Here is a 57,671-nt window from a genome sequence, read left to right as displayed (position 1 = left end):
TGACGCGGACGACTCCATCAGTCCAACCGAGAACGGTGAACTGGGCGACAACCCGATCACCTTCGTGAACCTGAACGCCGTCACCCTTGTTGAGCACCTGCGTCGTCACACCGCCAGGGAGCGTCGCAATGTGACTGATAAGCGGTCCCTCGGGACTCATCTCGACGCTCATCGGACCGACGGTGGCATCGACCGAGGTTCCTGTGGCGATGGACGGCAGGATGTCGACGACGTCAATTTCCCTGGTGTTGGGAGAGCCATCCCCCATGGCTACAGTACGAAACGCGAGGATACGGGACCCTTCATGCTTGCCGGTGACCAACATGGCGAGGTCCGAGCTGATCTGATCCGAGCCGACGATCCCGAGGCTCATCTGCGGGCGGCCAGACTCAGAGAGCATGCGCCCGCTCGTCCCATCAAAGGCAGTCACTGAGACGAGGACGGGAGAACCTTCCGTAATCTCACGACCGGTGCCTTCTTCGATGACGCGAGCCTTGAAGCCATCAACGTCGAGCGGCGCCTTGATATCAATCGTGGGTGTCGCGCCGACTCGTCCGGAGACCGTCACGCGGTCAAACAAGGGAAGCGTCGTTGACTGGGCAGTCGCGTCGGCGCCTGGCGTCGTCTGCGTGGTCGGAGCGGGGACGCAAGCCCACCACGTGAGGCCACCACCCGCGATGAGCAGGGTGAGAGTGAGGCCGATACGGAGGAACAACCCACCGCGCGAGGCACCTTGTGACCGAGAAGCACGCGCGGCGGCGCGCTGCGATGAGCCCTTCACACGGTGCGTGGAGGGTGAATCGGGCGATGACGGCTCGGTGCTCATGCGGGAATCGTAGGAGACGAGGCGTCAATCTGCGCGATGAGAGCATCCACGCGCGGATCGACCGTGGCGAGGGGGTCCTGCAGGGACAGCGGGATCGTCTGGGATTCGTCAAGGCGCACGTGCACCCAGTCGACGCTCAAATCGGCTCGCGCATCCTCGGCGGCGGCAATAATACGTCCACGCAGGCTCGCTCGCGTCGTCGCCGGCGCAATTGTTTGAGCACGACGCACGGCATCGGCGGTTGTCAGGCGTCGCATGAGACCTGCACTCTCCATCCGGTCGCGTAGGCCATCCGCCGTGATCTCGGAGTAGGACAGTTCGAGTCGCGCGACACGCGGATCTGCGAGCGTGGCACCGCTGCGTGCGCAGTAGGAGCTCAGCAGTTTGCGCTTAATTGCGATGTCGAGCTCTGTGTCGATACCACTCCAGTCTCCGCTGGCGATCGCATCGAGACCCCTGCCCCACAGATCGACAATGTAGGCGCGCATCGGGTCCAGCTCGGAGACCGGAATCCGGGACAGTACACGCTCACGGATGTCACGCTGCATAGCGACAGCGCTCGTCATCCTGCCGGTTACGAGCTCAATGGCTGCCGATCCGCTCAGGTCGGCATTCACCTCGCGAATAGCGCGCATCGGATCGGCGAGGGCCAGGTCTTCGATCTGGAGGCCGTCCTCGATGGCATGGATCAGGAGTTCGGTCATACCGACCTTGAGGGCGGTGGTGGGCTCTGCGACGTTCGTGTCGCCGACAATCACGTGCATACGGCGATAAGCACCGGAATCAGCCAACGCCTCGTCACGGGTGTTGATGATCGGGCGCGAACGGGTCGTGGCGGAGGAGACGGCATCCCACATCTGATCGGCACGCTGGGAGAACTGCAGTCGCGGGGTGGCCGCGCCCGTGTTGATCCACCCGTTTCCGACCAGGATCTGACGCGTCACGAAGAATGCGACCAGCGCATCGGCGACCTGGCGGAAGTCGCGTCGCCGGTGCAAGAGGTAGTTTTCGTGGCATCCGTAAGAGTTGCCCTGCGAGTCTAGGTTGTTGCGGAAGAGATGCAGACGCAGATCGGTGCCGAGCTCGGACAGAGCAGCGTCAGCCTGCGTTGCAAGGTCTGCGAGCATGGTAGAACCCGCGCGATCCTGCTCGAGCAGATCCTCAAGCCGATCACATTCGGCGGTCGCATACTCGGGGTGCGCGCCGACATCAAGGTACAGGCGGCCGCCATTGCGCAGGAAGAGATTCGAGGAACGGCCCTGGTGCAGGAGCGGCTCAAACAGCTGGCGTGCGGCGTGCTCGGCGTCCATCGGCTTGGCGCCGCTGGGCGATGCTGCGGTGAGCCCGTACTCGGTTTCGATGCCGAAAACTCGACGCCTCACCTCACTGGCCACCCTTCTGGACGAAGCCCTGAACGAATGCTTCCGCGTTTGTTTCCAGAACGGAGTCGATTTCGTCGAGGAGAGAGTCGATCGACGAAGTACGGGCCTGGATCTGGCCAGCGGCCTCGGTCACGTCATCCTCGGGGGTGGGACCGCCTGCGAAAATCTGATTCGACATAGTTCGTTCTTCTTTCTTTCGTCAATTATCGGGTGGACGTGTCGCGTGCATCTGCAATCGGGAAACGGACCAAGTCCCCTTCGCCGGGATCGAAGACAAGAGAAGTCCACGAGGCCTTCACAAGATCGCGGCGGTTGGCGACTGCCCATCCTCGCACGTGGGCACGCGTGTTGGTTGGCGCGACGTCGGCAGCGCGTTCGACCTCCTCATCTGTGACAAGGCGTGTCACCATGCCTGCCTTCGCCAGACGATAGACGAGGCCGTGGCTGGGACGCAGGTCTGACCACTGCAGGTCAATCGCAGCGAGACGAGGATCGCTCCAGTCGAGGTTCGCGCGTTCCTTCTGACGCTTGATGAGCTGGTATTTCCCCACCCACTCGACCTCGGTGGCCACGGAGAAAAGATCGGCGCGCATACGATCGAGGACTGACTGCCACAGGGTGAGAATCTCCTGGTCGGCGGCTGTGGGCGTTGTTCCCGTTTCCTCGAAGGTGTCCAGCACGAGGTCCAGGTATACCTGCTGAAGTTCGGCTGCCGTGTAGGCGCCGCCAGCCGTTCCAACCTTGTAGTCGAGATCGGGGTGGTGGGACACATTCCAGGTCTCTTGGACAGGATCGTCCATGACGAGCGAATCCCAGCGCAGATCAGTGCCCTGCTCGATCGCCCATAGGACGAGGGAGGTTGTGCCGAAACGGAGGAAGGCTGACACATCGAACATGTTGCCATCGCCGCCGATCACGTGGAGGCGGCGGAATTGCGCGGGGTTCGCGTGGGGCTCATCGCGCGTATTGACGATTGGACGGTTGAAGGTCGTCTCGAGGCCGACCTCGTTTTCGACGAAGTCTGCGCGCTGCGACATCTGAAAACCGGGTACTTCGCTCTTCTGTCCGCGTCCCACGCGTCCCGCACCGCAGATAACCGGACGAGTCACCATGAAGGGCGTGAGGCCACGAACGATCGAGTCGAGGTCGGTGATGCGAGGCATCTGGTAGTTCTCGTGGGTGCCGTAGGCGGCACCCTTACCGTCAGTGTTGTTCTTGACGAGGACGATCGGTTCCTCACCCTGTTGCTCCAGGCGTGCCATCACGCGCTGCGCGATCACTTCGCCCGCGCGATCCCACAGCAGTGCATCGCGTGCACCGATCGTCTCGGGGGCGGAGTACTCGGGGTGAGCATGGTCGACGTACAGGCGTGCACCGTTCGTCAAGACGGCGGTAGTGGCAGCCGGAAGCGCCAGCTCCTCAGCAGTGGGACGAGCAACGCGCTCAGAGCCTCCCGATGGTGCGAGGTGGTACGGATCGTCAGTGAGAAGCGAGGGATCAACGGCCGCACGCGACATACGCATGCCGCGCAGATCGTTGAGGGGATCCTCACCCGTATAGTCCCACCGCACAACACCTGCGCCCTGGGCGGGAGTGCCCGTGCGGCTGATCTCACCGTAGGTCGTCACAACCTTCGTCGACAGAGCAATCGGATTTGCCCACGCGTCGCCGGGACGGTAGACGCCATACTCGGTTTCGGTACCGATAATGCGTTCGCTGCTCATTTCACTGTTCCAATCGGCTTCACATTCACGATTTCGGGAGCGAGGCCACTCGTGCGGGCCCAATCTTCCGGAGATGATGTGGCGGCAAGCTCCAATGACTCGTTCATCTCTTCATGGACACCACGCAGCAGGTGCTCCATGCTCAGCCCGGAGGGCGCGCCCATCAATGCGTCCTTGATCGCATACTTCTTGGCACGCTCGACGATCCCTGCGATGAGAGCGCCGGAGACGAGGTCAGAGAGGTAGATGCGCTTGTGATCGCCATTGACAAGAGTCGCGAGGAAGAGCGCGGTTGTCTCGTTACGGGCGTAGAGGGCATCGACGGCACGTTCGCTCATCCCAGCCACGGCCTCGTCGATACCGCCGAAGCGTGCGATCTCGGAGGCATGGATGGGCACCTGCGGGGTCAGGTACTTCGAGAAGATATCGAGCGCTCCCGCGCGATCGGGACGATCGACGCGGATCCGCACGTCGAGTCTGCCGGGGCGCAAAACAGCGGGATCAATCATGTCCGCACGGTTGGAGGCTCCGATAATCACAACGTTATCAAGCGACTCAACGCCATCCATCTCCGCAAGAAGCTGCGGTACGATCATCGTTTCAACGTCCGAGGACACGCCCGTGCCACGCGTGCGGAACAGCGCCTCCATCTCATCGAAGAAGATGACGACGGGAGTATCACCGGCCGCGAGAGTGCGCGCTCGAGCGAAAATCGCACGAATCTGACGTTCGGTTTCGCCGACGAACTTGTTGAGAAGCTCGGGGCCCTTAATAGACAGGAAGAACGTCGAGGCGCCTCCGCGCTTGGATAGTGAGTTGGCCACTGCCTTCGCGATGAGGGTCTTGCCAGATCCCGGAGGACCGTACAGGAGAATGCCCTTGGGCGGACGAAGCCCAAACTGCCGATAGAGCTCGGGGTGATTGAAAGGCATTTCGATCGAGTCGCGCACCTGCGCGATCTGATCGTCGAGACCACCGATATCTTCGTACGTGACGTCGGGGACCTCGGGGGTGAGCAGCTGCTCGACATCCTCACGCACGATGCGTTCAAACGCGATCCCGGCACGTGCATCCACGACGAGGGAGTCTCCGGGGCGTAGGTTGCCGTGACGCAGCGGGCCGGCAAGCTCAAGAAGAGTTTCGGCGCCGCCCTCTGTGGCGACGAGAACACGATCCTGGCCGACCAATTCGAGGATGGAGACAACCTGTCCACTGCGGGGAAAGTCATCGGCAGCGACGGCGATCGACGTGTCGTCGAGACGCACCCACTGTCCGTAGGACAGATCCGTCACGTCGAGCTTCGGCGACACCGCCACACGCATACGCTTGCCACCGCTCACGACCTCGATCTGACGCGACGATGGGAAAGCACGCACAAAAGTCGCCAGCGTCTGCGGGGGACGCGATACGTCGGCCAGCTCCCCTTGCAGGCGGATTAGCTCGGTGCGCGCTGTTGTGAGCGCGCTCGTCAGGCGTCCGTTCTTCTCTTCCAGGGAGATCAGACGTCGCTGCAAAGACTCGCGATCAGTAGCCTCACTCATCGCTAGCCGCCTCGCGTCCTTCTGACGCCCACGTGTCCGCCTGTGCGACGACGTCGCGGCGGACCTTGCGCACCTTTTTCTCAGAGTTCACGCGCTGGCCGACTTTCTCGAGGCTCCAGTCCTCCTCGTCGTCCCACGCGCCGCCCTGGCCTTCAGCAGCCTTTGCGGGCCGCGTCGAACGTTCTTGCGGGGTGATGCCGGGGGCGAGAAGGCGGGCGATGACAAGGAACCCGGTGTGGGCGACCATGCGGTGTTCCGGGCGCACGGCAAGGCCATCAAGGTGCCACTCGCGGCGCATGTCCTCCCACGCGATCGGATCGGTGAAACGCTCGGATGCACGCAGATCCTCGACGAGACGGGACATCTGCGTCACGGTCGCAACGTAGCACACGAGGACGCCGCCCGGGATAAGGGCGTGCGTGATGGCCTCAATGTTCTCCCAGGGCGCCAACATATCGAGCACGATGCGGTCAACGCTGCCAGCTTCAGCCGACCAGAGGACCTCATCGACGTCTCCAACACGCAGATCCCATGCCGGGTGGCGTCGACCGAACCAGAGGTCGACGTTGGCGGCTGCAATGTCGGCGAAGTCCTGGCGACGCTCCACGGAGATGAGGCGTCCCTGCGGGCCGACTGCGTCAAGGAGAGCCATCGACAGGGCACCAGAACCCGCACCAGCCTCGATAACCGTCGCGCCCGGGAAAATGTCGCCCATGTGGGTGATCACGCCGGCATCCTTCGGATAGACGACGGCAGCACCACGGGGCATTGACATCACGTAGTCGACCTGGAGAGGGCGCAGAATCTGGAACTGGCGTCCTTCTTCCGTGACAATCACCTGGCCGTCGGGGCGGCCAATAACGTCGTTATGGTCAAAACCACCGCGGTTGGACTGGAAACGTCCACCGCTGACGAGGATTACCTGGTGGAAGCGTCCCTTGGGATCACGAACCTGAACGCGGTCGCCCTCGGCAAGCGGGCCTCGGCGGGTGGGCTGGCCAAAATCGGTGGCCGATATCGAAGTATTACGCTGAATAGACATTACGTAAAGGATACCGCTAACCACCACCTGCGCCCATGGCAGAACACAGATGAGGGTGGCAGGGGTTAGCGTGGTATTCATGACAGACCTGATTGCCCCCTCGCCCGAACCCCGCACGTGGGAACCCGCGCTTTCCGCATCGCGTGCGAAAGAGTACGAGCGTTGCCCGCTGCAGTACCGGCTCCATGTCCTTGATGGGTACCGGGAGCCGGAAACGCGCGCGAAAGCCTTGGGAACGGTCGTCCACGCGGTGCTTGAGGAGCTCTTCGCCCTCGATCCATCCGAGCGCACACCCGAGAACGCACGCGCGCAGGTCGTGCCCCAATACGAGGCATTCGCGGCGAAGAACCCCGAGGTTGCAGCCCTGTTCGCCAACGACGCTGACCGAGAGGCGTGGCTCGACGATGCCCGCTCGCTCATCGACGGCTATTTCGCGATCGAGGCTCCCCAGTGGATCGCTCCAGCGGCGCGTGAGCAGAGGGTGACCACGACGACCGAGCGTGGCGTGCGCCTGCTCGGCTTCATCGACCGGGTCGATCAAGCTCCGGACGGACGCCTGCGCGTCGTCGACTACAAGACCGGTAAGGCACCCGGACCGCGCTATGTGGGAGAGGCACTCTACCAGATGCGTTTCTACGCGCTCCTGCTTGCACGCACACAGGTTCTCCCCTCCCGCATGCAGCTCGTGTACCTGCGTGCCGGGCAGGTGATCACGCTGGATCCCACGGCAGAGGAAATCCGCGATTTTGAGCGCCACATCGATCAGCTCTGGGACCGCATCGAACACGATATTGAGCACGATTCCTTCACGCCCCGCAAGAATCCGCTGTGCAACTGGTGTGGCGTGCGCTCACTGTGTCCATTATTCGGCGGAACCACTCCCCCAACGCCGCGCCAACACGCGCAGTGGCTAGCGCGGACTCGGCTAGGCTAGAGGCATGGAACTGAAGCAATGCGGACGTAGCGGGCTCTATCTGTCCGCACTCGGTTTGGGCACCCTCACGTGGGGGCGCGACACCGATGGACCCGAGGCCCACGACATGCTGAAGGCTTTCGTCGATGCCGGCGGCAATCTCGTCGAGTGCTCCCCTGCACACGGCGATGGGATGGCCGTTGATGTCCTATCAGAGGGACTGTCGAGTATCGGCCGACACCGCGTCGCACTCGTCTGGCGGGGCGCGGTTCGACGTGCCGGAGAGGGCGCGTGGGTGAGCGCTGCGGGCCGCGGCGATCTGCTGCGCAGCCTCGATGATGCCCTGGCCAGGCTCGACACAGATTACGTCGACGTATGGCTCGTCGAGCCACGTCCGGAGGTTCCGCTTGAGGAGACTCTCGAGGCCGCGACGCTTGCGCAGCGCTCCGGCCGCGCCCACTATGTCGGATTATCGCGGGCATCCCACTGGGAACTTGCAGAGGCCGTGACACGCGGGATATTGGGCGCATGCGCGCCAATGACCGTTGTCGAAGCCCCCTTTTCGTTGGCGAATGCCTCAGCAGCCCAGACCATTGCCGAGCTGTCGGGCCGAGGTGTCGGTGTCATCGCGGCCTCTGCATTGGCCGGGGGTGCGCTGACGGGCAAGTATCGTCACACGACCCCCGCAGATTCGCGCGCCGCATCGCCCCATCTGCGACACATGGTCGAGCCCTACCTGGAGGGTCACCCAAGGACCGTCATTGAGGCCACCTCTCGTGCTGCGGCCGGTTTGGAACGGTCGACCGGTGACGTCGCGCTGGCATGGGTGCGTGACTTCCCCGGTGTGAGCGCCGCACTGATTGGGCCTCGCACCCGCCGTCAGCTCGATACTCTTCTCGGTTATTCGGAGCCGCTGCCGGCTCCGATCCGCCAGGTCCTCGCAGAGGTTGCTGGTCCGTCGTGCGTGGCGCGCTGAGCGTCAGCTGACCTGAACAGACGGGTGGGGCCCGAACCGCATGGTTCGGGCCCCACCCGTCTATCTGAGCATCCGGGACGACTCAGTCGTCAACTTCGATGAAATCGTCGTCATCCTCATCGGTTTCCTCGTCATCCTCGAAGTCGGAGTCCTCGTCCTCGTAATCTGAGTCATCGTCCTCATCATCTTCATCGGAGTCGTCGAGGATGTCGAACGGCAACTCGACCCCGAGCTGAGTGAACAGAATGTCGTCATAGGTGAAGAACGCGTCACGCAGCGCCAACTCGGCTGCTTCGAGCGCGGCATCATCGGCCTCGTCTCCATCGCGGGCGATGTCGAAGTGGTTCTCGAAGGCGTTCAGCAGGCGCGTCAGCGCGCGGCGAGGATCTCCAGTCATGGCATTCATTCTACCGTGAGACGGCGCACTTTATCAGGGAAGGTTGAGCTGCGAACGAATGACGGACACCATGAGATCGGTTCCCTTGATCTCGGCGGTCTGATCGGCGCCCAAGATGCGGGTCTGTCCGTCTGCGTCGAGCAGCTGGGAAGCACCCATGTTCGGTCCGAGAGGCAGGATGACCCATTCCTTGGTGGGCTCATACAGGGCGTCAGGTGTCTCGCCCTCGATCTGCGCCGTGATGTTGGCGATGACGACGCGTGCCTGCTGGCGTGCCGCATCAGCACGCTTGGATTCACGCACGTCGGTCAGGTCACCCACGGCGTAGACATTCGGGTGGTCAACGACCTGCATGGTGCCGTCGACGCGAATCGTGCCGTTCGGGTTCATGACGGACTCATACTCGGAGCCAATCAGGAAGCCGGTGTTAGCGCGTGCACCGTAGCACTGGAACCACAGGTCCGCTTCGACAACCTCGCCATTCTTAGTCTGCACCATGAAGTGTCCCAGGTCGCCGACGTTCTGCGGTGGCAGGTAAGCGAGCTCGGAACCGGTCACGACGCGTACGCCGAGCGTGGCCAGCTGCTCGCTGATCTCTTCGCGGAGCGCGTCTGTGTAGCCGGGGGTGCCCAGAATCTGGTCCGAGGACTCGACGATGGTGATGTCGAGGCCCGGGAAGGCGTTGGCAAGCTCGCCGGTCAGCTCGATACCGACGGTGCCGCCGCCAACGATCATGACGGAGCGGGCTCGGCTCAGGTTCTCGTGCAGCTGCTCGAGGCGCGCCTTGGCAACGGAGGAACGGTACGAGGAGTACTTCGCCGGGAAGGGGTAGGTGGATCCGGTGGCGAAGACAACGTAGTCGGCTTCGATCGGATCGTGCCCGAAGACGTGGACTGTCGTGCCGTCGACGCGCGAAACCGTGCCACGCACGACCTCGCCGCGGCTCAGGAGATTCGTGTAGGGCATGAAGATTGCATGCTCCCACACCGTATCGACAGCGGCGCGCAGGGCCGCTGCGTGGTGGACGAACTGGTCCTTCTGTTCGATGAGAACGACGTCCGCGAGGGGATCAAGTCCCTTAGCGACCGTGACGCCTCCGTATCCTCCGCCAATGACTGCGACGCGTGCCATGTCTTTCCTCCTTATGAGTGGACCGCGTCTATTGTGTCACCTGACGGGCACGAACGCGCGTGCTAGGGACTTTAGTCCGAGTCGGACGAGTTCTCCTATTCGTCGATCCCGAGGCCACGGGCAACATTCGGTGGGAAGAAGTTGGGGCCCTTGAGTACCTTCCCGTCCTCGCGGAGCTTGACAGAACCATCGGGCATCAGCTTCGACAGGTTCGAGGCCTGGACCTCAGCGAGCACCGAATCCAGATCCATTCCTGATTCGATCGCCATCCCGAAAATAACGTAGACGAGATCCGCAAGGGCATCCGCAGCCTCGATAACATCGCGCTCTCCGTCATCAGCAGCTGCGGCCTCAGCGGTGGCGGCCTCGATGATGGCGCGGGCGCGCTTGCCGTACACCGCTCCGACGAGCTCAGCGAACTCTTCGGCAATGAGGCTCATGCGCAGATCGAGGCGCTCGTAGGACAGCGTCGGATCGTCGAAAGGACGAATCGGGACCGAGTAGGTGCGGTGGAACTCCATCACGAGATCCATCGGGCTGGGCGCTCCCCCAGTCGTGTTCGAGGCGGTGGTGGTCTTCTCGCTCATGCGTGGTCCTTTCGAGACTGTTCCCAGGCGGTGGCCAGGATGTTCGTGAATGCGGTCGTGGTCTGATGCCCGTCGACGAGGAACTGGGCGTCGAAGACGTAGGTGGGGACGGCGGTGACGCCCATGTGTATCGCCATTTGGAAGTCCGAATAGACGCGGGAAGCCCATTCTTCGTCTTCGATGGCCAGTGCCGCTAGGTCTGCCGGCATGCCAACGTCCTGGGCACACCCGATCAGGACGTCCGGGTGGGAGATGTCGAGTCCCATTTCGAAGTGGGCACGCATAATTGCCTCGGCGACCTTGAGCTGGCACGAGGACGGGCCCGCCACCGTATCCTCGTCAATATCCGCGTCATGGGCTGCAGCTATCACGCGGTGCGCGCGTGACGTTGGGGCAATGATCAGATTGTCGAAGTCAAAACGAATGCCCTCGCGAGCGCCGAGTGCACGCATGCGTTCGTCCGATTCACGCACCTCTTCGAGGGTTGCGGTGCCGGATTCGACGAGGGCAACGACTCGTGGCTTATCAATGGGCGCGTCGAGATCGGGATCGAGAAGAAATGCGTGCAGGTAGACCTCAACCTCGTCACGGCGGCCGAATTGCTCGAGAGCTGCGCGAAGGTGTCGCAGCCCCAAGTAACTCCAGGGATCGCAGGTGTCGAGCCACATGTCAATACGCACGGCGCCTCCTCGTCGGTGATATGGAAAACCCCGGAGCCTTTCGGCCCCGGGGCATCTCGTGCGCGGAGGGGGACTTGAACCCCCACCCTCGTAAAATGAGGACTAGCACCTCAAGCTAGCGCGTCTGCCTATTCCGCCACCCGCGCAGGTGAGCGATGCGAACCGTTGCGATCCGCAAGCGAGTAGAAGCTTAACACGATGTGGTCGACATGCGCCAATCGAAACTAGGATTCTTTTTCGTCGCCCCGCAGACGCGAGTCGAGAGTCGCGAAAACCTTTGCAATCGCGTCGATATCTTCGTCCGTCATGCCATCGAGAAGATACTCGCTGACGGTCTGCTGATGCAGTTCTGTGGCAGCTAGCACAGTTTCAATGCCCTGTGTTGTCAGGCACGCGTCGTATCCCCGTCGGTCCGTCTGCGACGGAATGCGCTCCACCCAACCGTCACGCGACAGGTTCGACACGAGGTAGGTGACACGCGAGGGAGAATAGACGACCCGCTCAGCGAGCTCCCCCATGCGCAGGCGGTGGCCGGGGGCCTCCCATAGCGCCAGGAGAATGTTGTAGTCCGGCATAGAGACGCCGTAGGTACGCTTGAGACGCGTCTCGAGAATGCCCTGTAGGCGCCCGGACGCCTCGAAGAAGACTCGCCATGCGGCGGCGCGTGCACTATTGGCCTGAACGATCGGCGTGAGTCGTGCTCGTGACTCCATGTCTCCCTCCTCGTGGTCGTGTCGGATGCTTCTCTCGGGATAATAGGGCATAGTGACTAAGAAAGCACCAACAACGCGAGGGAATCACGTGTCTTTATCCATTTCTGTTGTCCTTTTTGACGTCGATGGAACGCTCGTTGATTCCGCTCCGGCCGTCATGAGCGCGTTCCGTGACGCACTGTCAGACTACGATTTGCCAATCCCCGACGATCAGCGCCTACGTACGTATGTTGGCCCGCCGCTGTGGTATTCGTTCGCAGACCTGGGGTACGAGGGAGAGCTTCTGGCTGGCCTCGTGACTCGCTACCGCACTCGATACCAAGCTCACTATCTCGATCCTGAGCCCTTCCCGGGAGTCATCGACCTGCTGCATGATCTCCACAACGCGGGTATCCCCTTGGCCACCGCGACGTCGAAGCAGACGCCGATGGCTGTGGCGCAGATGGAACAGCTGGGACTGACCAGCATCTTCGACGTGGTCGCGGGAGCTACACCCGATCCGTCTTCGAATAAGGCGAGGGTCATTCGTGAGGCCTTGACGCGCCTGGAGGCGGTGGGAGCTGATATCTCCCACCCCGTCATCGTGGGAGACTCCATCTGGGATGTCCGTGGCGCACAGGAGGCTGGCATCCCAGTGGTTGGAGTCGGCTGGGGATATGCGACAGAGGATGGCCTCGACGATGCGGACGCCGTGTGCGAGACGGTCGAAGACCTGCGTGCATTCATCCTCGATGGGGTAGCGAGGGCAGCGTCCCAGAGCGGACGCTAACGAAAGTCCCGGGACTTCACGTCGACGGGAAGCCCGACAGGCGTGATCCTAAATGCTTGCACGCTAATCGCGCCGTCTCCCCACTCGAGCGTCCCACGTACGAGCAGCGCACTCGACTCGAGGCACACGCGCCGGAACTTTTTCCACGCACCCACCGACACGGAGACGTTGACGAGGCCGGTCTCGTCTTCAAGGGAGAGGAACGTGACCCCTGCGCCCGTGTGAGGGCGTTGTCGGTGGGTGACTATTCCTGCGACGTCGACGATGCGTCCAGCCAAGTGATGTCCGAGATCACCCGTCCGCAGGACTCCTTCAGGCAAAGCGGAACGCACGTACGCGAAAGGATGCGTCCCTACAGTCAGCCCCGTCGAGGCGACATCCAAGCGCATGTGCCCCTCTTCTGAGAGTGGAGGGAGGTCGGGGACGACAGAGCCCACCTCCGTGCCGGGAAGAAACGGTTGCCACTGGCCGGCCCGTGCGGTGGGTTGGGCGAGTGCTCCGGCTGCCCACGTCCCCTCTCGTCTGCCCACTCCCAGGCACTCGAGTGCTCCCGCCATCGCAAGTTTTTCCATGTCGGAGGCACTCATATGGGCACGCCGGGCCAGGTCCGCCTGATTCGCGAAGGGGCCCTCGTGCCTCGCTTCGACGATGCGCGCAGCAGCCGCGCCCAGGCCTCGCACCTGAGAGAGCCCGATGCGTACCGCGAGGGAGCTATCGACATCGAGGGGAACGAGGCCTCGAGAGGGAAGGCACTCCGATCGTCCCGCATGGTAATCCTCCCCCGCTTGCTTCCCCACGCGCTGCACGCTGGCGTCAACGAGCGAATCATTCACCGATGGGCCAACGACGCGTACGCCGTGCCTGCGAGCGTCCTGCACAAGAGTCGCAGGGGAATAGAAACCCATCGGCTGCGATGCCAGAATCGCGGCGTAAAAGTGCTCCGGCGCGTGCACCTTCAGCCAGGATGAGGCGTACACAATGTGCGCGAACGAAAAGGAGTGAGACTCCGGGAACCCAAAGTCCGCGAAACCCTTGAGCTGTTCGAAGATGCGCTCGCGCGTGGGGGCGTCAATCCCCCGTTCCTCCATGCCGGCCATCAGGTCTCCTTTGAGGGCTTCCATGCGCTCGGGGCTGCGTTTGGCCCCCATCGCACGACGTAGCTGATCAGCTCGGGCACCCGAAAAACCTGCTGCATCCGTCGCGATGCGCATGAGCTGCTCCTGAAAGAGCGGCACGCCGAGCGTCTGACGCAGAGCCGGTTCGAGGAGTGGGTGCAGGTAGGTGACCTCCTCGCGTCCCGCTCGGCGCCGCAGGTAGGGGTTGACCGAGTTCCCCTGGATCGGGCCGGGGCGTATGAGGGCAACCTCCACGACGATGTCGTAGAAACACCGCGGTTTGAGACGGGGAAGCGTGTTCATCTGCGCGCGCGACTCCACCTGAAAGACGCCAACCGTGTCGGCTGCGCACAGCAAGTCGTAGACCCGTGGATCCTCCTCCGGAAGAGTGTGCAGTCCCAGGGGCTTATCGCCGCGCCCATGCACCACTCGCGGCGCCCAGCCGCGCAGGAGCTTATTCGCTGCCTCTCCAGTACGTGCGTTGCCAGCCTGGAGCTCATCGAAGGCGACGCGCAGCGCCGTCAGCATGCCGAGCGAGAGCAGGTCGAACTTGACGAGGCCCGCATCCGCACAATCCTCTTTGTCCCACTGGAGGACGGTGCGTCCCGGCATCGCTGCCCACCCCACCGGGCAGATGCGCGAGACCGGCTGATCGGTGAGCACCATGCCTCCCGAGTGGATCCCCATGTGTCGGGGCAGACGTGCAAGCGCAGCAGCAGCGTCACCAACAAGGGCTGGTGGTTCTCCCCTGCCCTGGGACCAGGCCGTAGCCGTGCCGGCGGGGTACCCGAGAGCGCGGGCGACGTCGCGGATCGCCGAGCGCGGGCGATACGTGATGACGTTGGCAACCTGTGCCGCGCGATCCCTCCCAAAGGTGTCGTAGACGTACTGAATGACCTCTTCGCGACGGCATGCCTCGATGTCGACGTCGATGTCGGGGGGACCTGAACGCGCATCGGACAAAAACCTCTCGAAGAGCAGGTTGTGGCGCACGGCGTCTACCGCCGTGATTCCGAGGCAGTAGCACACCGCTGAATTGGCGGCACTCCCTCGCCCCTGGCACAGGATGCCGCTGCGCTCACAAAAGTCAACGATCTCCTTGACGATCAGGAAGTAGCCCGCAAAGCCGAGCCGTTCGATAATCCCCAGTTCATGATCGATCGTTTCCCATGCCCGAGGGTGTTGTGCGCGCGTCCCATAGCGCTCGCGGGCCCCCTCGTAGGCACAGTGTGCGAGCCAGCTATCCGGTGTATGCCCGTCGGGAACCCGGGTACGGGGCAATCGCGGAGCGACGAGGCGCAGGTCGAAAGCACAGGAGGCTGCGACGTCGCAGGCGTTATCAAGAGCATGTGGGTGGGCGCCGTGCAGCCGAGCCATTTCGGCGGGTGAGCGCAAGAAGGAACGATGGGCACCCAGGTGCGCGTGCGCCTCGTCGAGGGAGGCGCCCAGTCGGGTAGCGGCAAGGATGTCGCCGAGTGCTTGCTTCGAGGGAGTCGACATGCGCGCGCCGGTCGTGGCAACGAGCCGTGTTCCACTGGCGCACGCAAGCTCCGCAAGCGTGTCTCCAACCTCACCCTCATCCCCGCGCGCGGCCTGCCATTCGACGAGAACCTGGTCGCGCCCAAACGTGTCCACGAGTCCATCGAGGACTCGGCGTGCTGACACCGTTCCTCCAGCTCGCAGAGCACGCATGAGCGGACCGCGTCTGCCTCCCGTGAGGACGATGAGATCCCCTCCGGCCACGCTCAGATCGACGAGGCTGTGGCAGGGGTTTCGCTCCCCCGGCGCAGATAGCGCCCGCTCACTCATGGCCCCCACCAGGTTGGCGTACCCGCCGGGGCTCTGTGCCAATACGGGCAGACGTATCCCCGGATCGTCAGCGCCGGGGGCAAGTCCCCATCCCGGCGCCTGCGTGCCCGGAATGATTCCTCTGAGCGCGTCTGTCGTGAGCGTCAGCTCGGCCCCATACACGATCGGCAGGCCGACGTCGCGAGCTGCCACGGTCGTCTGAACCGTCGAATACATGCCATCAACGTCGAGAATCGCCAGGGCGTCAAGGCCCAGACGCGCAGCTTCGGCCACCATCTGCGCGGGTTCGTCGGTCCCGTCCAGGAAGGTGAAAGCGCTGTGCGCGTGCAGTTCTGCGTAGCGTTGCTCCATGGTCACGCACCCATCATATCGAACAAATGTTCGATGAAGTGGGAGGCTGCCTACCCGCACACGTGCGCATGCGTATCGAAGAGAGGCCACGCTTGTGGTCACAAACCGTATGCTGGGACCATGGAATCCATGCTCGCAGCGTCGCTTCGCTCCCCTGGCGCACTCACTCTCGAGAAACGTCCTATCCCTGCGCTTGGTCCCCAAGACGCTCTTCTCGCCGTGGAAGCAACGACCCTGTGCGGCACCGATCTGCGCATCGCAACGGGACAAAAAACGAACGGCGTGACCCCGGGCGTCGTTCTCGGGCATGAAATCGCCGCGCGCGTATGGCGCATCGGAGACGAACTGACCGCAGGGGTTGACGTTCCCGCTCCGGGCACGCAGGTCGGCCTCGCACCCGAGATCGCGTGCGGACACTGCGACGCGTGTGTCAGTGGCCGGTCCAACGTGTGTGCGCGCATGCGCCTCTTCGGAACGGGCGTGGACGGAGGGCTCGCAGACTTCATCCTTGTTCCCCAGGAGGCCCTTGGGTGCATTACTCCCGTCGCTCGCAAGATTACCCCGCCCCTCCTGGCGCTGGCAGAGCCGCTCTCATGCTGCCTGCGCGCCACCAGGCGTCTGCCAATCGGCCCCGACTCCCGCGTTCTCGTGCTGGGAACCGGTCCGATCGGCCTCATCCACTGCGCGCTCGCGGCCTTCGCCGGAGCCCGCGTGATGGCGTGCGGCCGAGCGGCGCGCCTCGAACCGGCCCGTACGATGGGCGCCGAGACCACGACGACGTCTCAAGGCGACGACCTCGTGGCCAACGTCCAGGAATGGACGGGCGGCGTGGGAGCAGACGTCGTGATCATCGCCGTCGGCGACCCCGGCCTCGTCCCCGTTGCCATCCAGTGCGCGCGCATCGGCGGACATGTGTCATTCTTCGCTGGCTTCCCCGCCGGGGCCACGGCACAGGTCGATCCGAACCTCGTGCACTATCGCGAACTGACTCTCAGCGGCAGCGCCAACGCGACCCTTGACGACTACGCGAGTGCCGTCGACATGCTCTCCACCGGGAGCATCGACCTCTCACAGCTCCTCACGCACGAGTTTGCACTGTCCGACGTGAGTTCGGCCCTCGACGCAGTGCGTACACGCGCCGGACTGAAGATCGCCGTACGCCCGGACGGTATGGTCGGCCGTTAATCAAGAAGGCCGCGAAGGTCCGCCTCGCTCAGGCGAGCGCCCGTACCTGTCCCGTTCATCACCGAGGAAATCAACTGACGTTTGCGATCCTGAAGCTCCACGACCTTCGCCTCAATCGTGTCCGTCGCAACCATCCGATAGACATTCACTTTCTTCGTCTGGCCGATGCGGTGCGCACGATCAATCGCCTGCTCCTCTGCGGCTGGGTTCCACCACGGATCCATGACGTACACATAGTCGGCTTCGGTGAGGGTCAAGCCCGAGCCGCCAGCCTTGAGTGAAATCAGGAAGACCTGGGCGCGCCCCGAGCGGAACTGCTCGATGACCTCAGCGCGACCACGCGTCGATCCATCAAGCTGTACGACGGAGATTCCACGACGCTCCAGCACGTGGCGAATACGTTCCAGGAATGAGGTGAACTGGCTAAACACGAGCGCCTGATGGCCCAACGGCACGATCTCGTCCAGGCGATCAGCCAGGTATTCAATTTTCGCCGACCCAACGTGCGCGTACGAGGACTCAACGAGGGCCGGGTCGAGCGCAAGCTGACGCAGCCTCGTGATCGACGCCAACACGCTCATCCTGTTCGCATCCACATCGCGCAAGAGGTCAAGGATCCGCGCGCGCTCGCGGGCCAGGTATTGGTCGTAGATATGACGGTGCTCCTTACCCAGGTCAACGCGCACGATGTCGACGATCTTGTCGGGCAGATCGGGTGCAACTTCCTCCTTCGTACGACGTAGAACAAAGGGGGAAACATAGGCCGTCAAACGCGTGAGCAGTGCCGGATCCGCACCATTTTCAATGGGCTTACGCACCCGCTGCTGGAATGTCTCCCACGGAGGCAAGAGCCCTGGGCACGTCAAAGAGAGCAATGACCACAGGTCTGACAGCGAATTCTCAATCGGGGTGCCAGACACCGCCAGCTTCCAGGGTGCCTCGAGGTCGCGAAGGACGCGGTACGTCGCGGTGCGGGGGTTCTTCACTGCCTGCGCCTCATCGATGATGACACCACCGAGACGCACGTCCTTCCATTGTTCACCCTCCAAGCGCGCCAGCGTGTAGGAGGTGACAACGACGTCGGCGTTTTCGACCTCCTGCGCAATCGTCGTTCCTCGGCGCGCGGCCGTTTCATTCACGGCGCGCACACGCAGATGCGGCGTAAAAGTGCGGGCCTGATCGGTCCAGACGCCGACAACGGACGTCGGCGCGACGACAAGCACTGGGGCTCTTTCACCCGCAGGCTCCTGCACATGAAGGGCGGCCACGGCCGAGAGGATCTGAACGGTCTTGCCCAGGCCCATATCATCGGCCAGGATTCCACCGATTCCCCGCGCCAGCCGTGCCGTCAACCACGTGTGCCCACGCCGCTGGTACGGGCGCAGGATCTTGCTCAGGCTCGGCACCGGAGGCAACCCATCGTCCCCAGAGCCACCGCGCAGCGGAGCGATGCGTGTTCTCCAGGCGTCGCTCAACCTCACGTGGTCGGATGCGGCGGCGACCAGATCGACCATGCCGACTTGCATGGGAGTGAGCCTCATGTCCTCACCATCCCAGCCCGACAGCGTCCGTGCTTCCTCCAAGAGGGTGGCCAAAGAACGAATGCGTTCCCCGTCCAGGCGCACCCACACGGCACCCACCTCGACATAGTCCTGACCGCTGGCTAGCGCCTCAAGCGCCTCGCGCACGCTGATCGTGACGGTGCCCAGGCGCAGCCGCACATTCAGATCGAACCAGTCGCGCTGGGCAGGATCGACGCTCAGGTCAATGTCACAGCCGTCTTCGCGCACATCAATCGCGCGTACATCGTCCGCAACATCCCACACGAGACCGTCCGGCCCCTCGATGTCGACAACCTGTTCCAAGAACGTAGGAACACGCCATGGCGACAGGCGCCCAGTTCGCGGCGGCGGTGTCCACAGATCCGCGTCCAGCGCGTGCCCCCACGACTCCACGCGCCGCACAATCTGCGCCACAGCCTCGTCGCCCACGCAGTGCGCCACGGGGGTGCGCGAGCGCGACTCGCCCTGCTCATACTCCGCCCACCAACGCACGACGACCGACTCTCCATCGCGGCGCACCGTTCCCACGAGAGAAACGTCGGGCCGCGCCTGGGGATCGAAACTCCCATCGGAGGACGCCATCGAAAAACGCCGCAGAAGCGCCGGCAACCACGTTCCTCGAAACTCAGCGATGTCCGCCGAGGGAATATGCAGGGCACGGTCGAGAGGAAAACCGTCCAGTGTCGCCAGCCCCTCGATGCGCGCGATGGTACGCCCCCCATCCAGCAACAGAACACCCGCGTCGCGGTCGATACGAGGCCTTACCACCACGTCATCTCCGTTACGCGCAACAACTCTGACGTCAAGGCCATCATCACCGGCACGCACATCAATGTCCGCATCCCACGTCGTATGAGACAGCACCACCCGGTCGCGCGCCTCAGGCGAGGCATACAGCTCCACCCCGGCCCTCACAAGGCGCGCAAGCCACGCGTACGCATGCTCACCCAGCGAGCTAAGCGTCACTTCCGTACGCGAATGCCACGAACGCGACTCTCGAGACAAGCGATAACCCTCGCGCATCAGCGAGACATGCGTCGGATCAAGACCATCGGTCACCGACGCCCACTGGGTTGCCGTCAGATCAAGCCACGAGGCGCGCTTCGTCGTCCACGCCGACGAGGAGCCACGGCGAAGAGGAACGAGAGACGGCTCGACGCCGGGATCATGGGCATCAACAACGAGGGCCAAGGGATCACCTAGATGGTCGCGATCCCCACCCAGCATCTGCTCGAGAATCCGGCTCCATTCGGGCACGACGCGACGCTTCTCGCGAGCATCCTCGCGTCCGACGATAAGCATGGCAACCGCATGCGGACAGTCACCGCGCAGCGGGCACGCGCATGAAAGCGATGGGCGCAGCGCACCCTGCTCGACACGCACGCGATACGTGAGTCCTCCCTCTTTCACGCGCGCCTCAGCTCGTTCGCCGACCTCGTCCCAGGAGAATTCGCGCACCGCACCGCTGCGCGCCAAACGCAGACCGTTTGCCCACGTCGCCGGGCCGACGAGGGCCATCACATCGTCATCCGACAGCGAGGCCAGCGTTTCACTCAGCGACAGAGATACCATCCTTTCAGTCTACGGCACGCACCAGCGCCCGTCACCGGGTCACTGGGTCAGCCCCTCCATCGCCCACTCCCCTCCCTGCCAGACAAGGAACACATCCCGACCATCCTCAAGCAACACCCTCATGTAGGCGCGCGGGCGTTCCTTGGCCCACCAGCGTCCCCCCACCGGCCAGGGGCCCTCCACGCGTGTGATCGCGACGCGTCGCCCCCTCCCGGACGTGGATCGCGTTGTGTCATGGGGGTCTATGAAATAGGCGGGCACTGCACTCAAGGCTCCTCGATGGTCGACACGCACATCATCGAAGATGCCCGATTCGCCCACGATCCTCACCCGCACTGGCTCGTCAAAAAGCGTCGCTGGAGGCTGAGCAATACGCCCCTCCCACGCCCCCTCACACGAACGCAGGCGAGACTCGCTGCCCCATCTGGCCATCACCACGCGACTACGCGGATCATAACCACCCTGCACCCGCGGAACGAGGAGCGCATCCGGCCCCGCCATACCCTGGATACGCACGACACTTCGCGACACATCGCGCTCGCGGTCTCCTCGTCCCCACAGCGCAGTCGTCCCATGCCCCTCCCGGGGATCGCATGCGGTGACGCGGATGCTGGCTACGGCACCACTGGGACCATCGACGCCAGACGTCCATCCTGCCAGCGTCCAGCGAACGCGCAGCGCGACATCATCGGGAGCCCACAGATTGCATCCGCTCCACGTGCGAGTGCGTTGCCCGCCCCCTGCGTCTTCTACGTCAATGCGCAGCGTCTGCGAGACAAGCCCACCCTGCGCCAACTTCAGCGCCAGATCTCGAGCAAGGCGCACAATGGGAACCATCATTGTGTCGATGGATTCTCCACCGGCGTCGATACTGCACTCCACCGCAATGTCAGGTTGGATACGATCAGTCGGCGCAACGTTGCCATCTCCACCGGATGCGAGGATCCAGAGCGCGTCACCGACATCCCCGAAACGCTCGCACACGCGACCGCGACCAAGGCCAAGAAAATCCGCACAGGTGCGGATACCCAGGCCCCGCAAGAGTTCGACCGCCTCAGACGCTCTGTCAACCATTGCGGGAGGAACAGAACTCAGAACCTCGCACAATGAGATACGCCCCAGGAATGATTGGGTCTCTGCGGAGGGAACTATACGTCCCTCGCGCGCCGCTTTCACAGAGGCGACTGGACCGTCTGCAATTCCCACGAAACATTCGACTCCAACAGCCTCCTCGATCGCCGACACCAGAGCCGAGGCGGCGGCCTCCTCGCTCCCATGCCAACGAGCCGGGCCTCGTACCCGGCACCTGGCCAAGCCCGGGCGCATGCACTGAACCCCAGCCGCCACCGAGTCGAAGGCGTCGACGACCGAGCTAAAAGCTCTGGCCTCGCGATCGGGGTCGCGCGGCATACAGAGAAGATCGGGGCATAAAAACGTTGCCTCCCGCACGCTCATGCCGCTCCTGACGCCTGCGCGCCGAGCCGCCGCGCTAGCTACCTCGATGCGGTCAGCATGCACGACGGCCCCGACCCCACCCGGAGGCAGGTCAACCACGAGGCAGTGGACCGGCCAGTCGGGCACCCACACCACCATGTCACGCACCTATATCACCAGCCGCATTCGCGGACGTGGAGCGGGGACACGCGAAAGCCCCTGCCAGGAAGAAAGCGTCACGATGGTGCGTCCCATTGAGCGAGCTCGCGCCGCCAGGATCCGCTGGTGTGCACCGGACAGTTCAGGAATATCGAGGCAGATGACATCGCAAGCGTCCACGAGAAGGGCACACAGATCGACCAGCGGGGAATCTTTCTCAGCGTTTAAAACGAGAACACGGTCGAGGTCCATCCCCTGTTGAGCTGCCCACTCCCAGCCGATATCACCAACTCCACACACACCGATCCACCCACCGGTGGGGCACACATCAATGAGGAGACGGATGAGTTCGGACCTGCTCGTCGGTCCCAGGAGGATGAGAGAAGCACCAGTGGACCCGTGCTCAATGTCGTCGCGCGCGCGCAGTCCGACAGCCCGTTCGGCACGGTTCAGCACGTCACGCGCCGCGAGCAGACGCGCGTGCGCATCGGTCATGGCTCCCCTCCCACAAATAGAACATGTGTTCGACATGGGAAGTGTAGAACCACGCTCACACATCTGCGTCCCGAACGCCGATCGAGCGCGAATAGGTCACAATGGAGGCATCGCGAAAAGGAGAAGGCATGAATATCGACCAGCGCCCACTCGCCCCCAGCCCCTACGACGGCCTGAATGTCCCCACGTTCACACTGTCATCGACCGTTCTCACCGACGGCGCGCCGATGCCGAAGTCGGCGACAGCCGACGCAGGTTCCCTTTCTCCGGATCTCGCATGGCATGGCTTCCCGGAGGAAACAGCAAGCTTCATGCTGACCTGCTTCGACCCTGACGCACCGATCCCCTCGGGATGGTGGCACTGGGCAATCCTCGACATCCCCGCATCGATGACTCACCTAGAGGCGGGGGCCGGAGCGTCCGATCTCATGCTGGACGGCCCCGCTTTCCACCTGCGCGGCGACGCGGGCGAGGCCTCCTACTTCGGGGCCGCTCCCCCACCTGGCGACCGCCCGCACCGCTACGTGTTCGCTGTGCACGCCCTGAATACGGATACTCTCGGGCTCGATGACGATGCGACTCCAGCCATGGCCTCGTTCGTAGCGCTTGAGCACATCATCGCGCGCGCGACCCTGACCGTTACTCACCAGGCCTGAGGATTATGCTGCACATTATTTTTTGGGAGCCGGAAATCCCCGGGAATACGGGTGCTGCGATCCGTCTGTCGGCATGTACCGGGTCCATGCTGCACCTGGTCAAGCCGCTGGGCTTTGATATGGACGACGCGAAGCTTCGCCGTGCCGGCTTGGATTACCATGACCTCGCGCACGTCATGGTGCACGAGAGTCTGGATGACGCCCTCGCTCAGGTGCCGGGACGCATCTGGGCGCTCACAGGCCACGCCACCACCATGTACGCCGATATCTCCTACGCCGATGGCGACGGCCTCCTCTTTGGTCGCGAGTCAGTCGGGCTCTCCGAGGAGGCAATGAATCATTCCCGCGTCGAGGATCGCGTGCGCATCCAGATGGTTGACGGCGTGCGCTCTCTCAACCTGGCAAACTCCGCGTCCATCGTCCTGTACGAGGCGTGGCGTCAGCTCGGTTTTCCGGGTGGCATCTAGCCCTCGCCAGACATCAAAGAAGCGAGGCCCAGGTCGGATGAATCCGCCGGGCCTCGCTTGCTACAGGACACTCTCAGTGAGGCCTGAGCTCAGCCAGCCTTCCACGGAGTAGAAGGACGCTCCACCTGCTCCGCGAGGGAGACAATCCTGCGCGGATTTGAACGCCACATCCACACCAGGCCGATAACCGAGACGATGAGGGGCACGTAATAGAAATCCACGCCAAAACCGGTCCATGCAGAACGGGCCGAATTCAGTTCGTCAAGGCCGAGGGAGGCGACCCACAAAATAATAGGGATAGCAATCGACAGCGTAATTGTCACCCAGCCAACCAGACGCATGCGTCGCCCATTGTGTGTCAAAGCCGTCGCTGCAATGAGGTAGTCGACGCCAGCGAGGAGTGCAACGATCCGCGGCCCCCAGGGCTGGCCCTGGGCATGAAAGAGATCGAGGATAGCCGTCACAAAAATCCAAGCTCCCAAGAGCCAGAACAAAGCGATAATAATGCGGCCAAGTCCAAGCGACGGCGGGCGCTGATCGCGCGCACCGACAGCCTCGTTCGTTGCGTCATGTTCATGCACGTTATCGATCCTACCGAGGCCGCGCACACCCCGCATCGCATCAACAAAGCGCCCTCAACAAGAGGGTGTCATGTGGCCTGATACACCGGGATGAAACACCGAGCTTCAAGACAGCATTGCACAAACGTGGGACAATAGGCCTATAAGGACCGTGAGGCCCGCCATGAAAACAACCATCTGAGCTCCGGCTCATCAACGAGGAGTTTTAAACCTTGAGCGAATCGACCTACGACATCGTCATTCTGGGTGCGGGTTCCGGCGGCTATGCGACCGCCCTGCGCGCTGCGCAGCTCGGAATGAAGGTCGCCCTCATCGACGGCGATAAGGTGGGCGGCACCTGCCTGCATCGCGGTTGCATTCCCACGAAGGCGTACCTGCACGCCGCAGAGACGGCCGAGGCCGTTCGCGAGTCCGCCAAGTTCGGCGTTTCTTCGACCTTTAACGGTATCGACATGGCTCAGGTCGGCAAGTACCGCGACTCGGTCATCTCGGGCCTCTACAAGGGCCTGCAGGGCCTGCTCAAGTCCCGCAACGTCGAGGTTATCTCCGGCTGGGGCCGCCTGGCTGACGCAAACACCATCGAGGTGAACGGCCAGCGCATCACGGGCCGTAACATCGTTCTGGCGACCGGCTCCTACTCGCGCTCGATCCCCGGCCTCGAAATCGGCGGCCGCGTGATCTCTTCCGATCAGGCGCTCCAGATGGATTGGGTTCCCTCCTCCGTCGTGATTCTCGGCGGCGGCGTCATCGGCCTCGAGTTTGCCTCCGTGTGGCGTAGCTTCGGCGCTGAGGTCACGATCATCGAAGCCCTGCCCCACCTTGCCAACAACGAGGATGAGGCGATCTCCAAGCAGCTCGAGCGCGCCTACCGCAAGCGCGGCATCAAGTTCCACACGAACACCCGCTTCGCCTCGGCTACGCAAAACGAGCAGGGCGTGCACGTCCAAACCGAAGATGGCAAGGCTTTCGATGCTGACGTCCTCCTGGTTGCCGTCGGCCGCGGCCCGGTCACCGAAGGCCTGGGCTACGAGCAGGCCGGAATCACGCTGGACCGTGGCTTCGTGATCACCAACGACCGCCTGCACACCGGTGTTGGCAACATCTACGCGGTTGGCGACATCGTCCCCGGCCTCCAGCTCGCTCACCGCGGCTTCATGCAGGGTATCTTCGTCGCCGAAGAGATTGCTGGCCTGAACCCGACGATGCAGGCGGATATCAACATCCCGCGCGTGACCTTCTGCGAGCCGGAGATCGCCTCTGTCGGCATGACTGAAAAGCAGGCACGTGAAAAGTTTGGCGATCAGGTGCGTACGGTCGAGTACAACCTCGCTGGTAACGGAAAGTCGTCTATCCTGGCCACGTCGGGCATCATCAAGCTGGTCTCGGTTGAGGGCGGTCCGATCGTGGGCTTCCACGGCATCGGCGCGCGCATCGGCGAACAGATTGGTGAGGGCGAGCTCATGGTGAACTGGGAGGCGTACCCCTCTGACGTCGCTTCCCTCATCCACGCGCACCCCAGCCAGAATGAGTCGATTGGCGAAGCGGCTATGGCACTGGCCGGTAAGCCGCTCCACGTCCACAACTGACCGAAATTTTTTATAGGAGAACACACAATGGCAACTTCAGTGACCATGCCCGCTCTGGGCGAATCCGTCACCGAGGGCACCGTCACCACGTGGCTGAAGCAGGTCGGCGACACCGTCGAGCTCGATGAGCCCATCGTTGAGGTGTCCACGGATAAGGTCGACTCCGAGGTCCCCTCCCCCGTCGCCGGCGTTCTGCTGGAGATCCTGGTCCCCGAGGATGAGACCGTTGAGGTCGGCACCGAGATCGCGCGCATCGGTGACGCATCCGAGGCCTCGGCCGCCCCCGCTACCCCTGCCGCCGCTCCCGTTGAGGCTCCCGCTGCTCCCGCGGCCGCACCTGCAGCCCCGGCACCTGCTGCTGCCCCTGCTGCGTCTCCCGCTCAGGGCACCGAGGTGCGTATGCCTGCTCTGGGTGAGTCCGTCACCGAGGGCACCGTCACCACGTGGCTGAAGTCCGTGGGCGACGCCGTCGATGCCGATGAGCCGCTGCTCGAGGTCTCCACGGATAAGGTCGACTCCGAGGTCCCCTCCCCCGTCGCTGGCTTCCTCGCGGAGATTCGTGTTCCCGAGGACGAGACCGTTGAGGTCGGCACGGTCGTCGCGATCATCTCGTCGTCGGCTCCCGCCGCCACTCCGGCCGCCGAAGCCGCTGCTCCTGCAGCTCCCGCTGCTCCTGCAGCCCCGGCCGCTCCCGCTGCTCCTGCAGCCCCGGCCGCTCCCGCTGCTCCTGCAGCCCCGGCCGCTCCCGCTGCTCCTGCAGCCCCGGCCGCTCCCGCTGCTCCTGCGGCTCCTGCCGCCCCTGTAGCCCCGGCCGCACCGGTCGATCCTTTCCCGAATGCGTCGACCCTGGCGCAGACGGCTTCTGCTGCCCCGGTCGTCGAGGCCCCTGTCGCTGTGACCGGCTCCGCTTACGTCACGCCCATCGTGCGCAAGCTTGCTCGTGAGCTCGGCGTCGACCTGACGACGGTGTCGGGCACCGGTGTCGGTGGCCGCATCCGTCGCGAAGACATCGAGGCTGCCGCTGCTGCTGCCCGCGCCGCGGTTGCAGCGCCTGCGGCTCCCGCCGCGCCGTCAGCCCCGGCCGCCACGCAGCCCGCAGTCGTCCGTGAGCCCTCGCCGCTGCGCGGCACGACCGAGAAGATGTCGCGTCTGCGTCAGACGATCGCCCGCCGTATGGTCGAGTCGCTGCAGACTGCCGCTCAGCTGACCACGGTCATTGAGGTTGACGTCACCAAGGTCGCCGCTCTTCGCGCGCGCTCCAAGGACGCCTTCCTGGCCAAGCACGGCACGAAGCTGACGTTCCTGCCCTTCTTCGTCAAGGCTGCAACGGAAGCTCTCGCTTACCACCCGAAGATCAACGCGACCATCAACGACAAGGAGGTCACGTACTTCGATTACGAGCACGTGGGTATCGCCGTTGACACGCCGCGCGGTCTGCTGGTTCCCGTCATCAAGAACGCCGGGGACAAGGACATTGCTGGTATCGCAGCATCGATCAACGATCTGGCTGCCCGTACCCGCGACTCGAAGGTCGGTCCTGACGAGCTGTCTGGTTCCACGTTCACCGTGACGAACACCGGTTCGGGCGGTGCCCTCTTCGACACCCCGGTCCTGAACATGCCGGAGACCGCGATCATGGGTGTTGGCACTATTGTTAAGCGCCCCGTGGTCATGAAGGGCGCCGATGGCGCTGACGTGATCGCGATTCGCTCGATGGTGTACCTGTCGCTGTCCTACGACCACCGCCTGGTGGACGGTGCGGATGCCTCGCGCTTCCTGATGGATGTGAAGAAGCGCCTCGAGGAAGGTGCGTTCGAGGCCAACCTGGGTCTCTGATCACCGCTTATCACCTGTGATGGGGTGGGTCTGCGTAGCAGGCCCACCCCATCAGTATGTGACGCTACCGATCAGAACCCGGCCCCGCACCGCTCTGTCCATCGTCTGCGGTGACCGGCTCTGCTTTGACAACTTTGCCGGACACGGGATCAACGCGGATAACGAGATCTGTCACTTCTGGCGTATCGCGGTTTTCGCATCCGTTCGCGCGGCACACCTGAGACGACTGGACGGTGAGTGTTGCACCCACATCGATTGCTCCCTGCTCACAGGAGAGCACAGCGACATTGCCAATCGTGGAAGAGAGGGCCGCGACGCGAACACCTTGCGAGCGCATCGTGTCGATTCGGCTCGTATCCTGCTCGAGCAGTTCGCCGCCAAGTACCGACTGAAGGGCCGAGGAGTCACCGTCCACAACCGCACGATCGCGCGTCGTAATTGCACGGCTAATGAGGTCGGTGAGAACGGTCGGTTCACACATGCTGGACGCTGTGGGCGAAGCACTACTCTGGCCTGATGATTGTGTGCCAGGAGCACTGCCTGTGGCCTGTGGCGTGCCGTGCCACGTCCCATACGCCATGATGGCTAGGCCGGCAATGATCACAACGAGTCCGCCGGCGAGAATACTCACCCGCAACCGCTTCCCGATTCGCGGCGCCTCGCTACGGTGCCGTATGCGCGGCGAGGCGTCGTCGTTGTCGTGGTCAGTCACCGTCTCTTCGCGCAGCGCGGCTGCCCGCAGTTGCGCAATGACTCGCTCGGGATCGACAGGTTCGCGCAGGATGACGTGTTCCTCGGCTTCGACAACCGTTGGAGTTGCACATGATTGTCCCGAAGAAGCGCTATCGAATCCTAACTGCTCCAGTTCCTCCTCCATGCTCAGGAGTGCAGCGATCCGACGCAGGCACTGCCGATCTCCTGCTTTCCCTGACGTCTCGAGGCTCCATCCAGGGGTCCCCTCACCTTCACCGAGTTCGTCGATGAGGTCGATGATGACGGCTCGACCTTCCGGGGTGATGATGATGTTCGCCGGCGTCAGGTCCCCGTGCACGATTCCAGCGGCGTGTAACGCACTGACACCAGCCGCAATGCCGTGGACGATCTGACGCCGCGTTGCGATCGGGCGGAGGTCAGCCGAACCGAGTTCAGAATCGAGAGTTCGTCCGCGCACGTAGTCTTCGACGATTGCCCACCGACCGTCATCCGAGCGCACGACATCGCGCAGGGCAACAACATGACGCGAACTGATGGACGCCCAGGCCTTCCAGCGAGCGAGGTTCTGCTCTCCGTCACGAGGGGAACGTAAAGCGACCAACGCATCACCAGCTTCGGTGCGCGTTCTCCACAATGGACCGTTGCTCCCAATATGGAAGACCTGTCCGATCTCGTATCCGCCGATTTTCATGTTCCCATTGTCCGAATCCACATAATGTGATGCAACTCATTTTATAAAGTACCTGGTCGGACGCGAGCGCTTTTACTTCTCTCCTCTGCGTAGAATAATGACGCTATGAGTGAATCGAATCCCCCCGCTAAGAGGCGCTTCTATCAGAACATCCTCGATGCGTACCGCCTGACCGCACGCACATACCCTGCGCTCCCGTGGATGCTTCTCGGAACAGCCGCTGTGGTGATCGCTATCTTCATGCTGGTGGCCTGGCTGTCGAACACATCGTGGATTGGCTGGCTTGTCGTTGGCCTCATGGGTTCACTGACCGCAGCTCTTGCCCTTCTCAGCTTCCTGGCACGCCGCGCCCTGTTCTCACAGGTCGAAGAAACTGCGGGAGCCGTCAAGGTCGCACTGTCGCAAATCCAGAGGGGCTGGGTTATTCCCGAACAGCCTGTTGCATTTACCCGCGAGCAGGATCTCGTCTGGCGCATCGTTGGACGCGCCGGGGTTGTTCTCATCTCCGAGGGTCCCTCCTCGCGCGTTCGTCCGCTTCTGCAAGCGGAAGCAAAGCGAGTGACCAAGGTGATGCGCAACGTTCCGGTTCATCAGATTCAGGTGGGCCGCGAGGATGGGCAGATCGCCCTCAAGGATCTCCAGCGCGAGCTGCGTAAGCTCAAGAACATCCTCACCCCCGAAGAGGTCCCTCAGGTTTCTGCACGCATCAACGCTCTACGTTCGGGCGAGCCGCCGATCCCCAAGGGGATTGATCCGCTTCGCGCCAAGCCGTCGCGCCGAGCTCTTCGCGGCAACTGAACAATCGTTCCAAGTGGGCAAGCACTGAGTGCTTGCCCACTTGTGTATCCACCATCCGAGACGACAACACAATGCATACTATGCACATGCTTGCATATTCAGTACACAGTCTCGCACATACACGGATACCGAGGAACATAATCATGCACACGAAGACAATTTTCACGATGCTCACCGTAGCCAGCGCCGCGACAGCCCTGACGGCGTGCGCGGATCCGACAACGACCACGAACCCCGCAAGCTCAACAACAACAACCGCATCGAGCGCAACATCCTACGATATCTCCTCGATTCCTACGGTTGACGACATCGCAGCGCTTGTCCCCGACGATGTCAAAAAGCGGGGCACCCTGCGCAACGGGGCTTCCACCGGTTACGCCCCTGCAGAGTACATGGATGCCGACGGGCAGACGCCAATCGGCTACGACATCGATATCAATAAGGCGCTCGCACAGGTGATGGGTCTCAAAACTGGAGAGACGAAGCACTCCGAGTTCCCAACGATCATCCCTGCCCTTGGAACAAAGTTTGATGTCGGCATTTCCTCCTTCACCATCACGACTGAACGGGAACAGCAGGTCAACATGGTGTCCTACCTGAACGTCGGATCTGCATGGGGTGTCGCCACCGGCAATCCGAAGAACTTCAATCCCTCCGATCCGTGCGGGACGACGATTGCCGTCCAGACCGGAACGGCCCAGGAGGAATATGCGGCCACACTGTCGGACGAATGTGTCGCAGCAGGAAAGGGGAAGATCACCGTCATGCCCCACGAGCTTCAGACCGACATCGCCACCAAACTCATCGGCGGACAGTATGATGCGACGCTCGCCGATTCGACCGTCATTGGCTACACGAGCACCCAGTCGGGCGGCAAGATCGAACAGATCGGCGAGACCTTCGAGTCTGCACCTCAAGGCATCGCGATCGCAAAGGATGATGCCCAGCTCACCGAAGCAGTCCAGAAGGCGATGCAGTACCTGATGGATAACGGCTACCTGACAGACATCTTGGCCACCTACGGCGCCGACAATGCGGCTCTCACAACCGCAGAGCTAAACCCCAGCGTCAACTGACTCGTGACGCGCCACGCATAATATGCATTTATATGCATATGGGTGCATAATGGTAGCAATCACGGGCTTTGGCCCACTCCCATCGGAAGGCACATCATGACCATCTCGAAGGCTCACGCCCTCATCGCACTCGCAGCTGCCGCTGCTCTCCCGCTCGCCGCTTGCGCGGACCCGACGTCGACCAGCTCGTCGACCAGCGGCTCGGACGCATCGGCAACCACCGCAGCCACGACCTCGTACGACGTGTCGAAGATTCCGACCGTTGACGAGATCGCCGCCCTGGTTCCCGACGAGGTTAAAGCGCGCGGCACGCTGCGAAATGGTGCGTCTGCCGACTACGCCCCTGCCGAATTCCTCGGTGACGACTCACAGACTCCGCAGGGATACGACGTCGACATCAACAAGGCGCTGGCCAAGGTCATGGGCCTCAGTGAGGGAACGACCAGCCACGCGGAGTTCCCGACGATCATCCCGGCACTGGGCACCAAGTTCGACGTCGGCATCTCGTCCTTCACGATTACCTCCGAGCGCGAGGAGCAGGCAAACCTGATTTCCTACGTCCAGGTGGGCTCCGCGTACGGCGTCGCTGCGGGCAACCCGAAGAACTTCGATCCGTCCAACCCCTGTGGCAAGACGATCGGCGTGCAGACCGGTACCGCGCAGGAAGACTACGCGACCGAGCTGTCGGACAAGTGCGTCGCCGACGGCAAGGAAAAGATCACCATCATGCCGCACGACCTGCAGACCGACATTGCTACGAAGGTCGTCGGCGGCCAGTACGACGCCACCTTCGCCGACTCGACTGTCATCGGTTACACCGCAACTCTTTCGAGCGGCAAGATCGAGCAGGTCGGTGACGTCGTCGAGTCCGCGCCGCAGGGCGTGGCCGTCAGCAAGAACGATGAGCAGCTGACCCAGGCCATCCAGAAGGCCATGCAGTACCTGATGGACAACGGGTACCTCAAGGACATCCTGACCACCTATGGCGCTCAGGACGCAGCCCTGACCACCGCCGAGCTGAACCCGGCGACGAACGACTGAGGATCTCATGGCAACCATCAAAGACGGCGTCGAGCTGATCGACGCGAAGCCGGTTCCGCGCCCCGGGAGGTGGGCGAGCGCCATCGTCGCCGCGATTCTCGCAGCGATGGCCGCTCACGCTCTCATCACGAACGCAAACTTCCAGTGGCAGGTCGTTTTCCAGTGGCTGTTCTCGCGTTCGATCATGCAGGGCGTGCTCTTCACGATCATTCTGACGGTCCTCGCGATGGTGGTCGGCACCGCGCTGGCGATCACGATGGCGATTATGCGTCAGTCCGTGAACCCGGTCCTGCGCTGGGTTGCGATGGCCTACATCTGGTTCTTCCGCGGAACGCCTATCTACACGCAGCTGATTTTCTGGTCGCTGCTGCCCACGCTGTATCCGACGCTGTCTTTCGGTGTGCCGTTCCTCGGCTCGCTGTGGGGATGGGAGCTGAGCTTCGATACGGCCACCTATTTCACGCCGTTCTGGATGGCTTTCATCGGCCTGGGCCTGAACGAAGGTGCCTACCTGGCTGAGATCATGCGCGCCGGCCTGTTGAGCGTCTCGAAGGGCCAGTGGGAGGCTGCCACCGCTCTGGGCATGCCGCGCGGAACGATCTTCCGCCGCATCATCCTGCCGCAAGCGATGCGCGTGATTGTCCCGCCGATTGGCAATGAGACGATTTCGATGCTCAAGACGACCTCCCTGGTCTCGGCGATTCCCTTCACCCTAGAGCTCACGTTCATTGCGCGTCAGCGCGGCCAGGCGACATTTGCGCCCGTGCCTCTCTTGATTGCGGCAGCGATCTGGTATCTCGTTATCACGAGCCTACTGATGTGGATTCAGTCCTTCATTGAGAAGTACTACGGCAAGGGGTTCGAGCGCCGCGACAATGCTGGAACTGGCTCCCCCACCACCTCCGCGAAAGACGACGGGGATGATGAGGACAAGGCCACCAAGCTCAAGTTTTTGGATGTGACACCATGACGACCACGACACCCATGGTCTCCGTGCGCGGAGTCCACAAGTTCTTCGGCGACCTGCACGTCCTGCGGGGTATTGACCTGGATATTGCTCCGGGTGAAGTATGCGTGATCCTCGGTCCATCTGGCTCCGGCAAGTCAACACTCTTGCGTTGCCTGAACATGCTCGAGGACATCAGTGCTGGTCGCGTCTTCGTCGACGGAGAGTTGCTCGGTTACCGCGAGGACGACAATGGCGTGCTGCATGAGCGTCACGATAAGGAGATCGCTGCCCAGCGTTCCCGCATCGGCATGGTGTTCCAGCGCTTCAACCTGTTCCCGCATATGACGGCTCTCGAAAACGTCATGGAGGCCCCGATCCAGGTCCTGAAGCGCTCGAAGAGCGAGGCGCGCGAGCAGGCACTCGAGCTCCTCGATCGCGTGGGTCTGGCTGATCGTGCGGACCACTACCCCGCCGAGCTCTCGGGTGGCCAGCAGCAGCGCGTGGCCATCGCCCGTGCGCTGGCGATGGATCCGGAGATCATGCTTTTTGACGAGCCGACCTCCGCGCTTGATCCCGAGCTTGTCGGCGAGGTCCTCCAGGTGATGCAGGATCTCGCGGCGTCCGGCATGACGATGGCTGTTGTTACCCACGAGATCGGTTTTGCCCGTGAGGTGGCAGATCAGGTGGTATTCATGGACGGCGGCGTGATCGTTGAGGCCGGCGCTCCCGCCGAGGTCATCGACAACCCGCAGTCGGAGCGTACCAAGGAGTTTTTCTCCAAGGTGCTCTGATCCTTATTCGACGAGGCCGGGGCTGGGTTCTCCCAGTCCCGGCCTTTGTCGCAGTCGCGGTGCCTCGAGCGTGGCGCGGAGATGTCGCGTGTCAGGTCAGGGTGACGAGGTCGAGGTAGCTGTCGTCCCACAGGTCCTCGTCGGCGTCGGGAAGAAGGAGGACTCGCTCGGGGTTGAGGGCTGTGACAGCGCCCGGATCGTGGGTGACGAGGATGACGGCTCCCTCATAGTCGCGCAGGGCAGCGAGGATCTCTTCGCGCGACGCGGGGTCGAGGTTGTTGGTCGGCTCGTCGAGCAGCAGGACGTTGGCTCCTGAGACGACGAGCGTCGCAAGGGCGAGACGTGTCTTCTCGCCACCGGACAGGACGGAGACGGGCTTTTCGACATCGTCGCCCTGGAAGAGGAATTGCCCGAGGATGTTGCGTACGTGGGTATCGTCGAGCGTGGGGGCGGCCTCGGCCATGTTCTCGCGGATTGTGCGGTTTTCGTCGAGGGTCTCATGCTCCTGCGCATAGTATCCGAGCTTGAGTCCGTGGCCTGGCACAACTCGTCCCGAATCCGGTTCCTCGATGCCGGAGAGAAGACGCAGGAGCGTCGTCTTACCCGCACCGTTGAGTCCTAGGACGACGACCTTGGAGCCGCGATCGATGGCGAGATCGACGCCTGTGAAAACTTCGAGCGAGCCGTAGGACTTGGAGAGGCCTTCGGCAGTCAGAGGTACACGCCCGGAGGGAGCGGGGTCGGGGAAGCGCAGGCGCGCCACCTTTTCCTGTGCGACCTCCTGCCCGGCCTGGGCGAAGAGCTCCTCGGCGCGGCGCAGCATCTGCTGGGCGGCCACAGCCTTCGTTGCCTTTGCGCGCATCTTTTCGCCCTGAGCCTTCAGATGCTCGGCTCTTTTCAGCGCGTTCGCGCGTTCCTTACGGCGCCGCCGCTCGTCTTCCTCACGCTGTTTGAGGTATGCCGCCCACCCGAGGTGGTAGATGTCGATCTGAGCACGATTCGCATCCAGGTAGAACACCTGGTTGACCGTGTCACCGAGGAGCTTGACGTCGTGGGAAATAATCATGACGCCACCGGGGAACGTCTTAATCCAGTCGCGCAGCCAGATAATCGAATCGTGGTCGAGGTGGTTCGTGGGCTCATCGAGGAGGAGTACATCGGCGTTGGAGAAGAGCACGCGCGCCAGTTCGACGCGGCGGCGCTGGCCGCCAGAGAGCGTGTCGAGGGTCTGGTCGAGGACGCGGTCCTCGAGACCGAGGGAATGGGCGATCTGCGCCGCCTCGGCGTTGGCGGCCCATCCTCCGGAGTTCGTGAACTGCTGGTCGAGTTTGACGTAGCGTTCCATGGCTCGCTGCTGCCGGGCACCATCGGTCGTCGACATCTCATGTTCGGCCTTGCGAATGCGCGCGATGATCGAATCAATGCCGCGCACAGAAATAATGCGATCCCGGGCCTTCATCTGAGGGTCACCCACGTGCGTGTCCTGAGCGAGGTAGCCGACGGTGCCGTTGGAGGTGATCGTTCCCGTGTGCTCGGCGGCGCCCCCGCGATCAGCCTCGCCTGCGAGGAGGCGCATCGTCGTGGTCTTACCGGCGCCGTTACGGCCGACGAGGCCGATGCACATGCCTTTATCGATTCTGAAGCTCGCGTGGTTGACGAGCTCGCGGGCACCGATACGCAATGAGAAATCCTGGACGTTAATCACCCTCCAAGAGTAGAGGGAGGGGTGCCTGTGGGCGAATCAACCCACGCCGGTATGCCTCCCGATGCGCGCAACGGCACGATCAACAGGCACAATGGATGTCGGGTATCACCCGATCTGTGAGTCAATCTGCGAGGTTTTCATACCATGTCCGACAGCCCCATTCCGTCTGGATCGGCGCGCCATGCGCGCGCCCTCGACATCATCTCCGTCGCTTTCGTGGCGCTGCTGCTCATTTCCAATATCGCCGCGACCAAGGCGTTTATGCTGGGCACGTCCACGCACTATCTTATTTTTGACGGAGGTGCGATCCTCTTCCCGCTGACGTACATCATCGGCGATGTGCTCTCGGAAGTGTACGGATTTGCGCGCGCCAGGCGCGTCATCATTATGGGTTTTGTCGCCTCGTTCCTCGCATCCCTGACATTCTTTATCGTTCAGTACCTGCCTCCCGCACCCGATTACGACAACCAGGAGGCGTTCGCCGCTGTTCTTGGTGTTGTGTGGCGCGCGGTTGTGGCTTCTCTCGCCGGCTATCTGGCTGGCCAGCTCCTCAACTCCTACGTGCTCGTGTGGATCCGTCGCCGCTGGGGCGCCAAGCATCTGTGGGCACGGCTGATCGGCTCGACGGTCGTCGGTGAGGCAGCGGATACCATCCTCTTCTGCACGATCCTGTTCTACGGTGAGATGACGCTGGGTAACTTCATCAACTACACGGTGACCGGGTACTTCTACAAGGTCCTCCTGGAGGTCATTCTTCTCCCCGTCACCTATCCGGTGATCGCCGCCATCCGTCGCACTGAGGGACTGAAGAAGGACGAGGTTTTTGATCGATGACCGACAACTGGCTCTCCTCCCCCGCTCCCAAGCAGCTCACGCCGTTCGAGGCCCCGGCCTCGTCGGGCGGTCACTGCCCTGACCGCGGATTTACCATCGGCACACGTCTGGACGCGCACGGCGGCCTGGGACGAACCGGCGTCGTTCATACCGCGCACGGTGATATTCGCACCCCCGCGTTCATCCCCGTCGGCACCAAGGCAAACGTCAAGGCACTGACCCCCGAGATGGTACGCGGTCTGGGTGCCCAGGCAGTGCTGGCTAATGCCTATCACCTCTATCTCCAGCCCGGTTCCGATATCGTTGACGAGGCGGGCGGTTTCGGCCAGTTCATGAACTGGTCGGGCCCCACGTACACCGATTCTGGCGGTTTCCAGGTGTTGTCGCTGGGCGCCGGCTTCAAGAAGGTGCTGTCGCAGGAGTTTTCCGGTCACGCCGACCCAACAGATCCCGCCGTGCAGATGCAGGCGATCAAGGCCTCGAACGCGGTTGTCGATAACGACGGTGTGATCTTCTCCAGCCATATCGATGGGTCGAAGCACCGTTTCAACCCCGAGGTGTCGATGGGCATCCAGCACCAGCTCGGCAGCGACATCATGTTCGCATTTGACGAGCTCACAAGCCTCCTTCACCCACGCTCCTACCAGGAGGAATCGCTCGAGCGCACGCACGCATGGGCTGCCCGCTGCCTCGCCGAACACAAGCGCCTCACCGTGGAACGCTCCCACAAGCCGTATCAGCAGCTCTGGGGCGTCATTCAGGGCGCTCAGTGGGAGGATCTGCGTCGTCACGCGGCTCGCACGATGGCCAACATGGACGTCGATGGCCAGCGATTCGACGGATTCGGCGTGGGCGGTGCGCTTGAGAAGGAAAACCTCGGCACGATCGTGTCGTGGGTGTGCGAGGAGCTCGGCGAGGATCGTCCTCGCCATCTCCTGGGGATCTCCGAACCCGAGGACCTTTTTGCGGGTGTCGCAGCAGGTGCGGACACCTTCGATTGTGTGAATCCGTCGCGCGTCGCGCGCAACGCCGCGATCTACACCCCCGATGGTCGATTCAACATCACGAACGCACGCTTCAAACGCGACTTCACGCCGCTCGTCGATGGCTGTGGATGCTACACCTGCACGCACTACACGCGTGCGTATATCCATCACCTCTTCAAGGCGAAGGAAATCCTGTCGGCGACGCTTGCCACCATTCACAACGAGTGGTTCACGCTGCGCCTCGTGGACGCTATCCGCGCCTCCATCGAGGATGGTTGTTTCGATGAGTTCCGTTCCGACATGCTCGGCCGCTACGAAGCTGGTCGACGCCGCTAACTCCTGGGAGTAGTCATGAGCTTCAACGACAATATCCACTTGGATCCGTCCCGTGTCAGCACCTCGGGAGCGGGACGCAAGATTGCAGGGGCCGGCGGTGGATCGATTCTCGGTGTCCTGCTGATCCTCGGTTTTTCCTACTTCACGGGGATCGATCTCACCAGTCTCCTGTCTTCGTCACCGCAGACCTCCTCCTCATCCTCCTCGTCGGTGGATGTCTCATCGTGTCAGACAGGAAAGGATGCAAACGAGCGCGTCGAGTGTCGAATGGTTGCGACCGCACAGTCTCTTGACGCCGTCTGGAAGACGCAGCTGGCCGATCAGGGGACCGGCGTGACCTACGAGCTTCCTGACTTTCAGATCTTCACGGATTCGGTATCGACCGCCTGTGGGAACGCGACGAGCGCCGTTGGTCCGTTCTATTGCCCCGGTGATTCCACCGTGTACCTGGACCTCGGTTTCTTTAACGACATGGTCTCGCAGTACGGCGCCTCGGATTCGGTGCTTGCTCAGGAGTACGTCGTTGCCCACGAGTGGGGCCACCACATCCAAAATCTCCAAGGAGTGTTCCGCGCTCACGACACTCGTGAAACGGGCGCTCAAGGTGCTGGCGTGCGCTCGGAGCTTCAGGCGGACTGCTATGCGGGCGTGTGGATGCACTGGGCGTCGAATACGCCCGATCCATCGACGGGTACGCCCTATCTGAAGACGCCGACCACCGATCAGATTCGCGGCGCCCTTCAGACCGCGCAGGCGATCGGCGACGACCGCCTCCAAACCAAGTACCAGGGTTCGTCCAATCCCGAGACTTGGACGCACGGTAGCGCCGACCAGCGCGCGACGTGGCTGCAGCGCGGCCTCGACTCCGGTGACATCTCTACGTGCGATACATGGTCCGCGTCGCAGGTGTGAGGCATTCTGCGGGTCGGTACAATTGAATTCGCCGATTCCCAGGAGGAAGTCATGACACGCAGCATCGTCGAGCAAGCCCACGACATGTACGACGCGGTCCCTTACGAGGTTCCCGTGCCGGACGAGTCGCTGTTCAGCCTCTTGGATAATGCGGCGCGCCTGTATCCCGATCGAATTGCCCTCGATTACTTTGGTGCAACGACCACGTATGCTCAGGTGCGCGAGCAGGTGCTCAAGGCAGCGCAAGTCTTGCACGAGGCCGGGGTTCGCTCCGGCGACACGGTAGCCATCGCGCTTCCCAACTGTCCGCAGGCATTCGTTGCATTCTACGCGTGCATGCGTATCGGAGCCGTCGCTGCACAGCACAATCCGTTGGCCCCAGCCTCGGAGATCGCGGGGCAGCTGGAACGCCACGGCGGCAGGGTTGCAATCGTGTGGGAAAAGTGTGTGGACTCCTACCCGCTCGATGTTCTCGACACGGTGTTTACGGTCGATATTTCGCACGGCATGCCGATGTCACAGCGTGTGCTTCTTCGTCTGCCCGTCGCCCGCGCACGGCAGACTCGCAATCAGTTGCGTGGTTCCGTCCCCGCGCAGACGCGCTCCTGGGACCGTGCCACGGCCTCGTCCGCGCCGATTGATCCGAACCATCCGCTGCCCACAGGCGATGACCGCGCGGTCATCCTGCACACCTCGGGCACCAACGGCGTGCCGAAGTCTGCACCGCTCACCCACCGCAATATCGGTGTCAACGTCAACCAGTGCATGTTCTGGGTGTGGAAGCTGCACGAAGGCGCCGAAACGTTCTTCTCCCTACTCCCCTACTTCCATGCCTTTGGTCTGACATTCTTCCTGTGCGCCTCGGTGCGTAAGGCTGCCACCCAGGTGCTGCTACCGAAGTTCGATGCACAGATGGCACTCGACGCGCACAAGCGACGTCCCATCACGTTCTTTGTGGGCGTGCCGCCGATGTTCGAGCGCATCCTGCGCCAGGCTCACAAGACAAATACCGACATCACCTCCATCCGATACGCGGTAGCCGGAGCTATGCCTCTATCAACCACGCTTGCAGATGACTGGGAGAAAACCACGGGTGGCATGATCGTCGAAGGCTATGGCCTCTCAGAAACGGCGCCGGTCCTGACGGGCGCTCCCCTGTCGGACAAACGCCGCCACGGCGTCCTTGGCGTACCGTTCCCGTCGACGCAGCTACGCCTTGTCTCTCTCGAGGACGACACGGTCGATGTTGAGGACGGGCAGCCCGGCGAGATCATCGTGCGTGGCCCGCAGGTATTCGATGGATACCTGGACGCACCCGAGGAGAGTGCGCGCGTCTTTACCTCCGAGGGGTGGTTCAAGACCGGTGACATCGGGGTCAACAGTGACGGCTTCATCTCGATGGCTGACCGTAAAAAGGAACTGATTCTCTCGGGAGGGTTCAACGTCTACCCCTCCCAGGTCGAGGCAGCGATCCGATCCCATCCGGCGGTGTCTGACGTCGCCGTTGTCGGGGTTCCCGTGAACGATGCAACCGAAGAGGTTGCCGCCGCGATCATCATGGAAGACGGCAGTGCACCACTGACTCTTGAGGAAGTGCGCGCCTGGGCTGAAAAGACCATTGCCCACTACGCTCTCCCCCGCCAGCTGGTCGTCATCGCCGAACTGCCGCGCAACCAGATGGGCAAGATCCTTCGTCGTAAGGTCGCGCAGCTCGTGCGCGAGAGGCTCGGACGCGAGTAGCCTGCGCCGGCACCGCCAGCTACTCTATTCGGCCCGACCTCGACCTCGAGGCAAACGCAACTCCTTCGTTTCTCCCGCCACAACGACAAATCCCCCGGGAACCTATGCTCCCGGGGGATTTGCTTCACGTAGCGCTCAGACGTTGAAGCCGATCGCTCGCAGCTGCTCACGGCCGTCGGGCGTGATGCGATCCGGGCCCCACGGCGGCATCCAGACCCAGTTGATCTGAACGTCGTCGGTCACTGCCGACAGGATTGTCTGCGCCTGGCGCTCGATCACGTCAGTCAGCGGGCAGGCAGCCGACGTCAACGTCATGTCGAGGCGAACCTGGTTTTCAGAGCCGATCACGACGCCGTACACCAGGCCAAGATCGACAATGTTGATGCCCAGTTCGGGATCGATGACGTCCTTGAGGGCCTCCAGCACATTTTCGGCTGCCAGCGTGCCCTGCTCGATGACGTCGGTGCCGTCGATCTGGCGGGTGGGCACCTCGGCGCTAGGAGCTTGCGCCTGAGCGGGCGCGCCGAAGCGCTGCTCGACCGGCTCAGACTGAGCCATCGGGTTACTCATTCCTGTTCCTTTACTGATCGGCGGGCTCGCCCGCGGTGGAGATATCGATGCCGGACTTGGCCATGGCATCGCGGAGCGCATACCACCCCAGGAGCGCACACTTGACGCGATTGGCGAATTGGGAGGTGGATTCCAGAGCGGCTGCGTCACCGAGGTCGTCGAGAATCTCATCGTCGACGCCAAGATTACGCGAATGCATCATGACTTCCATGTCTCGGTAGAGACGACCGATTTCCTCGGCGGACTTTCCCTGGGTCAGGTCGGTCATCATGGACAGCGATGCGCGCGAGATCGAGCAGCCATCGCCTTCCCACTGGAGGGAGGCGAGATGATCACCATCGAGCGACACGCCCAGCGTGACCTCGTCACCGCAGGTGGGATTGACCTGGTGGGACGATGCGTCCATGCCCGACGGGTCACCTGCGCCGTGCTTTTCACGAGCGTGATCCAGGATGACCTGCTGATACAACTGTTCAAGACTGCCCATGGTTTCCTTTCATACCCAGCGATCACGTGCAATTCTACTAACCGAAGAAGCTGCGCACCTTCGACAGTCCGTCAACGAGGCGTTCAATTTCCTCGGCGGTAGTCGTCGGGGCAACTGACGCACGTGCGGAGGAACGCACCTGGAAGAACGTATGCAGTGGGATCGCACAGTGGTGCCCGACTCGGACGGCGACATCCACCGAGTCCATGAACTGACCCACGTCGTGGGGGTGCACGCCGTCCACGGCGAAGGCAACGACACCGATGCGATCAACGTCCGAGTCGGGGCCGAGAACCCTGATGCCATCGATCGACGAGATGCCGTCGAGCATCATGGACGTGAGCGCGTGTTCGTGTGCTTCCACGCGATCCATACCGAGCGCCGACATGTAGCGCAGCGCCTGCGACCAGGCTGCGATCTGAGCGACGGGCTGCGAGCCTGCTTCAAAACGCTCGGGCGGTGCCATGAAGGTAGATTCCTCCATGGTGACCCATTCGATCATGGAGCCACCGGTGAGGACAGGTGGCATCGCCGCGAGGAGCGACCGACGTCCCCACAGTGCACCGGCACCCGTGGGGCCGAGCATCTTGTGCGAGGAGAACACCGCGAAGTCAACGTCGAGCTCTGAGAGGTTCAGCGCCATGTGCGCGCTGGACTGACAGGTATCGAGGAGGACGAGCGCGCCGACGGCACGGGCCGCCGCGCTCACGGCCGCGACGGGTGAAACGGCGCCGGTCACGTTAGACACGTGGGTGAATGCGACGAGACGAGTGTTCGGTGTGATGACCGAGAGCGTCTCCAGGTCAATGCGACCGTCCGGTGTCAGGTCGAGCCAGGCGAGCTCGGCGCCCGTACGCTGGCATAGCTGCTGCCATGGGACGATGTTCGCGTGGTGCTCGGCGCGCGTGCAGACGATACGATCGCCGGGTCCCACGCGCAGCGACGCCGATTCAGCGCCGCCCATGCCCTGAGAAGCATTACCCATCGAGAGAGCGACCAGATTGATCGCCTCGGTCGCGTTCTTCGTCCAGACGATTTCGTCTGCCGACACACCGACAAACGAGGCCAGAGCACCGCGTGCACTCTCAAATGCGTCGGTCGCTTCGTCGCCAAGCAGGTGCGTGCCCCGGTGGACCGCGCCATTACTGCGGCGATAAAAGTCGGCCTCGGCGTCGATGACGCATGCGGGCTTCTGGGATGTCGCGGAGGCATCCAGGTACGCAATGGGCGCGCCGCCGCGCCCGACGCGACTCAGAATCGGAAAATCCGAACGAATCGCGTCGAGCTCGGCGGCGGTAAAGTCTCGCGACACGGCGATCAGAGACCCAGGTACTTGTCGTAGCCGTTCTCTTCGAGCTCGTCAGCCAGCTCGGGACCACCCTGAGCGGCGACGTGGCCGTCGACGAAAACGTGAACGTGGCTGGGCTTGATGTAGCGCAGGATGCGGGTGTAGTGCGTGATGAGCATGACGCCGCAGCCGGTCTCGCCGTGAACGCGGTTGACGCCCTCGGACACGATGCGCAGTGCGTCGACGTCGAGGCCGGAGTCGGTCTCGTCGAGGACAGCGAACGAGGGCTTCAGGAGCTCCATCTGGAGGATCTCGAGGCGCTTCTTCTCGCCGCCGGAGAAGCCGACGTTGACATCGCGCTCGGCGAAGTCGGGGTCCATGCGCAGGTTCTCCATGGAGGTCTTCATTTCCTTGACCCACGAGCGCAGGGCGGGTGCCTGGCCGTCGATCGCGGTCTTCGCGGTGCGCAGGAAGTTCGAGACGGACACACCAGCTACCTCGACGGGGTACTGCATGGCGAGGAACAGGCCCGCCTTGGCGCGCTCATCGACGCTCATCTCGGTAATGAGCTGATCGTCGAGCCAGGCCTCACCCGAGGTGATCTCGTAGTCGGGGTGACCGGCGAGCGCATAGGCCATGGTGGACTTACCGGAGCCGTTGGGGCCCATGATGGCGTGGATTTCGCCGGAGTTGATCGTCAGGTTGACGCCCTTGAGGATCTCCTTGGGGCCTTCGGCGGTCTCGACGGAGACGTGCAGATCCTTAATACGCAGAGTCGACATATGTATTCCTTACAGCTCAGTTGTTACGGGACTTGGCCAGCTCGGCCTCGACGGTTGCCATGAGGTGGTCGACCACCTCGGGGACGCCGATCTGGTTGATCAGTTCGGCGAAGAAGCCGCGCACGACCAGGCGGCGTGCCTCGTGCTCAGGAACACCACGGCTCATCAGGTAGAACAGCTGCTCGTCGTCGAAACGACCGGTCGCAGAGGCGTGTCCGGCGCCTTCGATCTCGCCGTTCTCGATCTCGAGGTTGGGTACGGAATCGGCCTTGGCACCCTCGGTGAGCACCAGGTTGCGGTTCAACTCGTACGTGTCCGTACCGTCTGCGGCCTCGCGGATCAGGCAGTCACCGATCCACACCGAGTGCGCGTCCTTCCCTTGCAGGGCGCCCTTGTAGGTGACGCGCGAGAAGCACTTCGGCTGCGAGTGGTCCACGAAGACACGGTGCTCGAGATGCTGGCCGCCGTCCACGAAGTAGATGCCCAGCATGGTGAGCTCGGCGCCCGGACCTCGGAAGTCGGTGTCCGCGCACAGACGCACGAGGTCGCCGCCGAAGGTGACGACGATGTGGGTCAGCTTGGAGTCGCGTCCCAATGCCAGGCGCTGGTTCGAGGCGTGCAGGACGGTGTCGTCCCATTCCTGCAGCGACACGACGGTCAGGTTCGCGCTGTCGCCCGTTTCGACCTCGACGGTCTGGTTGAGCGCAGCCTGCGCGGAACCGCTGTGCGAGAGGATCACCGTCGCCTTGGAGAAAGCGCCTGCGCGAATCACGAGGTGCTGTGCACGGGTGCCTTCGACGTCTGCGACGTTGATGCGCACGGGGGCGTCGAGCTCGGCCTCGGCCGGGATCTCGACGACGGTCGCACGCTCGAAACCGTTCCACGCGACGACCGCAGTACGGTCGCCGGGCGCGAGCACGGTTCCGAGGCGCAAGTCATCGCGCGACACCGACTCGACGAGAACGGAATCAGGAGCGTCAACCGCAACGGGCGCGTCGCCTGCGTCGTAGTTCGCCGGCTCAAAGAGGCGCTCGATGCGGCGCATCGGGGTGAAACGCCAGTCTTCCTCGCGTCCGTGAGGGGCGGGAATGTCGTTCAGGTTGAACGAGGTGGGACGATCCGCGCGCGACGGGTGTGCCCTCTCGGCGTCAGCCCCGTGCGAGTGGGCCTTGTTCATGGTCTCGACAATAGTGTTGGGGGTCGTCATCAGCCGACGGATCCTTCCATCTGCAGTTCAATGAGGCGGTTGAGCTCGAGGGCATACTCCATCGGCAGCTCCTTAGCGATCGGCTCAACGAAGCCACGCACGATCGTCGCCATGGCCTCGTTCTCGTCGAGGCCTCGGCTCATCAGGTAGAACAGCTGATCGGCGCTCACCTTGGTCACGGTCGCCTCGTGTCCCATCTCGACATCGTCCGTACGCACGTCCACGTACGGGTACGTGTCGGTACGCGAGATCTTGTCCACGAGCAGGGCGTCGCACAGGACGTTCGACTTGGAGTGGCGTGCACGTGCGTTGACCTGGACGAGGCCACGGTAGGACGTGCGGCCACCGCCACGCGACACGGACTTCGACACGATCGATGACGAGGTGTGGGGTGCCATATGCACCATCTTCGCGCCGGTGTCCTGCTGCTGGCCGGGGCCGGCAAAGCCGATGGACAGCGTTTCGCCGCGGGCGTGTTCGCCCATCAGGAAGCAGGCGGGGTACTTCATGGTGATCGCGGCACCCATGTTGCCGTCGACCCATTCCATGGTTCCGCCTTCTTCGACGATGGCACGCTGAGTCACCAGGTTGAGAACGTTCGTCGACCAGTTCTGAATGGTCGTGTAACGCACGCGCGCGTCCTTCTTCACGAAGATCTCGATGACACCGGAGTGCAGCGAGTTCTCATCGTAAATCGGGGCGGTGCAGCCCTCCACGTAGTGCACGTAGGAGCCCTCGTCGGCAATGATGAGCGTACGCTCGAACTGCCCCATCGCCGAGGTATTAATGCGGAAGTACGCCTGCAACGGAATGGTCACGTGCACGCCCTTGGGAACGTACACGAACGAGCCACCGGACCAGGCGGCCGTGTTCAGCGCGGAGAACTTATTGTCGCCCGCGGGCACACACTTGCCGAAGTACTCCTCGAAGATCTCGGGGTGTTCGCGCAGGCCCGTGTCCGTGTCGGTAAAGATGACGCCCTGGCGCTCCAGGTCCTCCTGGATCTGCTGGTACACAACCTCGGACTCGTACTGCGCGGCAACGCCCGACACCAGACGCGACTTCTCGGCCTCCGGGATACCGAGGCGATCGTAGGTGTCACGGATTTCTTCGGGGAGATCTTCCCAGTCATTGACCTGGCGATCAGTGGGGCGCACGTAGTACTTGAACGCATCGAAATCCACGTGGGACAGATCCGGCCCCCACGCGGGCATCGGCTTGCGCTCAAAGAGCTCAAGCGCCTTCAGACGACGTTCACGCATCCACTGTGGCTCGTCCTTCACGTCCGAGATAAAGCGGACTATTTCTTCGTTAATGCCGGTGGGGACGTCCTTGGAGTAGTCGTCGGAGTCGTGCCAACCGTACTCATAACCGCCGATCGACTCGATGATCTCGTCATCGGTCATACGACGGTCCTCAGCGCCCGAGGCGGGTGCCTGCGTCATTGTTGTATCAACCTCTCGTTCTTACCTGTGTGCTACTTGCGTCGCACGTTCCGCGCTCCGGGGCGAATCACGGGCATACCCACGGGAATGTGGGTCGTGCACACGTGTCCACCACCGGCGAGCGTGGAAAGTCTTTGCACATGGACGTCGAGGAGCTTGCCAAAAGCGATTGTCTCGGCGTCACACAACTGCGGGAAGTCGCCCGCAACGTTTTGGATGGGGCAATGGCCCTGGCAGAGTTGGACAGCAAGCGTGCCTCCGCCAATATCGCGCACGGTCGCGGCATAACCGTCTTGCGTCAAGGCGTCAGCGAGGGCCTGCGCACGCACGCGAGGATCCGTCCCGGCATCGCGCACGATCGGGGCGTATCGCCGTTCGATCTCGCGTGAACGTGCCGCAGCGAACGATTCGACCGCTTCCTCTCCCCCGAGCTGCCCAAGATATCCCAGCGCTTTGGTAGCAAGGTCTGAGTAACCGTCAGCCAGGTGGACATGAGCGCGTTCCGTTGCGACGTAATGCCGGGCGGGACGCCCCCGTCCTCGCTTGGACGGTGCGCCTGGCTCGTGTTCCGCGATCTCTTTGGATTCGAGCAACAACGTGATGTGGCGCCGAACGGCAGCGGTTGTCAGCCCTAAGACCTTCGCAATTGACGAGGCCGTGACCGGCCCCTTTTCGACGATGAGATCGAGCACCTGCTGTCGGGTTGTGGCGTCTGATTCCTCTGCCACCTGTCCTCCGCTCCGACGCTTCACGCGTGCGTCTCCGTGTGCTTTTCTCTGGAAACGAGTGTACGCCAATTTAGATAAATCGGCGTTGCGAAAAGCGGATCGGAGTGTCGGACAGCCCACAAGTCGAGGGACCTAGGGCCCAGGGCTCGTTAGCTACCGCATCCACGGAGCATCGGCGGCCCTCAATCCCTCCCAATTGCGACCGCGAGCTGCATACGCCGCGAGGATACCGATGACAGCAGAAGGGCTATGCAGTCGACCAGAGAGCACCATGTCGAGAGCCTGGTCCAGCGGGACCCACGCATACTGCATCGTCGCCTCCTCGTCCTCGCGCTCGAACACGGTACCGGTCTCGGCGAGCTCTCGAGCGAGGAAAACACGCAGAGGCTCATTCGTGCCGCCGGGCGACGTCAAGAAATCGACGAGGACCTCCCATCGGCCAGCCTTCATGTCGGTCTCTTCCGCAAGCTCACGCTCGGCGGCAATCAGCGGATCTTCACCAGGAATATCGAGGAGGCCAGCGGGAATCTCCCACAGATTGGCCTGCACCGGATGACGGTACTGGCGTTCCATGAGGATCTCCTCAGCCCCCGCCTCGCCGCGCATCGCCACGACGGCCACAGCACCCGGATGACGGGTGTACTGACGCACCACCGGGTCCTGCCCCTTCACGACAACGACATGATCTTCGACCATGTCGACGATACGGCCGCTCCACACGACATCGCTCGCAGCAACCTCGTGAGGGCTCGGCTGATCCGCGATCGCCCGGACCTGGTCGCTCGACAGAAAATGCATGTCGTCTCTCATTCCTTTTCGTCAGAGCGCGAAGAGTAACGTCCCACGTGACGCTTCAACGCAGCTTCAATCAGTCCCGCGAACAGCGGGTGCGGGCGCGTCGGACGACTCTTGAACTCCGGATGCGCCTGCGTTGCAACATAGTAGGGGTGCACAGCCGAATCAAGCTCGACGAACTCAACAAGCGAACCATCCGGAGAGGTGCCGGAAATCTTCAAGCCCGCCGCTTCGAGGCGGTCGCGGTAGGCATTGTTGACCTCGTAACGGTGACGGTGCCTCTCGCTCACCTCGGTCGTTCCGTACGCGGTGGCGACAATCGAATTCGGGACGAGGCGTGCGGGGTATGCGCCGAGACGCATCGTGCCACCCATATCGCCACCCCCATCGACGAATTCGTGCTGGTCAGCCATCGTGTGGATGACGGGCTCGGTCGTATCGGGGTCCATCTCAGTCGACGAGGCTCCCGGGATACCGGCGAGGTGACGGGCAGCCTCGATCACCATGCACTGCAGTCCCAGGCACAGGCCCAGGGTCGGGACACGATGCTCGCGTGCCCAGCGCAGCGCACCGAGCTTGCCTTCAATGCCACGAATACCGAATCCACCGGGAACGACGATTGCATCCACACCGGCGAGCTCACGCGCAGCCCCTTCGGGCGTCTCGCACGTATCCGATGCGACCCAACGGATATCAACCCGCGCGTTGTTCGCGAAGCCGCCGTGCTTGATCGCCTCAGACACCGACAGATAGGCGTCGTGCAGGTCAATGTACTTACCGACGAGGGCAACCTCGAGGCGGTGCTTCGGGGAATGAACGCGCTCCAGCAGTTCCTTCCATTCCTTCCAGTCCACGTCGCGGAAGGACAGTCCGAGTCGCTGGACAAGGTAGGCGTCGAGGCCCTCGCGATGCAGCGTCAGCGGCACGTTGTAGATCGAAGGCACGTCGGCACACTCGATAACCGCGTCGCGGTCAACGTCGCACATGAGTGCAACCTTCGACTTGATCCCTTCGGGCAGCGCGCGATCAGTGCGCAGCACCAGCGCGTCCGGCGCGATACCAATCGACCGCAGCGCACTCACGGAGTGCTGCGTCGGCTTCGTTTTGAGTTCACCGGCCGCAGGCAAGAACGGAATGAGCGACACGTGCACAAAGGCGACGTTCGAGCGTCCGAGGTCGTGGCGCACCTGACGGGCTGCCTCGAGGAAGGGCTGCGATTCGATGTCACCAACCGTGCCGCCAATTTCGGTGATGATGACGTCGGGGCTATTGCCGTTCTCGTCGGGCTGCGCCTGGCGACGCATCACATTCTTAATCTCGTCAGTGATATGCGGAATAACCTGAACGGTATCGCCCAGATACTCGCCGCGGCGTTCCTTAGCGATAACCGTGGAGTACACCTGGCCTGTCGTCGCATTTGCAGCGCCCGACAGGTTCACATCCAAGAAGCGTTCGTAGTGGCCGATATCAAGATCGGTTTCCGCGCCATCCTCCGTCACGAAAACCTCGCCGTGCTGGAAGGGATTCATCGTGCCGGGATCGACATTGATGTAGGGATCGAGCTTTTGCATGACCACATGCAGTCCCCGGGAGCGAAGCAACCTACCCAAGCTGGAGGCGGTCAGGCCCTTGCCCAACGAGGACACAACGCCACCCGTGACAAAAATATGCTTGGTCATGGAATTTTCCGCACGCGCCGTGCGCATTGAAGTACTCACCATGGAACTTCAGCCTAACACTCCTGGCATGAATCGGCCCCCGGGATCTGGGCAGATCACCGGGGGCCGACGAGCAAAATTGCGTCTTAACGCGGTTTACTTGGCGCTGGGAATGACAGACTGTGCTCCGTTACCCACACCGAAGGCGCGGGCACCGGTGGCGGGCGTGGACAGGGCGAGCGCCGTATCGACGGCGGCCAGCGTCGTACCGACCGAATCCACGGTCGTCACCGCGGTGCCGCTCGCGCGCACAGAAGTGATCATCGCGTCACGTGTCGAGGCATCACCCACGAGAACACCGGACGTCGAACCGACGGCCTGGGCCAAACCAACCCAGGCATCGGAGCTGGCGGAAACTGCGGCAGGGCTCGCGCCATTCGAGGCGACGGCCTGGGCGCGCGGTCCGACAGCAACGATAGTGGTAGCGGCGCCAGCCGGATCTTCGTCGATCGTCATGATCGGGGTAGACGCGTCCGTCAGGATCTGCCGCAGCAGGTCAGTCTCGGAACCGGTCGAGGTGAGTACCTGAACGATCGAGTAGCCGACCACACCATCTGCACTAGCCGTCTTGGCCGCACCGGAGCTCAGATGTGAGGCGAGCGTCGTCGACAGAGTCGTGCGGTACTGGCTCATGGACGTGGACTGCCAGTTGTCGCTCAGCGTCACGCGGCCGACGACGCTTGCACCGGCGTCGGTCAGCGTCGAACGGAGAGCAGTCACGTCATCGTCCGACGCACCGGGGAGCACGACAAGCGCGACCTTAGCACCGGTCAGCGAACCCGTAAGCGTCGAGGAAGCGAGGGCTTTCAGGCCCGCCGCCTCGGCTTCTGCCTGCGCGCTCAGCTGGGGATCGGCCGCGGTGGAAGTCGACGACGCGTTCACCCCAGCGTGGATACGGCTCTGTAGCGGGCCAGCACCCAGGACGACTCCGACGGCGAGAGCGATGAAGATCCCGATGATCGAGACAACGTGATAGCGAAAGTTAATCATTGGGTTCCTCCAGCGGAATGCATCAGCGAGACGAAGAAAGAGGTAATCGGGTGCAACAGGTCATTTCCCCACGGGGTCGACCACAGTGCGACGCCCATCAGCCCAAGAGCGACAAGGGCGAGAAGAACGAGGGTCCAGCCGCGAGGACGCGGGCGGAATGTGGCCGCAACTGCCTGCGCGCCAATAAGTCGTGAACCAACCGCAAGCCGAGAGAAAAACGCAGGGGCAACGAGCGCTCGTCCAGCGTCCACAAGCTCAGCCTCCCCGTAGGAAACACCGGCGGTGACAACCGCAGTTGCCCCTGAGTGAGCGGCGACAACGAGGGCCGCGTCGAGAGACGTACCGGCCATGGCCACACGCTCGTAGACGATACCCATACGATCCAGCCGCTGGGCGCCAGGTGCGAGACCGTCGCCGCCGACCCGCACGATAAAGGCACGTGCACGGCGAATGGCCTTCTCGCTCATCAAATCCGCGTCACCCACAACGAGGTCAAGGGTGAGATGGGCTTTGAGCGCAACGTCCGCTCCCCCATCGACAGCGATGACGAAAGGAGCGGCCTCCGAACGCCAACGGGCGAGCGCGCGGCAATCGCTCGCTGCTTCGCTCGCGGCGCTCACCAGCAGAATCGGACGCTTGCCGAGGCCATCAATAGAAGGCACTCCCTCACCACGCAGAACGGTCGCACCGTCCTTGGCCAGGTAGTCTTCGACAGATCCTTCAAACCCGGCGAATAAAGTGGCCGAGTCGGCGACCTCAACGTCCAGGTCCTGCGCTGACACCGCCCGACCGGTCGCAATGATGCCGCCATCAACGAGGACCTTGCCGCCCGTGACGGCGACTTCCTGTCCCTCGCGCAGCGACATGATGTCTTGGCCAAGGTCATCAACGAGCGTAATACCGGCGTCGAGAATGAGGCGCGGACCGAGAGCTGCGGCTCGACCCGTCAGCGAAGGCTGCGCGTTGAGGACCGCGATAGGCGCGGCTTCAACCAGCGCAGCTGCGCTTTCGCGGTCCAAGTCCGCGACGTTGATAACGGCGATCTCTCCACGCTCGAGGCGCGTTGCCAGGTGCTTGGGACGGTCGTCGACGCGTACACGCCCCACCTGGCCCTTCGATTCCTTTGAAAGTGTTTCACTCATCCCTGCGATTGTGACACGGCGGAAGCCAAGACTTGCGAAGCGTGGCGGCGCGCCGCAGCCGAGTGCGGATCCCCACCCATCATGCGCGTCAGTTCGGCTTCGCGTGCCTCCCCCCGCACTTCACGAACCTGCGTCGTCCCGTCGTTTTTCTCGATGACGAGATGCTGGTCCCCGAAAGCGGCGACCTGGGCCAAGTGCGTCACGACGATGACCTGGCGCGACGCAGCGAGTCTCTTCAGGCGTGCGCCGACCTCCGTTGCGGTCTGCCCGCCGATGCCCGCATCGATCTCGTCAAAAATAAACGTGGAGGAAGCCTCGGTGCGCCCGAGCATCAGCTCAAGGGCGAGCATCACGCGCGAGAGTTCGCCGCCGGAGGCACCCTGACCGAGGGCACGCGCAGGAGCATGCGGGTGCGGCTGCAGGCGGAAGACAACGGTCTCACACCCGTGGGACGTCGGCTTGGTTGCATCGAGGTCAATGTGGAGCGTGGCGTCGGGCATCGACAGGGCATGTAGCTCATCGTTGACGCCGCTGGCGAGCTCTGCCGCGAGCGTGGCGCGTGCGGCCGTCAGGCGGGAGCCGCATGCGAGCACATGTTCCTGCGCGGCGCGCAGTTCTTGCTCAACGAGGGCGGGGTCCGAGGCCGGAGCCGACAGCTCGGCGAGCCGAACACGCGCTTCTTGGACCCACGCGAGCAGGCCCTCGACATCGGCCGCGCGGCCTCGCAACGCATCTTTAATGGCAGCCCGACGGGCATGAATCTGCGCCAGGCGCTGCGGATCCGCGTCGAGTCGGCTCAGATAGGACGACACGTCATCAGCGAGAGCATCCAACTCGAGCGCCTGGTTGCGGGCGCGGGCGACGAAATCAGCCACGGCCTCGTCGAAGCGCGATGCCTCGTCCAGCTGCGCGTATGCACTGCGCGCAGACTCCACCGCACCCGCGTAGTCGCCGCGATCATCCCCCTTGAGATAACCGAGAGAAGCCCCCATCAGGGCGCGAAGATCCTCAACATTCGTCAGGCGCGCGGCCTCTCGCACCAAGTCCTCTTCTTCGCCTGGCTGCGGATCAAGCGCCTCGATCTGATCGATAGCCGCACGCAGATCGTCGATCTCCTCGGCCCGCTCAGACGCGTCGCCACGCAGGGAATCAAGACGATGCTTGATATCAACGGCTGCGCGAAAAGCTGCGCGATACTCCTCCAGGACAGCCCCATGTTCGCTGCCACCAAATTGATCCAGCGCACGTCGTTGAGCGGCCTCCCCCGTCAGCCGAATCTGATCCGACTGGCCATGGATCGTCACCATCGACCCGACGATATCAGCCAATACGGCAGCAGGAACGGGACGGGAACCAAGGTGCGCACGCGAGCGCCCCGCCGCACGGACCGACCGACCAACGATCAGCTCATCGCCTTCAACGAGACCACCAGCATCCTCCACGCGCGACCCAATATCAGGCGTGATCGAAAAAATGCCATCGACCGACAGACGTTCCGTACCGCTACGCACGAGCGCAGCGTCAGCGCGAGCCCCGAGAAGAAGCTGCAGACTCGACAACACCATCGTTTTACCGGCACCAGTTTCACCGGTCACAACAACGAGCCCAGGGCCAAAGTCGACGTGCGCGTTGGCAATGACACCCAGATTGGAAATATCGAGAGATTCAATCACCGCGCAGCGTCCCTCCATCCACGTACCGGCAAATTGAACTTACGGACGAGACGCGCAGAAAACGGCGTATCGTCCACACGCACCAGCTGCACAGGAGACGATCCCACGCGTGCACGCACGACGCCACCGGCCGGGACAGTCATACGGCGCAGGCCATCACACCACATTTCCGGGGCAGTCCACATATCATCGAGGACCACGATCTCCACACACGCCGACGGGCCAACGACGAGCGGACGCGTGAACAACCCGTGCGCCGCCAACGGAGCGACAACGATTGCTTCCGTATCCGGCCACACGACGGGCCCGCCAGCGGAGAAAGAATAGGCAGTTGAGCCGGTCGGCGTCGACAAAATCATGCCATCGGCGCCGTACGTCGACACTTCCTGTCCATCGACGACGAGGGCAAAATGAACGGGATGAGCGACGTCCGTGTGCATCACGACCGCTTCGTTAAGCGCCCAGTCGTCAGCCTTGGAACCGTCGGGACGCTCCATCGTCACATCCAGGGTCATGCGACGTTCGACCGAAAAATCTCCGTCGGCGATCTTGCGTGCAAGGTCACCGGTCCCCTTATCACCCAGTTCCGTCAAGAAGCCCATGTGGCCAGCATTGATACCCAGCAGAGGAACGTCCAGGGCACGCGCGCTTGACGCTGCCACCAAAAATGTTCCGTCACCGCCGATCGACAGAACCATGTCGATGCCGCCCCCAGATGCGTCTTCGACGACCTCAATATCGCGCGCGCTGAGCGCCTCCGCCAAGCTCACGGCACTCGTCACTGCGTTCGGGCGGTGACGATGGCGCACCATCAATACACGGGTCATGAGTGTCCTCCAGCAGGACCAGCAGCGACGGCCGCACGGATGTAATCGGTCAGTTCGCACGGATCGATGGGCTCAGGATAATCGCGCCGCATGTGAACGAAGTACTCGACGTTACCGCTCGGGCCGGGAAGCGGTGACGCGGCAATCGCTGCGATGTCGAGACCCAGCTCAATGGCGCATCGCGCAACCTTGTCGACCGTTTCAATGTGATGCTCCGGGTTGCGCACCACTCCCCCGTGCCCGAGCCTCTCTTTCCCGATCTCAAACTGAGGCTTGACCATTAACAGGAAGTCAGCGTGAGGAGCGGCCGCTGCAACCAGCGCGGGGAGCACGAGGGTCAGCGAAATGAACGACATATCCCCCACGACAAGTTCGGGCGCAGGTGCGACCGAGGCAGGATCAAGGGTGCGCACGTTCGTCCGATCGTGAACCTCGACGCGAGGATCGGACTGCAGCTTCCAGGCCAGCTGACCGTAACCCACGTCCACAGCGACGACCGAGGCGGCGCCGCGACGCAGCAAAACGTCGGTGAAGCCACCCGTCGAGGCACCCGCATCCAACGCACGGCGTCCTTCGATCACCGGCGCTCTATCACCGAGCGCGTCAAGGGCTCCTGCGAGCTTGTGCGCGCCGCGCGAGACGTACTCGGGATCATCTGACTCCTCAACGAGAATCGCCTGCGCAGGATCCATCTGACGGGCCGGCTTCAGGACAATCTGACCGTCGAGCTTCACGCGTCCATCCTCGATCATCTGAGCAGCGGCAGATCGCGATTTCGCAAGCCCACGACGGACCAGTTCAGAATCAATACGGCGAAGCTTCACGTATCTCTCCGATCCTCATGACGGACGCGTATCTGTTCGCCAGGGACGGCCACGCCGCTGGGAACATCGGCAGACAAGGCCCGGCGCAAATCGGACTCAATGGCTTCCAGCGTCGCAATTTGCTCCGACGCTTCAAGGCCATCGAACCCGACGAGCCGAGCCTCCGTCTGTTCGCGTAGGGCCATCAGGCCTCGTCGTCCAAATCCGCTGTCGCTTCGAGGAGCTCCTCAAGCTCCTCTTCACCGGGCAGGAAAGCCGGCGTCTGCGCACCTGGCTCCGGCAGGCTGTCCGCGTTCGCGGCGACGTCGAAGAAGTCGTCGTCATCTGCGGGCGCCACGGTCGGCTCGGGAGCGGTGACGATACCCGCAGGATCGTCGTTGCCAACAACGGTAATCTCCGGGCACGAAGGAGCGGCCCCTGCGCCGTCCGCGTACTCCCACGCAGCGGCGGCGAGTGCACGGTAAGAGTCAATGCTGATCGTGACGGGCTCGGTCAGCTCGACATCATCGAGCGTGAGCACGCCGGAGCGAGTGGCCTTGGCGACCTGGGAGACACCACAGGTCCAGGTCCCGTCGCGATGGTGCTTGGGTGCAGGGTGAGCCTCCAGCATGCCACGCATGTCGATGGCAAGGTAGCTGGGGCGCTGGCCGCGCGGTGCACGGATGACGTCCCTGGCCATATGGACACCCGTGAGGACGTGCATGGCGGGAACGCCCGCGGCTACCGCGCCCATGATGTCGGTCTCGAGGCGGTCACCCACGGCGAGCGGGTTCTGCGCACCCACGAGCTCGCTCGCACGACGGTAGATACCAGGCTCAGGCTTTCCGCCAGCAGTGGGACGCTTGTGGGTCGCATGCTGAATCGCACGCACGAGCGAACCGTTGCCAAGCGCCTGTCCACGCTCGACGGGCAGCGTCGCATCGAGGTTGGATGCGTAGAAGGACGCACCACGCTCGATAGCGAAAGCGCCCTCGGACAGCAGCGCCCAATTCACTTCCTTGTCGAGGCCCTGCACGACGGCAGCGGGCTCATCGTCCGCGCTATCAACGAGGACGAAACCGCGCTCTTCAAGCGCGAGACGCAAGCCCGCGCCACCGATCACGAGAACCTTCGAACCTTCCTCAAGCTCCTCAGCCATGATCGCTGCGATATCCATCGCAGACGTCATCACCATGTCAGGCGTCGCATCGAAGTCCATGCTGTTGAGCTTCTCCGTCACCTGCGCAGGAGTACGCATCGCGTTGTTGGTGACGAACGCGGAAGCCATACCAAGCTCACGCGCCTCGACGACAGACGCAGCAGCATGCTCAATACGCTCGTCCCCCGCCCACGCGGTCCCATCAAGGTCAAGAAGAGCGCAATCATAGTCCTCGGCAAGGGCGTTGCCGGTGCCACGCAGCGGCGACCGCTTGCCGTCAACGTCGGCATCCTGGTACAGCGCGACGTCGATGATCTCAGCGTCTTCGGCAATCACAGGCATAGAGGCGATGACCTCAGCGGCCTCCTCATCACGGCCAAGCTCGGTCAGACGCTGGGCCTTGACTTCCATGAGGCGACGACGCAGCTCGTCATCAACCGATGACGGCAGTGCTGCGAGAGCATCATCGACGATCACGAGTCCCACGTCGGACTGTCCGAGATCCGCACGTGCACCGGAGGACACGAGGACGAGCTCAACCTGCTCAGCAAGATCGAGCGACGAGGCATCGGTAGCGTCGATAATCTCAACGGCCTTCTCGGGATGGCCGAGACCGCGCTCGGCATCTGCCTCAACCGCGCGCAGCGATGAATCGCCGCGCATACGACGGACCGCGCGGACCTCTCGCAGCGCCTCCTCGTAACGTCCGGACGCATAAGCGGTCAGAGCGGCTGCCTCACGGACAACGTCGACGCGGCCAGCGCGGGAAACCGCGGCCTGTGCGTGTTGATAGGCAGCCTCCGGATCGAGATCGATCAGCTGCCCCGCCATCACGAGGTGACGCGCGACGATGTCGCGGTTAGGGCCGGAGAGTGTGGCCAGCGCGCGCGAAGCGTCGCGATCAAGTTCATCGGCGCTGACACCTGCAGGAATCGTCGGTTCGTTTCCGTTCGGCGACACGTACTCATCCGTGGACGAGTAGCTCTTATAGGAAGCATCCTTTCGTCGATCATCGCGGAAACCGCCACGACGATCGTCACGGCGCTGGTAGCCACCACGACGGTCATCACGACGCTGGAAACCACCACGATCCCCACGGCGATCATCACGGCCACCAAAATCACGACGATCATTGTCACGACGCTGGAAGTCACGGCGATCACCATCACGTCGATCATCGCGGAAGCCACCACGACGATCGTCACGCTGCTGGTAGCCACCACGACGGTCATCACGACGCTGGAAACCACCACGATCCCCACGGCGATCATCACGGCCACCAAAATCACGACGATCATTGTCACGACGCTGGAAGTCACGGCGATCACCATCACGACGGTCATCACGGAAACCGCCACGACGATCGTCACGCTGCTGGTAGCCACCACGACGGTCATCACGACGCTGGAAACCACCACGATCCCCACGGTCCGAACGATCAGACTGGCGGTCACGCCACTGGGGCTCACGCTTCTGATATCCACCACGGCCGAATTCGCCGCGTCCTCGAGTCTCTTCTGCCATGGTGTCTATCCTCTATTCCTGCGCCACATGACGCTCTTGTGACTGGTGCGCGAAGCGCGTTCAACCACCCAATATTAGACGACTGGTGGTCACGGGGTGGTATTCAGCTGTAAAAACGAGAGGGACGGCACGCTTTCGCGGCCGTCCCTCTCCTGACGTGTGTTGTGGCGGTGTCCTACTCTCCCACAACCTGGCGGTTGCAGTACCATTGGCGCTGCCGGGCTTAGCTTCCAGGTTCGGAATGGATGCTGGGCGTTTCCCCGGTGCTATGACCACCACAAGTCTTGGTGTTCAACACGCTCCCCACCGTGTTTGGTGGGGTGTGGGTTGATCGTGGTTTGTATAGTGGTTGCGGCTGTTTTGCCTGTGGTTTTTGCTCACCCGGTTTGTTGGGTGTTGTTTAGTGTTGGCCCATTAGTACCAGTCGGCTCACGAGCACCTCGCGGTGCTTCCACCTCTGGCCTATCAACC

Annotated in this window: 51 protein-coding genes, 1 tRNA gene, 1 rRNA gene and 1 pseudogene (1 of these 54 running past the window's edge); 18 read left to right on the top strand and 36 right to left on the bottom strand. The window is 62.8% G+C overall.

The features are described from left to right. The 6 genes in view from QP415_RS00270 to QP415_RS00245 are tightly spaced (at most 25 nt apart) and all read right to left on the bottom strand, a layout consistent with a single transcriptional unit that may run on beyond the window. On the bottom strand, window positions 1-826 hold the 5' portion of the coding sequence (locus QP415_RS00270) for an FKBP-type peptidyl-prolyl cis-trans isomerase (RefSeq protein WP_285097787.1). Its footprint begins 215 nt before the window's first position; only the first 826 of its 1,041 coding nucleotides appear in the window; its start codon is at window positions 824-826; its stop codon lies beyond the left edge, outside the window. Further along, on the bottom strand, window positions 823-2,208 hold the full coding sequence (pafA, locus tag QP415_RS00265) for a Pup--protein ligase (RefSeq protein ID WP_285097785.1): 1,386 nt from the start codon (window positions 2,206-2,208) through the stop codon (window positions 823-825). The genes QP415_RS00270 and pafA overlap by 4 nt, the downstream gene beginning before the upstream one ends. A 1-nt stretch (window position 2,209) precedes the next feature. Then, window positions 2,210-2,386 carry a ubiquitin-like protein Pup gene (locus QP415_RS00260; protein ID WP_016461640.1) on the bottom strand — a complete coding sequence of 59 codons (177 nt, stop codon included), beginning with the start codon at window positions 2,384-2,386 and terminating at the stop codon, window positions 2,210-2,212. A gap of 25 nt (window positions 2,387-2,411) precedes the next feature. After that, window positions 2,412-3,932, bottom strand: coding sequence for a depupylase/deamidase Dop (gene dop, locus QP415_RS00255; protein WP_048676860.1), 1,521 nt, complete (start codon window positions 3,930-3,932; stop codon window positions 2,412-2,414). Further along, on the bottom strand, window positions 3,929-5,473 hold the full coding sequence (gene arc / locus QP415_RS00250; RefSeq protein ID WP_016461638.1) for a proteasome ATPase: 1,545 nt from the start codon (window positions 5,471-5,473) through the stop codon (window positions 3,929-3,931). The genes dop and arc overlap by 4 nt, the downstream gene beginning before the upstream one ends. After that, a complete protein-coding gene (locus tag QP415_RS00245) occupies window positions 5,466-6,515 on the bottom strand; it encodes a tRNA (adenine-N1)-methyltransferase (RefSeq protein ID WP_285097781.1) in 1,050 nt (349 codons plus the stop codon). Before QP415_RS00245 ends, arc begins: the two co-directional genes overlap by 8 nt. Before the next feature lie 79 nt (window positions 6,516-6,594). Between QP415_RS00245 and QP415_RS00240 the strand changes: the two genes are divergently transcribed. Both QP415_RS00240 and QP415_RS00235 read left to right on the top strand, forming a co-directional pair. Beyond that, entirely contained in the window at window positions 6,595-7,449 is an 855-nt protein-coding gene (locus tag QP415_RS00240; RefSeq protein ID WP_285097779.1) for a RecB family exonuclease, read from the top strand. Window positions 7,450-7,453: 4 nt separating this feature from the next. After that, window positions 7,454-8,404, top strand: a complete 951-nt coding sequence (locus QP415_RS00235; protein ID WP_285097777.1) for an aldo/keto reductase — start codon at window positions 7,454-7,456, stop codon at window positions 8,402-8,404. Window positions 8,405-8,486: 82 nt separating this feature from the next. Here QP415_RS00235 and QP415_RS00230 read toward each other — a convergent pair whose 3' ends face one another. The 6 genes from QP415_RS00230 to QP415_RS00205 all read right to left on the bottom strand — a co-directional run bounded on the left by QP415_RS00230 (window position 8,487) and on the right by QP415_RS00205 (window position 11,912). Further along, complete coding sequence (locus tag QP415_RS00230; protein ID WP_285097776.1) at window positions 8,487-8,801, bottom strand: DNA primase; 315 nt, start codon at window positions 8,799-8,801, stop codon at window positions 8,487-8,489. 33 nt (window positions 8,802-8,834) lie between these two features. Next, the gene (locus QP415_RS00225) at window positions 8,835-9,932 is read right to left on the bottom strand and encodes an NAD(P)/FAD-dependent oxidoreductase (RefSeq protein WP_016461633.1); all 1,098 of its coding nucleotides are present in this window, start codon (window positions 9,930-9,932) and stop codon (window positions 8,835-8,837) included. Between the two features lie 95 nt (window positions 9,933-10,027). Continuing rightward, a complete protein-coding gene (locus QP415_RS00220) occupies window positions 10,028-10,519 on the bottom strand; it encodes a nucleoside triphosphate pyrophosphohydrolase family protein (RefSeq protein WP_016461632.1) in 492 nt (163 codons plus the stop codon). After that, window positions 10,516-11,187 carry a DsbA family oxidoreductase gene (locus tag QP415_RS00215; protein ID WP_285098103.1) on the bottom strand — a complete coding sequence of 224 codons (672 nt, stop codon included), beginning with the start codon at window positions 11,185-11,187 and terminating at the stop codon, window positions 10,516-10,518. Before QP415_RS00215 ends, QP415_RS00220 begins: the two co-directional genes overlap by 4 nt. A gap of 71 nt (window positions 11,188-11,258) precedes the next feature. Then, a tRNA-Leu gene (locus QP415_RS00210) sits at window positions 11,259-11,345 on the bottom strand. A 78-nt stretch (window positions 11,346-11,423) separates the two neighbouring features. Then, entirely contained in the window at window positions 11,424-11,912 is a 489-nt protein-coding gene (locus QP415_RS00205) for a MarR family winged helix-turn-helix transcriptional regulator (RefSeq protein ID WP_016461630.1), read from the bottom strand. A gap of 88 nt (window positions 11,913-12,000) precedes the next feature. On the opposite strand from QP415_RS00205, the gene QP415_RS00200 reads away from it, so the two are divergent. Beyond that, the gene (locus QP415_RS00200) at window positions 12,001-12,681 is read left to right on the top strand and encodes an HAD family hydrolase (protein WP_016461629.1); all 681 of its coding nucleotides are present in this window, start codon (window positions 12,001-12,003) and stop codon (window positions 12,679-12,681) included. Here the strand turns inward: QP415_RS00200 and QP415_RS00195 are convergent. Continuing rightward, window positions 12,678-15,962, bottom strand: a complete 3,285-nt coding sequence (locus QP415_RS00195) for an error-prone DNA polymerase (RefSeq protein ID WP_285097773.1) — start codon at window positions 15,960-15,962, stop codon at window positions 12,678-12,680. The genes QP415_RS00200 and QP415_RS00195 overlap by 4 nt on opposite strands. A gap of 123 nt (window positions 15,963-16,085) precedes the next feature. On the opposite strand from QP415_RS00195, the gene QP415_RS00190 reads away from it, so the two are divergent. Continuing rightward, window positions 16,086-17,141 carry a zinc-binding dehydrogenase gene (locus QP415_RS00190; protein ID WP_048676850.1) on the top strand — a complete coding sequence of 352 codons (1,056 nt, stop codon included), beginning with the start codon at window positions 16,086-16,088 and terminating at the stop codon, window positions 17,139-17,141. Here the strand turns inward: QP415_RS00190 and QP415_RS00185 are convergent. The 4 genes and pseudogenes from QP415_RS00185 to QP415_RS00170 form a co-directional block, all read right to left on the bottom strand. Continuing rightward, on the bottom strand, window positions 17,138-20,275 hold the full coding sequence (locus tag QP415_RS00185) for a DEAD/DEAH box helicase (protein ID WP_048676849.1): 3,138 nt from the start codon (window positions 20,273-20,275) through the stop codon (window positions 17,138-17,140). The genes QP415_RS00190 and QP415_RS00185 overlap by 4 nt on opposite strands. A 39-nt stretch (window positions 20,276-20,314) precedes the next feature. After that, window positions 20,315-21,349, bottom strand: coding sequence for a DNA polymerase Y family protein (locus tag QP415_RS00180; RefSeq protein ID WP_285098115.1), 1,035 nt, complete (start codon window positions 21,347-21,349; stop codon window positions 20,315-20,317). A gap of 117 nt (window positions 21,350-21,466) precedes the next feature. Then, window positions 21,467-21,868: pseudogene (locus QP415_RS00175) on the bottom strand (Y-family DNA polymerase); the annotation flags it as partial. A 9-nt stretch (window positions 21,869-21,877) separates the two neighbouring features. Beyond that, complete coding sequence (locus QP415_RS00170) at window positions 21,878-22,363, bottom strand: hypothetical protein (protein WP_285097771.1); 486 nt, start codon at window positions 22,361-22,363, stop codon at window positions 21,878-21,880. 128 nt (window positions 22,364-22,491) lie between these two features. On the opposite strand from QP415_RS00170, the gene QP415_RS00165 reads away from it, so the two are divergent. Continuing rightward, complete coding sequence (locus QP415_RS00165) at window positions 22,492-23,019, top strand: YbhB/YbcL family Raf kinase inhibitor-like protein (RefSeq protein ID WP_016461623.1); 528 nt, start codon at window positions 22,492-22,494, stop codon at window positions 23,017-23,019. A gap of 5 nt (window positions 23,020-23,024) precedes the next feature. Next, window positions 23,025-23,486, top strand: coding sequence for a tRNA (cytidine(34)-2'-O)-methyltransferase (locus QP415_RS00160; RefSeq protein WP_016461622.1), 462 nt, complete (start codon window positions 23,025-23,027; stop codon window positions 23,484-23,486). Window positions 23,487-23,575: 89 nt separating this feature from the next. Here QP415_RS00160 and QP415_RS00155 read toward each other — a convergent pair whose 3' ends face one another. Further along, window positions 23,576-24,067 carry a hypothetical protein gene (locus QP415_RS00155; RefSeq protein WP_016461621.1) on the bottom strand — a complete coding sequence of 164 codons (492 nt, stop codon included), beginning with the start codon at window positions 24,065-24,067 and terminating at the stop codon, window positions 23,576-23,578. 212 nt (window positions 24,068-24,279) lie between these two features. Here QP415_RS00155 and lpdA point away from each other — a divergent pair, with 212 nt between their 5' ends. Together lpdA and sucB are read left to right on the top strand one after the other, a co-directional pair. Continuing rightward, entirely contained in the window at window positions 24,280-25,653 is a 1,374-nt protein-coding gene (gene lpdA / locus QP415_RS00150) for a dihydrolipoyl dehydrogenase (RefSeq protein ID WP_016461620.1), read from the top strand. A gap of 27 nt (window positions 25,654-25,680) precedes the next feature. Next, complete coding sequence (gene sucB / locus QP415_RS00145; RefSeq protein ID WP_285097768.1) at window positions 25,681-27,489, top strand: 2-oxoglutarate dehydrogenase, E2 component, dihydrolipoamide succinyltransferase; 1,809 nt, start codon at window positions 25,681-25,683, stop codon at window positions 27,487-27,489. 64 nt (window positions 27,490-27,553) lie between these two features. On the opposite strand, the gene QP415_RS00140 is transcribed toward sucB, so the two are convergent. After that, complete coding sequence (locus QP415_RS00140; protein WP_016461617.1) at window positions 27,554-28,894, bottom strand: protein kinase domain-containing protein; 1,341 nt, start codon at window positions 28,892-28,894, stop codon at window positions 27,554-27,556. A 105-nt stretch (window positions 28,895-28,999) separates the two neighbouring features. Between QP415_RS00140 and QP415_RS00135 the strand changes: the two genes are divergently transcribed. From QP415_RS00135 to QP415_RS00115, 5 genes are all read left to right on the top strand, one after another. Continuing rightward, complete coding sequence (locus tag QP415_RS00135) at window positions 29,000-29,692, top strand: DUF4191 domain-containing protein (RefSeq protein WP_016461616.1); 693 nt, start codon at window positions 29,000-29,002, stop codon at window positions 29,690-29,692. A 143-nt stretch (window positions 29,693-29,835) separates the two neighbouring features. Continuing rightward, window positions 29,836-30,768, top strand: a complete 933-nt coding sequence (locus QP415_RS00130) for an ABC transporter substrate-binding protein (RefSeq protein ID WP_285097767.1) — start codon at window positions 29,836-29,838, stop codon at window positions 30,766-30,768. A gap of 96 nt (window positions 30,769-30,864) precedes the next feature. Then, window positions 30,865-31,809, top strand: a complete 945-nt coding sequence (locus tag QP415_RS00125) for an ABC transporter substrate-binding protein (RefSeq protein ID WP_285097765.1) — start codon at window positions 30,865-30,867, stop codon at window positions 31,807-31,809. A 7-nt stretch (window positions 31,810-31,816) separates the two neighbouring features. Beyond that, window positions 31,817-32,779, top strand: a complete 963-nt coding sequence (locus tag QP415_RS00120) for an amino acid ABC transporter permease (protein WP_016461613.1) — start codon at window positions 31,817-31,819, stop codon at window positions 32,777-32,779. Next, window positions 32,776-33,549 carry an amino acid ABC transporter ATP-binding protein gene (locus QP415_RS00115; protein ID WP_285097763.1) on the top strand — a complete coding sequence of 258 codons (774 nt, stop codon included), beginning with the start codon at window positions 32,776-32,778 and terminating at the stop codon, window positions 33,547-33,549. Before QP415_RS00120 ends, QP415_RS00115 begins: the two co-directional genes overlap by 4 nt. A gap of 91 nt (window positions 33,550-33,640) precedes the next feature. On the opposite strand, the gene QP415_RS00110 is transcribed toward QP415_RS00115, so the two are convergent. Next, window positions 33,641-35,254 carry an ATP-binding cassette domain-containing protein gene (locus QP415_RS00110; RefSeq protein ID WP_285097761.1) on the bottom strand — a complete coding sequence of 538 codons (1,614 nt, stop codon included), beginning with the start codon at window positions 35,252-35,254 and terminating at the stop codon, window positions 33,641-33,643. Between the two features lie 144 nt (window positions 35,255-35,398). Here QP415_RS00110 and QP415_RS00105 point away from each other — a divergent pair, with 144 nt between their 5' ends. Genes QP415_RS00105 through QP415_RS00090 form a run of 4 tightly spaced genes read left to right on the top strand, consistent with a single transcriptional unit; the run spans window position 35,399 to window position 40,062 of the window. Further along, window positions 35,399-36,088 carry a queuosine precursor transporter gene (locus tag QP415_RS00105; protein ID WP_285097760.1) on the top strand — a complete coding sequence of 230 codons (690 nt, stop codon included), beginning with the start codon at window positions 35,399-35,401 and terminating at the stop codon, window positions 36,086-36,088. Continuing rightward, a complete protein-coding gene (gene tgt / locus QP415_RS00100; RefSeq protein WP_285097759.1) occupies window positions 36,085-37,410 on the top strand; it encodes a tRNA guanosine(34) transglycosylase Tgt in 1,326 nt (441 codons plus the stop codon). The genes QP415_RS00105 and tgt overlap by 4 nt, the downstream gene beginning before the upstream one ends. Window positions 37,411-37,425: 15 nt before the next feature. Beyond that, window positions 37,426-38,322 (top strand): KPN_02809 family neutral zinc metallopeptidase, encoded by an 897-nt coding sequence (ypfJ, locus tag QP415_RS00095; protein ID WP_285097758.1) that lies wholly within the window; start codon window positions 37,426-37,428, stop codon window positions 38,320-38,322. Window positions 38,323-38,373: 51 nt separating this feature from the next. Then, window positions 38,374-40,062, top strand: a complete 1,689-nt coding sequence (locus tag QP415_RS00090; RefSeq protein ID WP_016461607.1) for a long-chain-fatty-acid--CoA ligase — start codon at window positions 38,374-38,376, stop codon at window positions 40,060-40,062. A 135-nt stretch (window positions 40,063-40,197) separates the two neighbouring features. Here the strand turns inward: QP415_RS00090 and QP415_RS00085 are convergent, their stop codons facing one another. From QP415_RS00085 to QP415_RS00015, 15 genes are all read right to left on the bottom strand, one after another. Next, window positions 40,198-40,632 (bottom strand): metal-sulfur cluster assembly factor, encoded by a 435-nt coding sequence (locus QP415_RS00085; RefSeq protein ID WP_016461606.1) that lies wholly within the window; start codon window positions 40,630-40,632, stop codon window positions 40,198-40,200. Between the two features lie 10 nt (window positions 40,633-40,642). Beyond that, on the bottom strand, window positions 40,643-41,119 hold the full coding sequence (sufU, locus tag QP415_RS00080; RefSeq protein ID WP_048676825.1) for a Fe-S cluster assembly sulfur transfer protein SufU: 477 nt from the start codon (window positions 41,117-41,119) through the stop codon (window positions 40,643-40,645). A gap of 37 nt (window positions 41,120-41,156) precedes the next feature. Then, window positions 41,157-42,431, bottom strand: coding sequence for a SufS family cysteine desulfurase (locus tag QP415_RS00075; RefSeq protein ID WP_016461604.1), 1,275 nt, complete (start codon window positions 42,429-42,431; stop codon window positions 41,157-41,159). A gap of 5 nt (window positions 42,432-42,436) precedes the next feature. Then, a complete protein-coding gene (gene sufC / locus QP415_RS00070) occupies window positions 42,437-43,189 on the bottom strand; it encodes a Fe-S cluster assembly ATPase SufC (protein WP_016461603.1) in 753 nt (250 codons plus the stop codon). Window positions 43,190-43,205: 16 nt separating this feature from the next. Beyond that, on the bottom strand, window positions 43,206-44,396 hold the full coding sequence (gene sufD, locus QP415_RS00065; protein ID WP_285097753.1) for a Fe-S cluster assembly protein SufD: 1,191 nt from the start codon (window positions 44,394-44,396) through the stop codon (window positions 43,206-43,208). Beyond that, window positions 44,396-45,841 (bottom strand): Fe-S cluster assembly protein SufB, encoded by a 1,446-nt coding sequence (gene sufB, locus QP415_RS00060; RefSeq protein WP_016461601.1) that lies wholly within the window; start codon window positions 45,839-45,841, stop codon window positions 44,396-44,398. The genes sufD and sufB overlap by 1 nt, the downstream gene beginning before the upstream one ends. A gap of 32 nt (window positions 45,842-45,873) precedes the next feature. Beyond that, window positions 45,874-46,569 (bottom strand): helix-turn-helix transcriptional regulator, encoded by a 696-nt coding sequence (locus QP415_RS00055; RefSeq protein ID WP_034475649.1) that lies wholly within the window; start codon window positions 46,567-46,569, stop codon window positions 45,874-45,876. A 153-nt stretch (window positions 46,570-46,722) separates the two neighbouring features. After that, entirely contained in the window at window positions 46,723-47,367 is a 645-nt protein-coding gene (locus QP415_RS00050; RefSeq protein ID WP_048676823.1) for an NUDIX domain-containing protein, read from the bottom strand. Window positions 47,368-47,375: 8 nt separating this feature from the next. Further along, a complete protein-coding gene (locus QP415_RS00045; RefSeq protein WP_442953441.1) occupies window positions 47,376-49,043 on the bottom strand; it encodes a CTP synthase in 1,668 nt (555 codons plus the stop codon). A 135-nt stretch (window positions 49,044-49,178) separates the two neighbouring features. Next, window positions 49,179-50,072 carry a copper transporter gene (locus QP415_RS00040; RefSeq protein WP_285097749.1) on the bottom strand — a complete coding sequence of 298 codons (894 nt, stop codon included), beginning with the start codon at window positions 50,070-50,072 and terminating at the stop codon, window positions 49,179-49,181. Further along, the gene (gene steA, locus QP415_RS00035; RefSeq protein ID WP_285097748.1) at window positions 50,069-51,214 is read right to left on the bottom strand and encodes a putative cytokinetic ring protein SteA; all 1,146 of its coding nucleotides are present in this window, start codon (window positions 51,212-51,214) and stop codon (window positions 50,069-50,071) included. The genes QP415_RS00040 and steA overlap by 4 nt, the downstream gene beginning before the upstream one ends. After that, window positions 51,211-52,887: a DNA repair protein RecN gene (gene recN / locus QP415_RS00030; RefSeq protein WP_285097746.1), complete on the bottom strand. Its 1,677-nt coding sequence runs from the start codon at window positions 52,885-52,887 to the stop codon at window positions 51,211-51,213. The genes steA and recN overlap by 4 nt, the downstream gene beginning before the upstream one ends. Then, window positions 52,884-53,714 (bottom strand): NAD(+)/NADH kinase, encoded by an 831-nt coding sequence (locus tag QP415_RS00025; RefSeq protein ID WP_016461594.1) that lies wholly within the window; start codon window positions 53,712-53,714, stop codon window positions 52,884-52,886. The genes recN and QP415_RS00025 overlap by 4 nt, the downstream gene beginning before the upstream one ends. Further along, entirely contained in the window at window positions 53,711-54,538 is an 828-nt protein-coding gene (locus tag QP415_RS00020; protein ID WP_285097742.1) for a TlyA family RNA methyltransferase, read from the bottom strand. Before QP415_RS00020 ends, QP415_RS00025 begins: the two co-directional genes overlap by 4 nt. A gap of 184 nt (window positions 54,539-54,722) precedes the next feature. After that, window positions 54,723-56,507, bottom strand: a complete 1,785-nt coding sequence (locus tag QP415_RS00015) for an HAD-IIA family hydrolase (RefSeq protein ID WP_285097740.1) — start codon at window positions 56,505-56,507, stop codon at window positions 54,723-54,725. A gap of 6 nt (window positions 56,508-56,513) precedes the next feature. Between QP415_RS00015 and QP415_RS00010 the strand changes: the two genes are divergently transcribed. After that, window positions 56,514-57,242 carry a hypothetical protein gene (locus tag QP415_RS00010; protein ID WP_285097738.1) on the top strand — a complete coding sequence of 243 codons (729 nt, stop codon included), beginning with the start codon at window positions 56,514-56,516 and terminating at the stop codon, window positions 57,240-57,242. Between the two features lie 120 nt (window positions 57,243-57,362). Here QP415_RS00010 and rrf read toward each other — a convergent pair. Then, window positions 57,363-57,480 (bottom strand): 5S ribosomal RNA (gene rrf, locus QP415_RS00005). Window positions 57,481-57,671: the final 191 nt, after the last annotated feature.

It is taken from the genome of Pauljensenia sp. UMB3104, assembly GCF_030217285.1.
Taxonomy (GTDB): domain Bacteria; phylum Actinomycetota; class Actinomycetes; order Actinomycetales; family Actinomycetaceae; genus Pauljensenia.
Note: the sequence above shows the minus strand (reverse complement) of the source record. Positions and strands in the feature narration are given on the sequence as shown.

Coding starts and splice junctions, on each gene's coding strand:
- QP415_RS00120 (WP_016461613.1), top strand. CDS start 31,817: ATGGCAACCATCAAAGACGGCGTCGAGCTGATCGACGCGAAGCCGGTT.
- steA (WP_285097748.1), bottom strand. CDS start 51,214: ATGAGTGAAACACTTTCAAAGGAATCGAAGGGCCAGGTGGGGCGTGTA.
- QP415_RS00190 (WP_048676850.1), top strand. CDS start 16,086: ATGCTCGCAGCGTCGCTTCGCTCCCCTGGCGCACTCACTCTCGAGAAA.
- QP415_RS00140 (WP_016461617.1), bottom strand. CDS start 28,894: ATGAAAATCGGCGGATACGAGATCGGACAGGTCTTCCATATTGGGAGC.
- QP415_RS00170 (WP_285097771.1), bottom strand. CDS start 22,363: ATGACCGATGCGCACGCGCGTCTGCTCGCGGCGCGTGACGTGCTGAAC.
- sufU (WP_048676825.1), bottom strand. CDS start 41,119: ATGGGCAGTCTTGAACAGTTGTATCAGCAGGTCATCCTGGATCACGCT.
- tgt (WP_285097759.1), top strand. CDS start 36,085: ATGACCGACAACTGGCTCTCCTCCCCCGCTCCCAAGCAGCTCACGCCG.
- QP415_RS00105 (WP_285097760.1), top strand. CDS start 35,399: ATGTCCGACAGCCCCATTCCGTCTGGATCGGCGCGCCATGCGCGCGCC.
- QP415_RS00090 (WP_016461607.1), top strand. CDS start 38,374: ATGACACGCAGCATCGTCGAGCAAGCCCACGACATGTACGACGCGGTC.
- QP415_RS00245 (WP_285097781.1), bottom strand. CDS start 6,515: ATGTCTATTCAGCGTAATACTTCGATATCGGCCACCGATTTTGGCCAG.
- sufB (WP_016461601.1), bottom strand. CDS start 45,841: ATGACGCAGGCACCCGCCTCGGGCGCTGAGGACCGTCGTATGACCGAT.
- QP415_RS00160 (WP_016461622.1), top strand. CDS start 23,025: ATGCTGCACATTATTTTTTGGGAGCCGGAAATCCCCGGGAATACGGGT.
- QP415_RS00135 (WP_016461616.1), top strand. CDS start 29,000: ATGAGTGAATCGAATCCCCCCGCTAAGAGGCGCTTCTATCAGAACATC.
- sufC (WP_016461603.1), bottom strand. CDS start 43,189: ATGTCGACTCTGCGTATTAAGGATCTGCACGTCTCCGTCGAGACCGCC.
- QP415_RS00180 (WP_285098115.1), bottom strand. CDS start 21,349: ATGGTTGACAGAGCGTCTGAGGCGGTCGAACTCTTGCGGGGCCTGGGT.
- QP415_RS00015 (WP_285097740.1), bottom strand. CDS start 56,507: ATGGCGGGGCAGCTGATCGATCTCGATCCGGAGGCTGCCTATCAACAC.
- QP415_RS00115 (WP_285097763.1), top strand. CDS start 32,776: ATGACGACCACGACACCCATGGTCTCCGTGCGCGGAGTCCACAAGTTC.
- QP415_RS00220 (WP_016461632.1), bottom strand. CDS start 10,519: ATGAGCGAGAAGACCACCACCGCCTCGAACACGACTGGGGGAGCGCCC.
- QP415_RS00130 (WP_285097767.1), top strand. CDS start 29,836: ATGCACACGAAGACAATTTTCACGATGCTCACCGTAGCCAGCGCCGCG.
- QP415_RS00040 (WP_285097749.1), bottom strand. CDS start 50,072: ATGATTAACTTTCGCTATCACGTTGTCTCGATCATCGGGATCTTCATC.
- sucB (WP_285097768.1), top strand. CDS start 25,681: ATGGCAACTTCAGTGACCATGCCCGCTCTGGGCGAATCCGTCACCGAG.
- QP415_RS00045 (WP_442953441.1), bottom strand. CDS start 49,043: ATGACCAAGCATATTTTTGTCACGGGTGGCGTTGTGTCCTCGTTGGGC.
- QP415_RS00240 (WP_285097779.1), top strand. CDS start 6,595: ATGACAGACCTGATTGCCCCCTCGCCCGAACCCCGCACGTGGGAACCC.
- QP415_RS00125 (WP_285097765.1), top strand. CDS start 30,865: ATGACCATCTCGAAGGCTCACGCCCTCATCGCACTCGCAGCTGCCGCT.
- QP415_RS00085 (WP_016461606.1), bottom strand. CDS start 40,632: ATGAGTAACCCGATGGCTCAGTCTGAGCCGGTCGAGCAGCGCTTCGGC.
- QP415_RS00185 (WP_048676849.1), bottom strand. CDS start 20,275: ATGGTATCTCTGTCGCTGAGTGAAACGCTGGCCTCGCTGTCGGATGAC.
- QP415_RS00025 (WP_016461594.1), bottom strand. CDS start 53,714: ATGACCCGTGTATTGATGGTGCGCCATCGTCACCGCCCGAACGCAGTG.
- QP415_RS00050 (WP_048676823.1), bottom strand. CDS start 47,367: ATGCATTTTCTGTCGAGCGACCAGGTCCGGGCGATCGCGGATCAGCCG.
- QP415_RS00235 (WP_285097777.1), top strand. CDS start 7,454: ATGGAACTGAAGCAATGCGGACGTAGCGGGCTCTATCTGTCCGCACTC.
- QP415_RS00225 (WP_016461633.1), bottom strand. CDS start 9,932: ATGGCACGCGTCGCAGTCATTGGCGGAGGATACGGAGGCGTCACGGTC.
- QP415_RS00205 (WP_016461630.1), bottom strand. CDS start 11,912: ATGGAGTCACGAGCACGACTCACGCCGATCGTTCAGGCCAATAGTGCA.
- ypfJ (WP_285097758.1), top strand. CDS start 37,426: ATGAGCTTCAACGACAATATCCACTTGGATCCGTCCCGTGTCAGCACC.
- sufD (WP_285097753.1), bottom strand. CDS start 44,396: ATGACGACCCCCAACACTATTGTCGAGACCATGAACAAGGCCCACTCG.
- QP415_RS00260 (WP_016461640.1), bottom strand. CDS start 2,386: ATGTCGAATCAGATTTTCGCAGGCGGTCCCACCCCCGAGGATGACGTG.
- arc (WP_016461638.1), bottom strand. CDS start 5,473: ATGAGTGAGGCTACTGATCGCGAGTCTTTGCAGCGACGTCTGATCTCC.
- QP415_RS00230 (WP_285097776.1), bottom strand. CDS start 8,801: ATGACTGGAGATCCTCGCCGCGCGCTGACGCGCCTGCTGAACGCCTTC.
- QP415_RS00215 (WP_285098103.1), bottom strand. CDS start 11,187: ATGTGGCTCGACACCTGCGATCCCTGGAGTTACTTGGGGCTGCGACAC.
- dop (WP_048676860.1), bottom strand. CDS start 3,932: ATGAGCAGCGAACGCATTATCGGTACCGAAACCGAGTATGGCGTCTAC.
- QP415_RS00165 (WP_016461623.1), top strand. CDS start 22,492: ATGAATATCGACCAGCGCCCACTCGCCCCCAGCCCCTACGACGGCCTG.